The following is a 55784-nucleotide window of genomic DNA, read 5'->3' as shown; positions in this document are numbered from 1 at the left end:
CGAGAAGGCTCCGAACGACTACTTCCTGCTGGTGGGCAACGACAACGACTTCCTCAGCCGCAAGGGGGTGATCAACGGCCGGAGCTACGATGCGGGCCTCAACAACGACAACCTGCTGCTCGCCTACCGGCTGACGCTTCCGACCTACGTCGATCCCTACGCGCTCGCCGTGATGAAGCAGACCGCGCCGGTCGTCCTGCAGAGCCTCGGCGGCGGTCTGCTGGGCGTCGCGGCCTCCGCGACCCGCAGCGTGCAGGACCACCTCTCGGCCCTGCGCCGCGGCACCGGCTCGGCCGGCCCGTGGGGACGGGCCGCGGGCGCCTGGATCGGCGGTGATGTGGTCTTTGCCGATCAGCCCCGCAGCGGCGGTGCGGAGCTCGACCGAACGGTGGCGCAGGGCAGCGCCGGCATCGACCTGCCCATCGATGGCCCCTGGCGCGCCGGGATCGCGATCGGCGGTGGGGGCGGGTCGCTGCGCCGCGCCGGCGGTGTCCGCCAGGATCAGAGCGCGTTCACCGCGGCGGCCTATGCGGGCTACTATGGTCCGGGCTTCTACGCCCAGGGTATCGTCGGCGGTGCGCCGGTGGTGAACTTCGATCAGATCCGCCGCCCTGCCGCCTACGGACTCACGGGCACCGGCAGGACCTCCGGTCGCGCCCTCGCCCTGGATGCCGAACTCGGCGTGCCGTTCGCCCTCGCCGATGTCCGCCTGACGCCCTTCGCGGGCTTCACCCATCTGTCGGGGCAGGTCGAGGGCTTCACCGAGAGCGGCGCGGCCGGCAACAACCTGGCCTATCGCGGGCTCGCCGTCGCGCAGGACACCGCGCGCTTCGGTCTCGAACTCGCCTTCTCGGGTTGGGGCGACCTCATTCCGGCGCTCCGCGTCGCCTACAATCTCGCCACAGGTCCGGCGGGCAGCAGCGCCGCGGTCCGCCTCGCCAGCGTCGAGAATGCCATGGCGAGCGCGTCTGTGGCGGTCCCGTTCCTGCGCAGCGACTTCGTCACGGCGGGGGCCGGCCTCCAGGGCAACCTCACCGAGCAGCTCGGCTGGCGGCTCGACTATCAGGCCGCGATCGGGACCCGGGCAGGCCTGGGTCATGGCCTGACCGCAGGCCTGCGCTATCAATGGTGAGCGTGGGCCGGACTTGGCGGGTACCTGGCGTTCGGCCGGACCTCGGATCGATCGGTTGACCTGAGCGGCGCCGGCGCAGAGCCTGCGCCGGCCGATTCACCCGAAAGGTCTGCCGCTTGGAACCCGCTCTCACGCTCTACCACGCCCCTCAGACGCGCTCCTCCGGCGTGCGCATCCTGCTCGAGGAGCTCGGCGCGCCGCATACGCTGGACGTCCTCGATCTGCAGTCGGGACGGGGCCGGGAGCCCGCGTACCTACGGATCAATCCCCTGGGGAAGGTCCCGGCCCTGCGCCACGGCGAAGCGCTGATCACCGAGCAGGCGGCGATCTACCTCTACCTCGCCGACCAGTTTCCGGAGCGCGGCCTCGCCCCGCCCATCGGCGATCCGCTGCGTGGGCCGTACCTGCGCTGGATGGTCTTCTACGGGTCGAGCTTCGAGCCGGCGGTGGTGGATCGGGCGCTTCAGCGCGAGCCCGGGCCCAAGGCGATGTCGCCCTACGGCGATTTCGACGCGGTGCTGAGGACGGTGGTCGAGGCTCTCACGCCGGGCCCCTACCTTCTCGGGGAACGGCACTCCGCCGCCGATGTGCTCTGGGGCGCCGCGCTCGGCTGGACCACGGGGTTCAAGCTCGTCCCGGAAGAGCCGGCGATCATGGCCTACCTCGCCCGCGTCGATGCCCGTCCGGCGGTCCGCAAGATCATGGCGGAGGAGGCCGCCCTCTCGGCCGAACTCGCGGCGGCGCGGGCCTGAGCGCGGAGCCGGCCGCTTGCGGCCGACGGCCCGCATGAGACGCTGAGCGACCGGGCGCTCAGCCCGGCGGCAACGGCGTTCCGATGCTCTGGACCGCCACGTCGGAGGCGGACGCGGTGGGGGCATAGGCCGCGATCAGGTGGACGCCGATCACCGGTCCGAAGACCAGGGTCATCATCACGGCCATGATCAGCGCGACGTTGGCATCGCCGGTCGCCGCCTTTCGCGCTTTGGGGCGGCGCGCCTTGACGCGCACGAGCTTGGAGCCGTCCGCGCGGCGGAAGCTGAGGGTTCGCACGGGCGCCACGGCGACGCGCAGGCGTGGAAGGGCATTCGAAAAGGTCATCGGCTCACCTCGTTCGACCGGGCCATCGGGGCCGGTCGCGGGCGAGCCCGATCAAGCGATCAGGCGCGGGTCTCGCGGAGGGCCATCGGCGGCGCGGTCCATCGACTACTGTCGCTGGGCATTAGGGTCGGGAGTTCCTGTGGGGCCGCGCGGGCCAGCGGATCTGCTGCACGTGCGAACGACGCCGAAATGATGCGGCGGGAGACGTTAGTCAAGCCTTAACGCGCCAGCCCGCGATCGGCTCCGCGCTCTTTTTCAGGGCCTGTGGATCAGGCGTCGAGCAGGTCCGCGAAATGCCGGATCAGCCGCCGTCCGACCTCGTCCTTGTCGAGGGTCGGCCAGGTCTCGACGGTGCCGTCGCGCCCGACCAGATGGACGGTGTTGGCGGTGCCGCCCATCACGCCACCGGCCGGCGACACGTCGTTGGCGACGATGAGGTCGCAGCCCTTCCGGGCGATCTTGGCGCGGGCGTTGTCGAGGAGCGTGTCGGTCTCCGCCGCGAAGCCGACGACGAGCCGGGGCCGCCCAATTGAACGTCCCGCGATGGTGGCGAGGATGTCGGGGTTCTCGACCAGGGTCAGGGGCGCCGGCGCGGTTCCGTCCTTCTTGATCTTGGATCCGCGCGTCTCGGCCGGTCGCCAGTCGCCGACGGCGGCGGCGAAGATTGCGAGGTCGGCGGGGAGGGCGGCTTCGACCGCCGCCAGCATCGCGCGCGCCGTCTCCACCGCCACCACCTGAACGCCGGGCGGGTCAGGGATCGCCACCGGCCCTGACACCAGGGTGACCGTCGCGCCGGCAGCGGCGGCCGCGGCCGCGATGGCGTGGCCCTGGCGCCCGGACGAGCGGTTGGCGAGGTAGCGCACCGGGTCGATCGGCTCGTGGGTCGGTCCGGAGGTCACGAGCACGCGCCGACCGGCCAAGGAACCGGTCAAGGGACCGGCCAAGGGGACGGACGCCGCCTCGGCGGTCTGGTCGCGTCCCGCCAGGAAGCCGAAGCCGGAGGCCGGACGGGCCTGTTCCAGCATCGCCTCCACCGCGTCGGCAATCTCCGTGGGCTCGGCCAGGCGGCCGGGCCCGAACTCGGCCTCGGCCATGGCGCCGTCATTGGGACCGACGACGTGGACGCCGTCGCCGCGCAGGGTGGCGAGGTTGCGCTGCGTCGCAGGGTGCTGCCACATCCGCACGTTCATCGCGGGCGCGATCAGGATCGGCAGGGTCGTGGCCAGCAGCACCGTGGCGGCGAGGTCGGACGAATCGCCCGTGGCCATGCGGGCCATCAGGCTCGCCGTCGCGGGTGCGACCACGATGGCGTCGGCATCGCGCGCGAGCTTGATGTGACCGATATCGGCCTCCTCCGCCCGGTCGAACAAGTCCGTATGGGCGCGTTCGCCGGCGAGCGCCGCCGCCGCCAGGGGCGTCACGAATTCCTGTGCGCCCTTGGTCAGGAGCGGGCGCACCTGCGCCCCCCGCTCCCGCAGACGCCGGATCAGGTCGAGCGCCTTGTAGGCGGCGATGCCGCCCCCGATGACGAGGAGGATACGGCGGTTCTGAAGCGGGCGGGTCATGGTCGAACCCCTCGGGAGGCGAGCCTGACGGATCGTTGCGGGGCAGGCTAACGGAACGCCATCACCAGCGCACCGATGGCGATGCCCCAGAGGGCGACCGTCGACCAGATCGCGCGCTTGCGCTCGGCCCGGGCGAAGACGTCGAGACGGCCGGCTTCGCTGGAGCCCGACTCGTCGAGGCGCACCAGGATGCGGCGCAGGCGCTGGGCGAGGTCGGGAAGGTCCGAGACGACGTCTGTGATGGTGAGGGCCGCGCGGCCGAGGCTCTCGACCCGGCCCACCGGCCCGAGGTTCCGGGCGATCCACGAGCGCACCACGGGCTCGGCGCCGGTCCACATGTCGAGCTGCGGATCCAGAGAGCGGGCGACGCCCTCGACCACCACCATGGTCTTCTGCAGCATCACCAGTTCGGTGCGGGTGCTCATGTCGAACAGGGCGGTGATGTCGAACAGCAGGGTGAGCACCTTGGCCATCGAGATCTCGTCGGCCTTGCGCTGGTGGATCGGCTCCCCGATCGCCCGGATCGCCTGGGCGAAATCCTCGACTGAATGGTGCGCCGGCACGTAGCCGGCCTCGAAATGCACCTGGGCCACGCGCTTGTAGTCGCGCAAAATGAAGCCCAGCAGGATCTCGGCGAGGAAGCGCCGCTCCATGTGCCCGAGGCGGCCCATGATGCCGAAATCGACCGCCACCAGGGTCCCGGTCGGATCGACGAACAGGTTCCCGGGATGCATGTCGGCGTGGAAGAAGCCGTCCCGGATGGCGTGGCGCAGGAAGGACTGGATCACCGCCCGGCCGAGAGCCTTGGGGTCGTGCCCGGCCGCCACGATGGCGGCGCGGTCGTTGAGGCGGATGCCCTCGATCCATTCGCTGGCGAGCACGTCGCGGGCGGTCAGCTCCCAGTCGGGCTTCGGCACGCGGAAATCCGCGTCGTTCTTCGTGTTCTGGGCGAGTTCGGACATCGCGGCCGCTTCGAGCCGGAAATCCATCTCCATCATCACCGAGCGGGCGAGGATTTCCACCACCTCGCGGGGGCGCAGGCGCTCCGCCTGGGGCGAGAGCGCGTGGACCACGCGGGCCATGAAGCGCATGACCTGGAGGTCGCGCTGGAAGCGCTCGCGCACGCCCGGGCGCATGATCTTGATCGCCAGGACGCGCTCGGTGCCGTCGAGGTCGAGGAGATGGGCCTTGTGCACCTGCGCGATCGAGGCCGCCGCGATCGGCGGGCTGAACGAGACGAAGAGATGCGCCACCGGCTTGCCCAGCGCCGCCTCGACGAGGCGGATCGCGGTCTCCTGCGGGAAGGGCGGGACGCGGTCCTGCAGGGTCTCGAGGTCGCGCGCCGCCGCCATGCCGACGATATCGGGCCGGGTGGCGAGGAACTGGCCGAACTTGACGTAGCTCGGCCCGAGGCGCGTCAGCGCGCGCTGGAGCGGGCCGGCGCCGACTCCCAGGCCGGGACGCTCCAGCATCCGGCCGATTCGCAGCACGAATCGGAGGTGCGGTGGCAGATCGGCGGAATTCACCAGCGCGAGCGCGCCCTCGCGGGCGAGCACGAAGCCGACATGCGCGCCCCGGATCAGGTGAACGACGGCGCCGAGCATCAGGCGGCCCGCGTCGTGACGAGACCCACGGTCACGAGACCTTCCAGCCCGAATGGATCGCGACGATGCCGCCCGTGAGGGCGCGGTGGCTGACGTGGCGGAAGCCCGCCGCCTCGATCATCCCGGCAAAGCGCCCGGGGGAGGGGAACTTGCGGATCGACTCCACGAGGTAGCGGTAGGAATCGGCGTCGCCGGCCACGCGTGCGCCGAGGCGCGGGATCACGTGGAACGAGTAGGCGTCGTAGATCCGGTCGAGCACCGGGAGATCAACCTTCGAGAATTCGAGGCAGAGGAACCGTCCGCCGGGCTTCAGCACCCGGTGCGCCTCCGCGAGCGCCTTGTCGATCCGGGGCACGTTCCGGATGCCGAAGGCGATGGTGTAGGCGTCGAACTGCTCCGCCGGGAGCGGCAGGGCCTCGGCATTGGCCCTGACGAAGTCAATGCGCCCGGTGAAGCGGTCGCCCGCCCGCTCAGCACCCACCCGGAGCATCGCCTCGTTGATGTCGAGCACGGTGGTGTGCGTCGCGGGGCCGCCGGCCTCCAGGGCGCGGAACGCGATGTCGGCGGTGCCGCCGGCCACGTCGAGGTGCCGGAAGGGCCGGTTGCGCGGGGGCCGCAGCATCGAGATCAGGTGCGACTTCCAGGCCCGGTGCAGCCCGCCCGACATCAGGTCGTTCATGAGGTCGTAGCGCTTGGCGACCGAACGGAACACGTCGTCGACGCGGCCCTGCTTCTCGTCGAGCGCGACGCTCTCGAAGCCGAAATCAGTGGTCTCGTCGGTGGCCATGGGCGTCTCCATGGCCGTCTCCATAGCGAAGCCGTGCCGAGAGTGCCATCTGGCTCGATCGCGCAGGTCGCGTTCTCCCGAACTACGCGGCCGCTCGGCGGACGGGATCCGCCGGCTGATACAGACCCAGATCGTCCCAGGTGTTCCGGCCCTGCGCCTCCTGCGCCTGGCGGAACAGGACCGTGCGCATCGCATCCGCCTCGGCCGAGTCGAGATTGTTGCCCGCCTTGATCACCGTGGCCAGCGACAGCCCGAGGCGATCCAGGCCGAGCGCCTTCTCGATGAGGCCGACCAGCATGTCCGCGGTCTTCTCCTGCTTCAGCACCGCGACGGTGTCGGCGTCGAGATGCAGGCGCCGGGCGATGTCGTCGACCCTGTTCGGATCGTCCGGATCGGCCTTCAGCGCGGTGAAGGCATCCTCGACCGCTGCCATGAAGCTCGATTGCGTGGCGTAGGCACCGCGTTCGAAGCCGAACACTTGCCCGACGCGGTTCAGGAACGCGACCATCTCCTTCAGGGGGTTCGGCTGGTTCACGCCGAAGAGGGCGGCGCTGGCCTCCGCCTCGGTGCGCCGCGTTCCGGGTTCCTCGAAGGGCGCCGGCAGGCGGGTTCGAATGAGGTCCGGCGTTCCGGCCGACGTCGGTGCGGACGATTGCCGCAACAGGGTCAGAGCCGTCACCCCAGGACGCGTGGATAAGATCACTTCGCTGCTCCCGACATCAGGACCGTCGCCGGAACCGGGTTCGGCGATCGGTGAGCACAGAGAGCCCGAACCCACTGATATTCCTTTAAACTCTGGGTTGCATCAACGCGCCTGCACGGGTGCGGCGCCTTCGGCGATCGCTGCACGTCCCCATGGTTGGCAGCCGCGGACATGCCCATCTGGAGGGACAGCGTCGCCGAGAATGAGAAAGGGCGTCATGCCGGAGCTTCCCGAAGTCGAGACCGTCCGTCAGGGCTTGCTGCCCGCCCTGGTCGGCGCGCGCTTCAGCCGGGTCATTCTCCGGCGCGCGAACCTGCGCTTTCCGTTTCCGGATCGCTTCGCGGAGCGCCTGGAGGGCCGCACCGTGACGGATCTGGCGCGACGGGCGAAGTACCTCACCGCCGGCCTCGATTCCGGCGAGACCCTCATCATGCATCTCGGCATGAGCGGGCGCTTCGACGTGGCCCTGCCCGACGGACGCAACCTGTCGCCGGGGGACTTCTACCTCGAGGGGGCCCTCGGAAACGCCAAGCACGATCACGTCGTGATGGCGATGTCGAACGGGTGCACCGTGACCTACAACGACGTCCGGCGCTTCGGCTTCATGGACCTCGTTCCGACGCCCGCCCTGGCCGAGAGCCGGCATTTCGCCGGCATGGGGATCGAGCCCCTGAGCGAGGCCCTGACCGCCGACGCCGTCGCCCGGCTGTTCCGCAACAAGATCACGCCGCTGAAGGCCGCTCTCCTGGACCAGCGCCTGATCGCCGGTCTGGGCAACATCTACGTCTGCGAGGCGCTTCACCGCGCGGGGCTTCACCCTGAGATGCGGGCGGGACAACTCGCGAAACCGGATGGGACGCCGACGCCGAAGGCCCGGCGGCTGGCCAAGGTCATCGGTGAAGTTCTGACCGAGGCCGTGGCGGCCGGAGGATCGACCCTGCGCGATTACGCCCATACCGATGGTGGCAGCGGCGCGTTTCAACACGCATTCCGGGTCTATGACCGGGTCGGTCATCGCTGTGGAACACGGGGATGTACTGGCACGATCGAGCGGATCGTCCAATCCGGACGATCGACATTCTTTTGCGCGACTTGCCAGATCCGCCCGACAAAATAACGGGGGATGAGATCGTGCCACCGCGTCAATCGGGAAATCCCGGCTCTGGCTCGTTAAAGCTCATTTGATAAATCGCTGCGAAGATGATGTTCGGCGAATGGACCTTCGGTTCTTCGGAAGACTATCCGTCCAACTACACGATGAGCGCTTTCAGCCCGATACAATCGGCTGGGCACGGCCCCCCTCGGAGGTGCCGAGCCTGACCGTTCGGGTTCGCCGGTCCGCTGGAATCCAGGGCACGCATGTACCCCAAAGCGAGCAACGAAGCCGAGCGCCTGAGGGCGCTGCAGGATCTCGATATCCTGCAGGCCGAGCCCGAACCGCACTTCGACGCCATCTGTCGCACGGCGGCGGCCCTGTTCGGCATGCCGATCTCCTACGTCTCGCTGATCGCGGCGAACCACCAGCAGTTCATGGCCAAGTGTGGCCTCGATCTCGACAAGACCGGCCGCGAGGGCGCGTTCTGCAACTACGCCATCCTGTCGGACGACGTGTTCGTGGTGGAGGATGCCTGGGCGGATCCGCGCTTCCGCGAGAGCCCCCTGGTGATCAATCCGCCGCATGTCCGCTTCTATGCCGGCGCCCCCCTCCTCGCCGAAGCGGGGTTGCGGGTCGGCATACTCTGCGTCCTCGACCAGGTGCCGCGCCAGTTCGCAGCGGAGGATCGCGCTCGGCTGCAGGATCTCGCCTCGGTCGTGGCGGCGCAGCTCAGCCTGCACCGGGCGAAGGCCAAGCTGCGGGAGCGGGAGGCGCATTATCGGCTCCTGGCCGAGAACAGCTCCGACATGGTGATCTGGGCGACCCTTGACACCGTGCGCCGCTACGTCTCGCCCGCCTCGCGCACCCTCCTGGGCTACGAGGCCGAGGAACTGATCGGCACCCGGCCCATGGATCAGGTCCATCCCGGCGACGCCGAGGCGTTCGAACGCCTCCTGGCCGATCTCTGCGCAGAGCGCATCACCCGGGCGGTGTCGACCCAGCGCTACCGCCGCAAGGACGGCAACTGGATCTGGGTCGAGGTCAACTTCAACCTGACCTACGATGCCGACAGTGAGCGTGCGACCGGCTACGTGGCGGCGGCGCGCGATATCAGCGCGCGCAAGGAGGCCGAGTTCCAGATCGCCCACATGGCCCGGCACGACGCCCTGACGGACCTGGCGAACCGGACGCTGTTTCGCGAGCGCCTCGTCCAGGAACTCGCCATGAGCCAACGGCGCGGCGCCAGCTTCGCCGTGCTCTGTCTCGATCTCGACCGCTTCAAGTTCGTGAACGACACCCTCGGCCATCACGCCGGCGACATCCTGCTCCGAACGGTCGCCGCCCGCCTTCGCGCCCTGGTCCGGTCCGAGGACACCGTCGCGCGGATCGGCGGGGACGAGTTCATGATCATCCAGACCGGGCCCGTGGTGGGCAGCAGCATCCGGACCCTGGCCCAGCGCCTGATCGAGGTCGTGTCCCAGCCGATCGACCTCGACGGCAGCAGCGTCACCGTCGGCGTGAGCGTCGGCGTCGCCATGGCGCCCCAGGACGGGACCGAGCCCGACCTGCTGTGCCGGAACGCCGACCTCGCCCTGTTCCGCGCCAAGGATGCCGGACGCAACACCTTCCGGCTCTACGAACCCGGGATGTGCTTCGGCGCGGCCTGACCCCGGTTCACCAGCCGCGGAGGTCGTCCCCGGTCGGCCGACGGCCCTGCGGGGTCAGCCCGTTGACGACCTGTGGCAGGGCCTGGGCCAGCTGCGACAGAAGGTCGTCGCGGTTCAGGCCGGTGCGCTGCTGAAGGGCGTTCACCGTGTCGGAGCCGAGGGCATCGGCCAGACGGGCGGGCGCCACCGGGCGGTTCTCGCCATGCCCGATCCAGGATTCCATGACGTCGCCGAGGCCGCCGCGCTGGAAGCGGTCGATCAGCCCATCGAGCCCGCCGCGGCCGTCCTGCGCCTCGTGATCGAGATGCGCGTAGGGACCCACACCGGCACTCCGATCTCCCGGCGCCGAGGCGCGATCGCCCGGGCCGTCAAGCATCCCGGAGAGATCACTGAAGTCGCCCTCGCGTCCGGGCAGCGGCGGGGCGTCCTCACCCCGATCGCGTCCGTAGCCCGGCTCCGGACCGCGGTCCTGGCCGAAGCCACCGAGATCGCCGTCGTCATCGCCGCGGGGTGCACGGGTTCCACCCTGTTGGCCGCCGCCCAGGAGGTCGCCGAGGCCGCCGGCGCCCTTCGACATCAGCAGCATCAGGAGCGCCTGGACGATCGGCGACATCGCGCCGCCGAGCATGCCGCCGCCTTGGCCACCACCCTGGCCGCCATTTGGGCCGCCCCGCTCGGGCTCGCGGCCGCCCCCGAGCACCTGTCCGAGAACGCCGCCGATGACTTGATCGAGCAGACCCATATGCGCTTCTCCCCTGTGTCGATGAACGGTCGCGACGGTGCGCCGAAACCCTAGTCGCGGCGCGTTCCGCCCGTGCCCGCACGATCCTTCGCCGGAAGGTGATCCAGCGGGTTCGTGCGCGCACCGGACTTCGCGTCCGACGCGGTGACGGCGGTGGTGGCGGAGATCGCCTTCGGCGGCGCGACCTGACCGGTGGGCCGCTCGGCGGCGCCGGTGGCGGCGTCACGGCCGGGCAGGGTGCCGGGCGTCGGCTGGTCGTTGGGATTCGCGGCCGTCTGCGCCGAGGCCGGACGCAGGCTCACGGGCCCGACGAGCAGGCCGACGGCGCCGGAGAGGGCGAGGCCCGACAGGAACAGGGCGGTGACCGCACCGCCGGCGCGGGGCCGGAAGGCCGGGCGGCAGGCGCCGGCGTGGGGCGAGGAGGTCTGGATCACGGGACAGGCTCCGGACGAGAGGGGACGTCTGTTGCCGAACCAAGCCCCGCCGCCGCCGATGGGTTCCGGCCCGCGGACGCGCAAACGGGAGAGGTCCCTCGCGATCAGCCGCGCTTGCGTCCGCCCCCGCCCTTGTATTTCGGCTTCTGTCCCCCGAGCCCCTGCGTCGAGCGGGCCTTCGGGCGTTCCTGCCAGACCGGCGCGCCGAGCGGCAGCTCGCGGTCGGTGCCCGGCCCCATATTGTCGAGGGTGGGCTTCGAGATGCGGCTCTGCTTGGCGCCGAAGCGCCCCGCCTCCCGCTCCACGTCGCCCTGGCGGGCCATCGGGTCGTCGGAGACCAGCAGCTCGGTGGCTTGCAGGCGCTTGAGCTCGTCGCGCAGGCGCGCGGCCTCCTCGAAGTCGAGATCGGCGGCGGCGGTGCGCATCCGCTTCTCGAGGTCCGCCATGACCGCCTTGAGGTTGTGCCCGATGGTGACGGCGTTCTTCGCCAGCCCCGTATCCACCTGGACGTGGTCGCGCTCGTAGACGCTGTCGAGGATGTCGGCGATGCCGCGCTTCACGCTCTGCGGCGTGATGCCGTGCTCTTCGTTGTAGGCCAGCTGCTTGAGGCGGCGGCGCTCGGTCTCGGCCATCGCCCGCTCCATCGAGCCGGTCACCTGGTCGGCATAGAGGATGCAGCGGGCATCCGCGTTTCGGGCCGCGCGGCCGATGGTCTGCACCAGCGAGGTTTCCGAGCGGAGAAAGCCCTCCTTGTCGGCATCCAGGATGGCCACGAGCGCGCATTCCGGAATGTCGAGTCCCTCGCGCAGGAGGTTGATGCCGATCAGCACGTCGAATGCGCCGAGACGCAGGTCGCGGATGATCTCGATGCGCTCCAGGGTGTCGATGTCGGAGTGCATGTAGCGCACCCGCACGCTGTTCTCGTGCAGGTATTCGGTCAGGTCCTCGGCCATGCGCTTGGTCAGGGTCGTGACCAGGGTGCGGTAACCGGCCTGGGCCACCTCCCGCACCTCGCCGAGGAGGTCGTCGACCTGCGAGCGCGCCGGCCGGATCTCGATCACCGGGTCGACGAGGCCGGTGGGGCGGATGACCTGCTCGGCGAAGACGCCGCCGGTCTGCTCCATCTCCCACTTGGCCGGCGTGGCCGAGACGTGGATCGATTGCGGGCGCATCGCGTCCCATTCCTCGAAGCGCAAGGGGCGGTTGTCGAGGCAGGAAGGCAGGCGGAAGCCGTATTCCGCCAGCGTCGCCTTACGGCGGAAATCGCCCTTGTACATGCCGCCGATCTGCGGAACCGTGACGTGGCTCTCGTCGGTGAAGACCAGCGCGTTGTCGGGCAGGTACTCGAACAGGGTCGGCGGCGGCTCGCCGGGCTTACGCCCCGTCAGGTACCGCGAATAGTTCTCGATGCCGTTGCAGGCCCCGGTGGCCTCGATCATCTCGATGTCGAAGGTACAGCGCTGCTCGATGCGCTGTGCCTCGATCAGGCGGCCCATCTTCGTCAGCTCGTCGACCCGCTGTTTCAGCTCGGTCTTGATCCCCTTGATCGCCTGCTGGAGGGTCGGGCGCGGCGTCACGTAGTGCGAGTTGGCGTAGACCTTCACGAACTTGAGGTCGTTGATCTTCTTGCCCGTGAGGGGATCGAACTCGGTGATCGATTCGATCTCGTCGCCGAACAGGCCGATCCGCCAGCCGCGATCCTCCAAGTGGGCGGGCCAGAGTTCGATCACGTCGCCGCGCACCCGGAAGGTGCCGCGGGCGAAGTCCGACTGGATGCGCTTGTACTGAAGCGCCACGAGGTCGGCGATGAGCTGCCGCTGCTCGATCTTCTCTTCGAGTGACACCGTGAACGACATCGCGGTGTAGGTCTCCACCGAGCCGATGCCGTAGATGCACGAGACCGAGGCGACGATGATGACGTCGTCGCGCTCGAGCAGGGCGCGGGTGGCGGCGTGGCGCATGCGGTCGATCTGCTCGTTGATCGACGATTCTTTCTCGATGAAGGTATCCGAGCGCGGCACGTAGGCCTCGGGCTGGTAGTAATCGTAGTACGAGACGAAATACTCGACCGCGTTGTCGGGAAAGAAGCTCTTGAACTCCCCGTAGAGCTGAGCGGCCAGGGTCTTGTTCGGTGCCAGGATCAGGGCCGGACGCTGGGTCTCGGCAATGATCTTGGCCATGGTGAAGGTCTTGCCGGAACCGGTGACGCCCAGGAGCACCTGGTCGCGCTCGGCCTTGCGGACGCCGTCGACCAGCTCGGCGATGGCGCGCGGCTGGTCACCGGCCGGCTCGAACTCGGATTTCAGCGTGAAGGCGACGCCGCCCTCGGACTTCTTCGGCCGATCGGGCCGGTGCGGTACCCAGGTCTGGCCGTCCCGGAAGAGCGGATTGCCCTCGGTGAGCAGGCGCGAGAGCGCATCGACGGTGGCCGAGACGCCGTCCGTCGCCAGCGAGGTCTCGTCGTCGTCCGCCGGTTCGACCGCCCCCAGACCTTCCGGGACCGGTCCGTCTTCCGGTGCACGCAGCCCGAGGGCCTGCGCGAGGCGCGGATCGACGTCGGCCGCCTCGCCATGGGCGAAGGTCGCCTGTGCGGCCTCGCCGAAGCCCATGCCGGACGCCTTGTCGGGGACGGTCGCCGAAGGCTTGCTGGCAGCCGCCGACGCCTTGGTACGCCCACGCGCCGGCTTCGGCTGCCCGGGACGGGCGGGGGCGGGCGGCGCGATCGGCGGAAGGCGATTCCGGTTCAGCGCGGGGCTGAGGAGGGCCGCCAAGTGCTCGTCGAGGGGCTGAAGCTCCGGCTTCGACGCCTTGGAGTTCGGCGTCCTCGGCGCCGAGGCCTTCGGTCCAGGCGCCTTTGCCCCGACAACTTTGCCGCTCGCGCGCTTGCTGTCCGAGCCCGCGCCGTCTGAGCCCTCACCGTCAGAACCTTGGGAATTCCCGACATTCGTCGTCAGAACCTCCGTCTCGGCAGCGGGGTCGGACACGGCGCGTGGCTTCTTCGGAGTCGGCATGGTGCAAGTATGGTTTCTACCGGCCGCTTGGAAAAGGGTACGCCGCCACCGGATGTTACGCCCCTGGCGATCCGCCGAGGCGGGAAACGCCGCACGGGGCGATTTATCGCGCCTCGCGCCCCAGGTCGGGAGTCGCCTTCGGTCCGCGACGTGGCAGCCCGCTTCGGATCGCACGCCTTCCCGAAATCGTCGACGGCCTCAGGGGCCGGGTTCCCCCTGATGCAAGATTCAACGCACGGCTTCCTCGACACTGGCGCCCGTAAAGCTAGGTTTCGCGCAGGACCGACGCCGTAACGTATTCCAGACCGGACAGACCGATGGACCCCGACACGTCACCGAAACCTGAGACCGCGCCGAAACCCGAGCTCGATGCCGACACCCTGGCCTTCGCCGCCCGGGTCTTCCAGTACGCCCGCATGGGCCACGCGGAGGAGCTCGCGGAGCTGTTCGAGCAGGGCCTGCCGGCGAACCTGCGCAACGACAAGGGCGACAGCCTGCTGATGCTGGCGGCCTACAACGGACAGGCCGAGGCGACGCGGGTGATCCTCGAGGCCGGCGGCGATCCCGAACTCGCCAACGACCGGGGCCAGACACCGCTGGCCGGCGCCGCCTTCAAGGGTGACAGGGACATCGCCGGCCTGCTCCTCGCCCACGGCGCAGCGGTTGACGGTACGGGAACGGGCAGCCGCACGGCCCTGATGACCGCGGCGATGTTCAACCGCACCGAGATGGTCGCGCTGCTGCTCGCTCACGGGGCCGACCCGGACAGGCGGGATGGCGCCGGCCAGACCGCCGCCGCCCTGGCGGACTCCATGGGGGCGGCCGACACGCCCGCGCAGCTCGCCGGGGCGAAGCGCCCGGGCACCACCGGCTGAGCCGGAACGTTCCCGTCCCACGATCTGCGGCGGATCGCCCGGCCACGGGGCGACCGCGACGAGGAAAGCTCATGCCGAACGTGTTTCGCCGCGGCCTCGCCGCGCTCCTCCTCGCGAGCCTGCCCGGCGCGGCCCTGGCGGCCGACGACTGGCCGATGTTCGGGCGCGACCACACCAACCAGCACTTCTCGCCCCTCACGACGATCGACCGGGCCAACGTGAAGGCGCTGCGTCCGGCCTGGATCTTCCAGACCGGCATCACCGGCTATTTCCAGGCGGAGCCCGTGATGGTGGACGGGACGCTCTACGTCTCGACCACCCAGAATCACGTCGCCGCCCTCGATGCCCGCAGCGGACGGGTCCTGTGGACCTACACCCACAAGGCGCGGACGGAGAAGATCTTCGGGCCGCCCTCGAACCGGGGCGTGGCCGTCTCCGGCGGTAAGGTCTTCGAGGCGACCATGGACGGTCGGATCATCGCCCTCGACGCCGCCACCGGAAAAGTCCTGTGGGACCATGAGGCGGTGCGCCCCGAGGAGGGGGAATCCGAGACCGCCTCGGCCCTGGCGGACAGGCTCGGGGCCGGCACGGTCCAGGGGTCGAGCCGTCTCGGCTTCAAGATGCCGCCCCTGGTGGCCGACGGCCTCGTCATCGTGGGCGTCGCCGGCGCCGGCTACGGCCTGCACGTGGAGGACGCCAAGGGCGGCCTCGACGGAGGCGCGGTGGTGGGGATCGAGGGCGGCTATGGCCGCCGCGGCTGGCTCGCAGCCTACGACGCCGCCACGGGAGCCGAGCGCTGGCGCTGGTACGTGACCAAGGCCGACGGCTGGGAGGGGGACTTCGCGGCGACCACGTCGGACGGCGTGCCGCTGCACCGGGACATCGCCGCCGAGAAGGCCGCGGCCCCGGCGCATCCCGAGGCCTGGCGGGTCGGGGGTGGCTCGCTCTGGATGACGCCGGCCTACGACCGGGATCTCGGGCTGATCTACGTCGGCACCGGCAATCCGGCCCCGCAGAATTTCGGCCTCTCGCGCCCGGGCGACAACCTCTACACCATGAGCCTCGTCGCCCTCGATGTCCGCACCGGACAGCTGCGCTGGTATTATCAGCAGGTCCCGCACGACGAGTGGGGCTACGACGTGGCGAGCCCGCCCTTCCTTCTCGACCAGCCAACGCCGCAGGGCCCGGTCAAGGCCGTGGCGCAGGGCTCGAAGACCGGCTGGCTCTACGTCCACGATCGCACCACGGGGAAGCTCCTGGCGAAGTCCGAGCCGCTGATCACGCAGAAGAACCTCTACGCGCCGCCGACCGAGGCCGGCACGGTCGTCAGCCCCGGTCCGCTCGGGGCGATCTCCTGGCATCCGGTGGCTTATGATGCGCACCGAGGAACCGCCTTCGCCCAGGTCCGGCACGGGGCGACGACCTACGTGGTTCGAACGGTGCCCGCCTCCGGCGACCGCCCGGCGATCCGCTACACCGAAACCACGGAGGCCAAGGGCGAGCCGAGCTTCAGCACCTTGACGGCGGTGGACCTTGCCAAGGGCGGCGCGATCAAGTGGACGGTGAAAGGCGGCAGCCGGCTCTCCGGTGGGACGCTGGCCACCGCCTCGAACCTCGTGTTCTCCGGGGAGGAGGATGGCCACCTCGATGCCCACGATGCCGAGACCGGCGCGATCCTGTGGCGCTTCCAGTGCGGCGCCGGCATCGGCGGCCCGCCGATCACCTACGCCCTCGACGGCAAGCAATACGTCGCGGTGGCGGCTGGCGGTGCCTCCTTCACGAAGGGTTCCGGCTTCGGCACCGGCGACGCCCTGGTGGTCTTCGCGCTACCCGATTGAGGATCTGGCCGCCCCATGGCCGATGTGACATGAGAGCGCGGTCGGCGCACGGCTTGCGTGTGTTCGTCCCGTGCAACCAGAGACCGTGCTCCTCATGACGACCGACACCCCGGCACCGCGCCAGCCCGATGACCGCGGCCCACCCGTGGTCCGCACCATCGCGATGCCCGCCGACACCAACCCGGCCGGCGACATCTTCGGCGGATGGCTGATGGGCCAGATGGACCTCGCGGCCGGCAACATCGCCGCCCGGCGCTCCCGGGGGCGCTGCGCCACGATCTCGGTGGAGGCCATGACCTTCCATCGGCCCGTCATCGTCGGAGACGAGGTGAGCATCTACGCCTGGATCGTGCGCGTCGGGCGCACCTCCATGGGCATCCAGGTCGAGGTCTGGCGCCGGGAGCGCGAGGGCGAGGAGACCATGAAGGTCACCGAGGGGCTCTTCACCTTCGTGGCGATTGGACCGGACCGCCGGCCCCGGGTGATCCCGGCGGAGATTGAGACCGCCGGGGCGTGATCCGTCCGGGTCCCTCACGCCGGGCCATCCTCGGCGGCGCTCTCTGCCTCGCCGGGGATCACGGCCTCGGTGCAGCGCCGGGCTTCGCGGCGGCGCCGTCCTGGTCGGCCGACAGCCTCCAGGCCGCGGCCGCGCGCACGGGGGTCGCCTATGGCTCGGCGGTGAACGGCGTGACCCTGCGCCAGAACCCCGCCTACGGGCGGGCCCTGGCGCGGGAGGCCGGCCTCCTCGTGTCCGAGAACGCGATGAAGCTGACCAATGCCTGGCGTGCACCGGAAGCCCTCGATTTCACCTACGCGGACGAGGTCGTGGCCTTCGCGGAGGGAAACCGCCAGCGCCTGCGCGGCCACACCCTGGTCTGGCACGAGGGCCTGCCCGCCTGGATCGAGGCCCGGCTCGCCGCCGGGGAAGGCGAAGCCTTCCTGCGGCGCTGGATCGGCGCCATGGCGGGGCGATACCGGGGCCGGATCGAGGCCTGGGACGTCGTCAACGAGATCTGTGGACCGCAGGATGGTCGTGCGGACGGGCTGCGGCGCACCCCGTGGCTCGCAGGCCTGGGCCCCGGCTACGTCGACCTCGCCTTCCGCATCCAGCACGCGGTCGCGCCGGACGCGGCCGGGGTCTGGAACGAGAACGACCTCGAGCTCGACGCGGACTGGATCGATCAACGCCGTACGATGGTGCTGCGGACCCTGGAGGGGATGCGCCGCCGGGGCGTGCCGATCCGCCGGCTCGGCCTGCAGGGGCACCTCTACGCCAAGCACCCGCTGAACCAGGACAAGCTCCGCCGCTTCCTGACGGAGGTCGCCGCCCTCGGGCTCGCCATCGAGGTTACGGAACTCGACGTCAACGACCGGACCTATCCCGCCGACCTCGGCGCCCGCGACCGGGCGGTGTCCGACCTCGCGCGCCGCTTCCTCGACGTGGTGCTGGACGAGCCGGCCGTGCTCAACGTCTCCACCTGGGACATCACCAACCGGAACACCTGGCTCAACACCAATCCCGAGCGCCGGCGCGCCGACGGTTTGGTTCAGCGCGCCCTGCCGCTGGACGAGCACTTCGCGCGCACGCCGCTCTGGTCGGCGATGCACCGGGCCTTCGTCGATGCGCCGGACCATCGCAAGGCGCGGGACGCCCTGCGCGCCGCGTGAGCCCCTAGCGGGGAACCATCCGCGCCTGCTGCGGCCGCTCGCCGGCCTGCTGGCGCAGGAAGGCCGCCATCTCGGCCAGCACGGGAGCCTTGGAGCGGAAGGTCACGGAGAGCGCCAGCAGGGTGTCGGCATGGTCGAGGCCGGCATAGATCCGCTCCTGCACCGGCACGCGGGCGGCGCGCAGGCGCGCGGCGAGGCTGCGGGTGTTGGAGGGGCGCACGGTGGTGTCGCCGTCGCCCGAGGCGAGGAAGGCCGGCGGTGAGTGCGTGCCCGCGAAGGTGATGGGCTGGGTCGCCGCCTTGTCGGGGGCTTCCCCGAACAGTTCCGTGGCGGTGCCGGCATCGAGGGGCAGGAAGTCGTAGGGGCCGGATAGGCCGGCCACCGCCCGGATCACCCGCGGATCGACGCCGGCCCTGCGCAGGTAGGTCGGGTTGAGCCCAAGCATCACGGCATTGTAGGCGCCGGCCGAGTGCCCGGCGAGGACGACCCGGCTCGGGTCGCCACCATAGGCTGCGATGTTCTGCTCGACCCAGGCCAGGGCCTGCGCTCCGTCGTCGAGGAAGTCCGGGAAGCGGACCTCCGGGTAGAGCCGATAATCCGGCAGCACCGTCACGAATCCCTGCGCCGCGAGGGCCTGTCCGACGAAGGCGTAATCCTCCTTCGCGCCGTTCTTCCAGGAACCGCCATAGAAGAACACCAGCACGGGGGCGCCGGCCGAGCCGGCCACGGGCGTGAAGACGTCGAGGCGCTGGCGCGGATGGCTGCCGAACGCGGCGTCCTTCAGGCTGAGGCGCCCGCCCTGGTCGCGGGGACCGATCGCGTCGAAGAAGGCGAGGGGGGAGCAGGCCGTGATGCCGAGCGCAACGAGCGCGAGTCCGGCGAGGCTGGCAAGGACGGCGAGAACCCGGGTCATGCATCTCTCTGTTGGGGGGCGAACCCCCTGTGACAGGGCTGGCGCGGCGGATTCATGGCGCGCATTCGATTCTCGGCGCGATGCGGAGTCGTAAGTCCGACCGCGTCCCGGTCAGGTTCTGAGGACCAGGCAGGCGCCGCCGACCTGGCGGATACGCCCGCACAGGCCATCGGCGGCCTCGCGGCTCTGGGCCGGGATGCGGATGCGGTAGAAGGCGCGGGTGCCGCGGCTGCGCAGGCGTGTGCCGATGATCATCGGACGAACATCGCCGATCACGCTTGTGTAGAGCTTCCGTGTCCGCGCGAAGCTCTGCAGCGCCAAGGATTTCGAGAAGTTTCCGGCGAGCTGGATACCCCAGGGCGCTGCCGGTCCCTCGTTTCCGCCGAGGGCGAACCGGTCGCCGCGCGACGGAATGCGCAGGGCCGCCGTCACCTTGAGGCAACTGGACTCGGATTCCGCCTTTGGCTCCGCTGCCTGGCCCTCGGCAGTCTTCGCTTCGGCGTCCTTGGACTCCGGGTTCTTGGTCGAACCCGCCTTGGTCGACCCCGCCTTGGCCGACGGCGCGTCGCCCTCCGGCATCTCGATCGCCGCGCCGGGGCGCCAGGCCTCCGCGGGCGAGCCGGTGATCGCCAGGACGTAGTTCCGGGTCTCGGTCGGCAGACCCCCGGTGCCGGCGAGCCAGGCGGAGACCCGGCCCGGCCCGCCATTGTAGGCCGCCGCTGCCAGCCCGAGATTGCCGAATTGCCGGTTGAGGTCGGCGAGCAGGTGGGCCGCGTGCGGGATCGCCTGCTCGGGGTCGAACGGATCGGTCAGGCCGCGCTCCCGCGCCGTACCCGGCATGAACTGCGCGACGCCCTGTGCGCCCACGGGGCTCACGGCGGTGACGCGAAAGGCGCTCTCCCGCCAGATCAGGCGCGTCAGGAACGGCACCGGCAGGCCGCGGGCCTTCGCCGAGCCCTCGATCAGACGGCAGAGGGCCTGCTCGACCGTCTCGGTCGCGCCCTCGGCGGCCGCGCGGGCCGATCCTGGGGTGAAGGCGCCGACGAGGAGGAGCGCGAGCAGGGCGGCGGAGAAACGGCGAAGGAGCGAGGTCACGGTCGGGTTGTAGAGCGTGTGCGCCGACGATCAATTACAAACGCCGCCGACCGCGTCGCATCCGCGTTCGCCGATCCCGCAGGCCCACGCTATAACGCTCAGGGTTGCGACCTCCGCCCCGCTGCAGAACAGGCCTCGATGCCCGAAACGCTCCTCGACGTTCAGGACCTGTCGGTCGCCTTCCGCTCGCGGGAGCGCGAGACCCGCGCCGTGGATCGCGTGAGCTTCACCATCACGGCCGGCGAGACGCTGGCCCTCGTCGGGGAATCCGGCTCGGGCAAGTCGGTGACCGCCCTCTCGATCCTGCGGCTCCTCGACGGCAGTGCCACCCATCCGGGTGGCCGCATCCTGTTCAAGGGCGAGGACCTGCTGACCCTGCCGGAGAAGCGGCTCCGCGGCATCCGTGGCGCCGACATTACCATGGTGTTTCAGGAGCCGATGACCTCCCTGAACCCGCTTCACGCGATCCAGCGGCAGATCGGCGAGGTGCTGGAGGTGCATCGCGGCCTCTCCGGCCGCAAGGCGCGCGCCCGCATCCTCGAACTGCTCGAACTCGTCGGGCTGCGCGACGCCGAACGGCGCCTCAACGCCTATCCGCACGAGCTCTCGGGCGGACAGCGCCAGCGCGTGATGATCGCCATGGCCCTCGCCTGCGAGCCGGACCTGCTCGTGGCCGACGAGCCGACCACCGCCCTCGACGTCACGGTGCAGGCCCAGATCCTCACCTTGCTGGCCGACCTGCAGAAGCGCCTCGGCATGGCGATGCTGTTCATCACCCACGACCTCGGCATCGTGCAGCGCATCGCCGACAACGTCTGCGTGATGCTTGCCGGTCGCGTGGTCGAGGCCGGCCCGGTCGCCGAGATCTTCGCCCGGCCGCAGCACGACTACACCCGCCGCCTCCTCGCCTCGGAGCCGAAGGGCCGGGCCAACCCGGTGCCGGCCGACGCCACACCCCTGCTGGAGGCCGGCCCGCTCAAGGTCTGGTTCCCGATCCGCGAGGGCCTGCTGCGCCGGACCACCAGCCACGTGAAGGCGGTGGACGGGGTGTCGCTTCGGGTCCGGGCCGGGGAAACCGTCGGGGTCGTCGGCGAATCCGGTTCGGGCAAGACCACGCTCGGCCTGGCGCTCCTGCGCCTCACCGGCTGCGAGGGCCCGATCGTGTTCCTCGGTCGGTCCATCGCCGGCCTGCCGCCCGCCGCCATGCGTCCGATCCGGCGTGACATGCAGGTGGTCTTCCAGGACCCCTACGGCTCGCTCTCGCCGCGGATGACGGTGGCGGACATCGTCGCCGAGGGTTTGGTGGTCCAGGGGGCGGTGAAGACGCGGGCCGAGCGGCAGGCGGTGGTCGCCAAGGCGCTCGGCGACGTCGGGCTCGATCCGGCGACCATGAACCGGTACCCGCACGAATTCTCCGGCGGCCAGCGGCAGCGCATCGCGATCGCGCGCGCCATCGTGCTCAAGCCGAAATTCGTCGTCCTGGACGAGCCGACCTCGGCCCTCGACCGCTCTGTCCAGGCCCAGATCGTCACCCTGCTGCGCGACCTCCAGCGCGAGCGTGGCCTCGCCTACCTGTTCATCAGCCACGACCTGAAGGTGGTGCGGGCGCTGGCGAACTACGTGCTGGTGATGCAGAACGGCCAGGTCGTCGAGGAGGGGCCGGCCGAGGACATCTTCGCCGCGCCGAAGACCGCCTACACCCAGGCGCTGTTCGCCGCCGCCTTCGATCTCCAGAGCGACACCGTCGCCGATCCGATTCCGGCCTGAAGGGGACGGGCATGCCGCGCGCCTTCCTCATCGTCCTGGATTCCGTCGGCATCGGCGGCGCGCCGGATGCCGATCGCTACGGCGATGCCGGGTCCGACACGCTCGGTCACATCGCCCGCGCCTGCGCCGAGGGGCGCGGCGACCGGGCGGGCCTGCGGCACGGCCCCCTGGCGCTCCCGAACCTGGCCCGCCTCGGCCTCGGCCTGGCGGCGCAGGGCGCCACCGGTGCGGTGCCGCCGGGCCTCGAGGCGGTGAGCGACCCGACGGGCGCCTACGGCCACGCGGTGGAGGTGGCCGCCGGCAAGGACACGCCCTCGGGTCATTGGGAGATTACCGGCGTCCCGGTCCGCGAGCCCTGGGGCTACTTCCCCGTCGCGGTCCCGACCTTCCCGGCCGCGCTGACGGAGGCGCTGATCGCGCAAGCCGGCCTGCCCGGCATCCTGGGCAACTGCCATGCCGCCGGGGTGGCGATCATCGACGGCCTCGGCGCCGAGCACGTCCGGACCGGCATGCCCATCTGCTACACCTCCGCCGACAGCGTATTCCAGATCGCGGCACACGAGGAAAGTTTCGGGTTGGAGCGGCTCTACGCCACCTGCCGGATCGCCCGCGAGCTCTGCGACGCCTATCGGGTCGGCCGCGTCATCGCCCGCCCCTTCGTCGGCGCCGCGCAGGCGGGATTCCGGCGCACCGCCAACCGCAAGGACTACGCGGTCGAACCGCCCGGCCGGACGCTCCTGGACGTGCTCCAGGCCTCCGGACGGAGCGTCGTCAGCGTCGGCAAGATCGGCGACATCTTCGCCCATCGGGCGACCGGGCAGGAGATCAAGCCCGGCGGCAACGCCGCCTGCCTCCAGGCCGCGCTGACCGCCTTCTCGGCGTTGCCGGAGGGCGGCCTCGTCTTCCTCAACCTCGTCGATTTCGACACCGAGTACGGCCACCGCCGGGACGTGCCCGGTTACGCCGCCGAACTCGAGCGCTTCGACGCCCGGCTGCCCGAAATCCACGCCGTCCTGTGTCCCGGCGACCTCTGCATCATCACCGCGGACCACGGCAACGATCCGACCTGGGGCGGAACCGAGCACACCCGGGAACAGGTTCCCGTGCTGGCCTTCGGCCCCGGCGTCACGCCGGGATCGATCGGTCGACGCGAAACCTTCGCCGATCTGGGCGCGACCCTCGCACGGCATCTCGGAGTCGCACGCCTCGATGCGGGAACGGGCTGGAACTGACGGACAAGGGGGATCACCATGCGGGACGAGGACGACCGAGCCATCCGACAGGCCATCGCGCACCGGGTCGGGGAGCCGTTGGACACGCTGTCGGTCGAGGATCTCGACGAGCGGATCCAGTTGCTGCGGTCCGAGATGGAGCGCCTGGAAGCCGCGCGCCATGCCAAGAAGGCGGCGCTGGAGCGGGCGGACTCCCTCTTCCGGCTCTAGAGTTTGTCGGGGATGGGTGGGTACCAATCATCCCGAAAAGCCAAATGTGGTGCGGGGAATCAAGGGCCTCTCTGGCGCAAGATGAGCCTCAGAAACACTCGGGCCTTTCGCGCAGGAATTGCTCCGAAGTTAGATTTTCAACGAAGGAATTTCCGCTCTCCCCCAAATGGGGGATGAAGGTCTTCCAACCCCGCGCTTGAATGTCGCAACACAAAAAAGCGAGGGCGGTCATGCTTGATAGATGGACGATGGCGCCATGGATGCGCCGGCGACTTGCCCGGCACGTGCGTCGGGGTACGAGCGATCGCATGATTGCGTGCCTCATCAATCCGGCGCCCGGCTCCGTGTCCGAGAGTGTCGCGCCGCCCGCACAGAGAGCTGAGATCACCGTCGAGTACGATCTGTCGAACGTCATTCTGTTCCGCGCGCTCGCGGCGAACCGGGCGGGCGCGGGCCGGGACGCCCGCTGACGCCGGGGTCAGCGGATTAGGCTGAAGCCCGAGATCAGCCGGGCCAGATCCACCTGACGGGTCACGCCTGTCTTGGCGAAGATCGCCTTGACCTGACTGCGAATGGTTTCCGGCCGCACGCTCTGCTGCACGGCGAGGATCGAGATGGTCGCGCCGTCGGCGATGCCCCGCGCGATCCGTGCCTCGGCGGCCGTGAGGTCGAACAGTCCCGACAGCAGTTCGGTGCCCGGCACGGGACGCGGCAGGACGGGGGCCGCCACCATCAGCATGGTACCGCCACCGAAGACGTCCTGGGCCTGACCGCGCATGGGCAGCAGGTGGAGCACCATGGCGGGATGGTCGTCGTCGGCCGGGATCGGGATCGAGCGCGCCGCCTGGGCCCGCTGTCCGGCGAGCACCTCCGCCATCAGGGCATCCGCCCCCGGATGGGCGAGGGTGACCCGCTCACGCTGATCGCGCACCACGCGCGGCACCAGGCCGGCGAAGCCCGCATTGCGTTCCTGCAGGCGCCCATCGGGCGAAACCACGGCCGCCGGTAGCCCCATCACCTCCAGCGCGCCCACCGCGGCGCGCGCCCGCTCCAGCTTCAAGCGGGCCGAGACCAGGGCCGCGCGACCGAGATGCGGCCGCAGGGAGTCGAGGATCGCCGTCGCGGACTGCGGGACCGGCCCATCCTTGTAGCGACGCTCGATGCTGAAGATCAGCGTATCGCCGGTGGTGAGCGGGCAGGCCGTGGCCGCACCCCAGCCCAGACCGCGCGGACGCAGGAATTGCTGGATCAGGACGTCCTGCTCCAGTTCGGCCTGGGTGTAGACGTCCTTCTCGCGGACGAAGCCCGCATGCCGGGCGCCGAGGAGCTTCGCCGTGCGCTGGCCTACGCTGCTCCAGCCCCCGGCGGCGAAATCGGCCATGACCTGATCGAGGGATTCGCTGTTGATCCAGCGATGGGATTCGAGGTCGGCCGCGATCAGGACCGTTCCCTGGGCCCCGGCGATGTCGGCGAGTTGATCCAGGACCGCCGGCCAGAGTTCGGGGAGGATCGCAGCCTCGTAGATGAGGTCCGTCAGGGCTTCGAATTCACCCTGTCCCGAGGACTCCCGCACGGCCAGTGACCCACATCCCAGGGTGTCTATTTCGTAAAGACCATACAGCCAAAGTTTCCCGCTCGCCAAGGGTATTTGTGGCAAATTCCCGTGATCTGCCCGCTGGATACGGGACACCCGACGTGATTTCGTCGGTGTGGCGTCGGGGAGGTCTCGTCAGCCGATCCCTTCGTGTTAGGGGAAAGGGAGACGGGGAACCTTCAGCCGACACGACCGGTCATGTCGAGTCGGAGCGGGGGCGGGGAGTGTGGCGTGCGGCATTGGCGCGAAGGACCGGGTGACCGGCGAAGCTACCACCACGGCAACCTCAAGGAGGCGCTGATCGAGGCTGCGCGCCGCTTCATCGCCGAGCGCGGCATCGGCGGCTTCACGCTGGTGGATGCGGCCCGCCTCGTCGGCGTCACGCCGGCGGCGCTCTACCGCCATTTCCGCGGGCGGGAGGCGCTGCTCGAAGAGGTGGCGGGACGGGGCTTCGCCGACTTGGCCGAGCGGCTCGCCCGCGCCCTGACCGCGAAGGGCACGCCGCTGGAGCGGTTCACCCGAATGGGCGAGGCCTATCTGGCCTTCGCAGAGGAGGAACCCGGCTACTACGCGGCGATCTTCGAGACCCGCGGCCTCGCCGCCGCCGTGCCGAACGCGGTGCCGAGCGCGCGCCCGAGCCCGTTCGACCTGCTCGTGGAGGCGCTTCAGGCGACATTCCCGGAGGGGTTCGGCGGTGTCGCGCCCCGGTTCATCGCGCTCGAGGTCTGGGCGCTGGCGCACGGCCTCGCGACCCTGTCCGCGTCCGGGCACCTGCCGAGATCCGCCGGCATGCCGGACAAGTACGAGCTGCTGCGCGCCGGCGTGCTCGCTCTCGTCCACGGCGCCGCGTCGGGCGGGCGGACGCGCGAACAGCTCTGACCGGATGGGCGCCCCTTGAAAGCGTGCCGGTCCATCCGCAAGTGAATGTCGTTCACATTTACATTGGAGCCGTGAGCCGTGAGCTTCTCTTCCTCTCCCTTCACCACCGGGAAGGTCTGCCGTAGCGGCCCCTTCCCCAAGCGATCCCTGGAAATCGGCGCCATCGTCGTCGCCTTCGTCTATTGGTGGCCCCTGGCGGCCGCTTACATCGCCTGGAAGGTCGCGGGCTATCCTGCGCTCAGCGAGTTGCGGGGCCTCGCCGGCCGCGGCCTCTCGTGGAACGCGGGAGCCACCCGCTCGCGCTTCGCCGCGGCGTTCGAGGCGGCCAATGGTGGCAACACCGGCAACCTCGCCTTCGACGCCTACCGTCGCAGCGAGATCGAGCGGCTCGACGCCCAGCGCCGTGCCCTCCAGGAGGAGAGCCGCGCCTTCGCCGAGTTCGTCGAGGAGCTGAAGCGGGCCAAGGACCGTGAGCAGTTCGACGCTTTCATGCAGAAGCGCCGCAGCGCGGACACGACCCGCTCGGTCTGAGCGGCGGTCTTCACCTGACCATCGGGGCTTCCGGCTCAGGCCGGGAGCCCCTTTTTCGTGGAAGCGGCCCCCGCCATGGCCCTCGCTCGGACTGCTGCGATGCTCTAGAAAACCGGTCTCGGTCTTGCCTGGGTCTCCCCCGCGCCGTCGATCAGACCTCGGCCCAGGAATTTGGCAGCAGACCCCGGCCCATGGAGTTCCAGCGATGCAGGCAGCCGCCGCGACCGTCCGGGTGGTCGACCACCCCCTCGTCCAGCACAAGCTGACCCTGCTGCGCCAGCGCGAACGCTCGACTAAGGGCTTCCGCCAGATCCTCAACGAGATCGGCATGCTGCTGGCCTACGAGGTCACCCGCGACCTGCCGCTGGAAACCGTGACGATCGAGACGCCGATCCAGTCGATGGAGGCGCCGCAGATCGCCGGCAAGAAGCTGGTCCTGGCGCCGATCCTGCGCGCCGGTGTCGGCTTCCTCGACGGCATGCTGTCCCTGGTGCCGTCCGCCCGCGTGGCGCATGTCGGGCTCTACCGTGATCCCGAGACCCTGGAAGCGGTGGAATACTATTTTAAGGCGCCCTCGGACCTGGTCGATCGCACGGTCCTGGTGCTCGACCCGATGCTGGCGACCGCGAATTCGGCGGTGGCGGCGATCAACCTGCTGAAGCAGCGCGGCGCGCAGGACCTGCGCTTCGTCTGCCTGCTCGCCGCCCCGGAGGGCATCGCCCGGCTCCAGGCCGCCCACCCGGACGTGCCGGTCTGGACCGCGGCCATCGACAGCCATCTCAACGACCACGGCTATATCGTCCCGGGCCTCGGCGATGCCGGTGACCGGATGTACGGCACCCGCTGAGGCAGCGCCCAGGCGGCGCGACCTTGCCAAGCACCGTCCGGGCGGCACATGACGGGGCTTCCAGGAGGAGACCCCGATGACAGCCAGCCTGCCCGAGACCATGCGACAGATCCGCTTCAAGGGCGCCGGTGGGCCGGACGTGCTGGCCCTGGAGACGGTGCCCCTGCCGCAGCCCGGGCCCGGTCAGGTGCTCATCGAAGTGGTCGCCGCCGGGATCAACCGGCCGGACATCCAGCAGCGCGAGGGCAAGTACCCGCCGCCGAAGGGGGCCACCGAGATCCCCGGCCTCGAGGTCGCCGGCCGCATCGTCGCCCTGGGTGAGGGCGTCTCCGGCGTCGCGATCGGCGACGCGGTCTGTGCCCTGGTGATCAGCGGCGGCTATGCCGAGTTCGCCGTGGCCGAGATCGGCCAGTGCCTGCCGAAGCCGTCGTCGCTTTCTCTGATCGAGGCCGGCGGCCTGCCGGAGAACTACTTCACCGTCTACAGCACGGTGATCGAGCGTGGGCGCCTCAAGCCCGGCGAGTCGTTCCTCGTCCATGGCGGATCGAGCGGCATCGGCTCGACCGCGATCCAGATCGCCAAGCATCACGGCGCCCGGGTCTTCGCCACCGCCGGTTCGGCCGAGAAGTGCGACTTCTGCCGCGACCTCGGCGCCGAGGCGGCGATCAACTACCGCGAAGCCGACTTCGCCGAGGAGGTGAAGCGGCTCACCGACGGCAACGGCGTCGACGTCATCCTCGACATGGTCGGGGCGCCTTACCTCGCCAAGAACCTTTCGGCCCTGGCGGTCGAGGGGCGCCTCGTGCAGATCGCCTTCATGCAGGGCTACAAGGTCGATGCCTTCAGCATGACCCCGATCATGATGAAGCGCCTGACCTTCACCGGCGCGACGCTTCGGGCGCGTCCGAAGGCCGAGAAGGCGGCGATCGCCGAAGGCTTGGCCCGGGATGTCTGGCCGCTGCTGGAGGCCGGGACGATCCGCCCGATCATCCACGCCACCTTCCCGTTGGAAGAGGCCCGTCAGGCGCACGAATTGATGGAATCGAGCGCCCATCTCGGCAAGATCATGCTGGTCACCGGCCGCTAGGCCGAACCTCGGCGGGAACTCCGCTCTCGACCCTCGCGTTTCAGACCCGAGCAGGAATCACGAGCCGAATTCATGGGAATCGGTGCTCGGGTCGAAACATCGGTCTTCAGGACCGTTCAAGCGAGGATCGCATGGCAGAGAAACTACACGGTCAGGAAGCCCGGCAGGGCAATCGCGGCAAGCCGGTGCTCTACGTTCTCGTGGCCAGCCTCGTGCTGCTCGCGATCGCCATCACCGGCCTGATGACGTGGCAGGGCGCGAATTCGCCGAAGGACTATGCCAGCCAGAGCCAGGACGCCTCCCGCCAGGAGGTGACGGGCTCCGTGAAGGGGTCGTCCAACGCCACCTCGTCGTCGAACACCGGTTCGGTGCCGGCCGCGAACCCGGCCTATCCGAGCCCGGCCCAGCCGGCCGCGAACGGTAACAAGCAGTAACAGCGGATCGTGCGTTCCGGTCCGCCTCAGCGGGTCGGCACGGGCGTCTCGCCACGATAATCGTAGAATCCGCGCTTGGACTTGCGTCCGAGCCAGCCGGCCTCGACGTATTTCACGAGCAGCGGACAGGGCCGGTACTTCGAATCGGCCAGCCCCTCGTAAAGCACCTGCATCACCGACAGACAGGTATCGAGGCCGATGAAGTCGGCGAGCTGCAGCGGACCCATGGGATGGTTCGCGCCGAGGCGCATCGCCGTATCGATCGACTCCACCGAACCGACGCCCTCGTAGAGGGTGTAGATCGCCTCGTTGATCATCGGCAGCAGGATGCGGTTGACGATGAAGGCCGGAAAATCCTCCGACATCGTCGATGTCTTGCCGAGCTTGGCGATGAAGGCCTTGGCCGATTCGTAGGTCGGATCTTCCGTGGCGATGCCGCGGATCAGCTCGACGAGCTGCATCACCTGCACCGGATTCATGAAGTGGATGCCGATGAAGCGCTCCGGTCGGTCCGTCGAGGCAGCGAGGCGCGTGATCGAGATCGACGAGGTGTTGGTGGCGATCAGCGCGTCGGGCTTCAGCGAGGCGCACAGCGTGCTGAAGATCTGGCGCTTGGTCGATTCGTCCTCGGTGGCCGCCTCGATGACGAGATCGCAGGGCGCGAGGTCGTCGAAGCTCTCCGCCGCCACGATCCGGGACACCGCGCTGCGGCGCTGATCGTCCGCGATGGTGCCCTTGGCCACTTGCCGCGCGAGATTGCCGTCGACGGTGGCGAGGCCGTTGTGAATGCGGGCCGGGTCGCGGTCGTTCAGGCGGACGTCGAGCCCCGCCATCGCGCAGACATGTGCGATGCCGCTGCCCATCTGCCCGGCGCCGATGATGCCGACCGTCCTGATATCGATGCCCATCGTCTGCACTCGCACCCCTGGAGCGTCCCGCCGTTGCGATCCGGGCCCCGCCCGGCCGCCGGGGGCGCCCGCCTCGCTTATAACGTTTCGCGGTCGCAGCGTCCTAGAGCATTTCCACGCCGGGAGGCCATCCGTACCGGTCGGCCGATCCGCGCGACGCGCACCGGCCGGCCGTGCCCGCTCGGTCTCAGCCCTTCGCCTTGGCGATCTCGGACTGCAACTCGGGGACGATCTGGAACAGGTCGCCCACGAGGCCGTAATCCGCCACCTGGAAGATCGGCGCGTCCTCGTCCTTGTTGATGGCGACGATGACCTTCGAGTCCTTCATGCCGGCGAGGTGCTGGATCGCGCCCGAGATGCCGACGGCGACGTAGAGGTCCGGTGCTACGACCTTGCCGGTCTGGCCGACCTGCCAGTCATTGGGGGCATAGCCCGCATCGACGGCGGCGCGTGAGGCGCCCACGGCAGCGCCGAGCGTATCGGCCAGGGGCTCGATCAGCTCCTTGAACTTGTCCGAGGAGCCGAGCGACCGGCCGCCGGAGACGATGATCTTGGCGGCGGCCAGCTCGGGACGGTCGGACTTGGCGATCTCCTCGCCCTTGAAGCTCGATTTGCCGGAAGAGGCGGCCGTCTGCACCGGCTCGATCGCCGCGGCCGCGCCACCCTCGCCGGCGGGCTTGAAGGCCGCCATGCGGACGGTGATCACCTTCTTGCCCGCACCGGCCTGCACGGTTTGGATCGCGTTGCCGGCGTAGATCGGGCGCTCGAAGGTGTCGGGCGAGACCACGCTGATGATGTCGGAGATCTGAGCGACGTCGAGGAGGGCGGCCACCCGCGGCAGCACGTTCTTGCCGGTGGTGGAGGCCGCTGCGACGAGGTTGTCGTAGGGCTCTGCCAGGGAGACGACGAGCGCGGCAGTCGGCTCGGCGAGGAGGTGATCGTAGGCGGCGTCCTCGGCCAGCAGCACCTTCTCGACGCCGTCGAGCTTGGCCGCGGCCTCGGCGGCGGGGCGGCTGCCGGCACCCGCCACGAGGGCGTGCACGGATCCGCCCAGGGCGACGGCGGCCGTCAGCGCCTTCAGGCTCGCGTCGCGGACCGCGCCGTTGTCGTGCTCGATGAGGAGTAGGGTGGCCATGGTGTGCGAACCTCGAAATCGATCAGCAGGAGGGTCCCGGACCCCGTCTCACCCGCCGCGTCGATGCGGCGGGCTCTTGAAGCCATCGGCTGGGCGGCGTCTCAGAGGACCCCGGCCTCGCCCTTCAGCTTCTGCACGAGTTCGGCCGGGGATCCGACCTTGATGCCGGCCTTGCGTCCGGCAGGCTCCACGGTCTTGAGCACGGTGACCCGCGGGGTCACGTCGACGCCGAGCGCATCGGGGGCCAGCTCCTCGAGGGGCTTCTTCTTGGCCTTCATGATGTTGGGCAGCGAGGCGTAGCGCGGCTCGTTGAGACGCAGGTCCGTGGTGACGATGGCCGGCAGGGTCAGGGTCACGGTCTGGAGGCCGCCGTCGATCTCGCGCGTGACGTCGATCGAGCCTTCGCCGAACTCCAGCTTGAAGGCGAAGGTGCCCTGGGGCCAGTCGAGGAGGGCCGCCAGCATCTGGCCGGTCTGATTCGAATCGTCGTCGATGGCCTGCTTGCCGAGGATGACGAGGCCGGGGGCCTCCTTCTCGACCAGGGCCTTCAGGATCTTGGCCACCGCCAGCGGCTCGACCACGCCGTCGATCTTCACCAGGATCGCCCGGTCGGCGCCCATGGCGAGGGCGGTGCGGAGGGTCTCCTGCGCCTGCTGCGGACCGATGGAGACGGCGACGATCTCGCTGACCTTGCCCTTCTCCTTCAGGCGAATCGCTTCCTCGACGGCAATCTCGTCGAAGGGATTCATCGACATCTTGACGTTGGCGAGGTCCACGCCCGAACCGTCGGCCTTGACCCGGATCTTGACGTTGTAGTCGACGACCCGCTTGACGGGCACCAGAACCTTCATGGCGTTCACAATCCTCCGCGCGGATAATATTGTTCGACCAGGCCGGCGCGGCGCGCAAAGGAACTCCGGGACACCCGGAGCTCCAGAACCCTGGTCATTGAGGCGGCGGACCGTAACGGCCTCATTTCCGCCTTGTCAACGCGCCCCGCAGCCGCCTGTCCGGGCGGGGGTCTTCGCGGACCGACGACCGGCCGCGTGGGTTCGGGTTCGCAACCCGCTGGTATTCCGAATGCCTGTGCCTCAGCGGTTTTGACCCGGTACCCAGAGCACGTCGTCGGCGCCGTTCGCGTTGGCGGTCCGGCTCGCTACGAACAGGAAATCGGACAGCCGGTTGAGGTACTGGAGTGCCTCGGGCGAGACGATCTCGCCCTCGGTGGCGGCCAGGGCCACGGCCAGCCGCTCGGCCCGCCGGCAGATCGTGCGGGCGAGGTGGAGGGCGGCCGAGGCCGGCGAGCCCCCGGGCAGCACGAAGGACTCCAGGGGCGAGAGGTCGGCGTTCAGCGCGTCGATGTCGCGCTCGACCCGCTGCACCTGTGCGGCGACGATCCGCAGCGGCTCGTATTTCGGCGGCTCGGCGCTTTCCGGGGTCGCGAGGTCGGCGCCGAGGTCGAACAGGTCGTTCTGAATCGCGCCCAGCATCGCGTCGAGGCGCGAATCCGCATGCAGCCGCACGAGCCCGATGCACGCATTGGTCTCGTCGACGGTGCCGTAGGTCTCGATCCGCAGATCCGCCTTGGAGCGCCGTTCGCCGCTCGCCAGGGCGGTCGATCCCTTGTCGCCGGTGCGGGTGTAGATGCGGTTGAGGGTGACCACGATGGCGTCCGATCCTGAGCGGGGCCGGCAAGACGCGCCGGCAGGAGCGGGAACCTAGCGCAGTTTGCCGCCGCTGGGAGTCGCGGAATCGGAACGCGAAGGGCCGGCCCCGCATCGGCGGAACCGGCCCTCGAAGCTCACACGAAAGGCGAGCGCAGCGAACTCAGAAGGTGTAGCCGAGCTTGCCGCCGAAATTGGTCAGGCCGCGGTTGTTCGCGCAGAGGCCCGCATTCGACATGTGCTCGACGGTGGCCATGACGCTCCAGTGCTCGGTGAGCCGGAAGCCGAGGGCGGCCGCCTCGCGGAACAGCGGGTTGCAGCCCAGCGTGTTGAACCCGGCCGGCGCCGTCGGCTTCGGCCCGGTGTAGCCGTTATGGGCGCCGGCGCCGAAGAAGCCCTCGAGGAAGACGATGTTGTTCAGGGTCTGCGGGAAGAGGTCCACGGTCCAGGTCGCGCCGATATAGGCGTAGCTGGTGCGGCCGCCGAAGTTGTAGCTGCCGCCAACGGTGGCCCGGGGCACGAAGGCCTGCCAGAAGGGATCGACGCTCACCAGCGGCTTGGAGAAGAGAATTTCGCCGTTGATGTTGCTGGTGTTGTGCTCGGCGCTGCCGGGATCCTGCACGGCGCCGCCGATGCGGACCTCGGAGACGATGCTCAGGGGCTTCACCGGGCTGACATAGGCGGCCGGCGGCGCGGACGGGAAGTCGGCGGCCTGGACCGGCATGGCCGTGGCGAGCACGACGGCGGCGGCAGCAAGGCGAAGCGAGGTGGACTGCATCGAGATGGTTCCGGTTTGACCGGGCATGTCTAGCAGGCCGCTCGCGGCATCGGCAGGCGTCGGAGGCCTCGCGACAGCGATAGCTGTGCGGTGAGACCTCCTGGCCACACTCGCCGGCCGCACCCGCCCCGTTGGCGCCGCTCAGGCTGCCGGCGCGGGCGCCATCGCACCGGTGTCGCCCTGCCGATGCCAGACATACCAGGCCAGGAGCGCGACCGGCACGCCGATGAGCGCGGTCGCCACGAAGAACCAGGCGAAGCCGGTCGACTCGATCACGAATCCGGACGCCCCCGCCAGCAGGCTGCCGGGGAGGGCGCAGAGGGAGGTCAGGAGGGCGTACTGGCTCGCCGCGTGCTCGGTGGCCACGAGGGTCGACATGAAGGTGATCAGCACGATCGAGGCGATCGCGTAGGCGAAGCTGTCGATGCTCACCGCGATGGCGAAGGTCCAGAAGGCGTTTCCGCCGTCTCCGCCGTGCAGCGCCAGGTAGGCGAGGCTGAGATGCGAGGCCGAACCGAACACCGTGCCGGCGAGCAGGCTCGCCATCATGCCGATCCGCGGGACCACGTAACCGGCCAGGACGGTACCCGCGAGGGCGACGCCGAAGCCGAACAGCTTCGTCACCGTGGCGATGTCGGTGTTCGAGTAATGTAGGCTCTTGAACAGCGGCATCGCCATGGCGCTGGCGACGTAGCCGGGCATGCGGAAGCCGGCCACCAGGAGCAGGATCGGGATCGCCAGGGGCCCGAGGCGGCGGACCAGGTCCCGGATCGGTGCCACGATGGTCTCGACGAAGCCGGGATGGTCGTGGGACGCGGTCCGGTCTGACTCCGGCTCCGGCGCGAGGAGGGCGGCGATCACCCCCGGTGCCATCGCGACCACCATGCAGAGGTAGGCCGCCCGCCAGCCGTAGGCATCGGCGAGGTAGAGCGCGCCGGCTCCGGCCACGAGCGTCCCGATGCGCCAGCCGATCTCGGCCCATGACGACATCAGCGCCTGGCGCTCCGCCGGCGCCACGGTGATGCGCCAGCCGTCGATGACCACGTCCTGGGTCGCCCCGGCGAAGCCGAGCGCGAGGGAGAACGCGATGGTCCAGGCGAGCCAGTGCCCGGGATCGCCGAAGGCGACGCCGGCGAGCGCCAGCATCACGCCGAGCTGCGAAACGATGATCCAGCCCCGGCGCCGGCCGACCAAGCGGCTGATCAGGGGCGCGTCGTAGCGGTCGAGGAAGGGCGCCCAGACAAACTTGAATTTATACGCGAGGGTCAGCTCGCTCATCAGTCCAAGAATGCCGATGGGCACCTTTTCCTCGGACAGCCACGCCGATTGGGTGACGTAGACGAGGAGAAAGGGAATCCCGGAGCTGAAGCCGAGCCCCAGCATCGCGGCGATGCGCCGGTCGAGGACCGACCTCAGGAACGCAGCGGCGCCCATCGGCCCGGGATCAGGCCGAACGCCACCAGACCACGCCCATGATGAAGATGATCGCCACGAACTGCAGCAGCACGCGCAGGCGCATGAGCTTCTGCGAGAGGTTGGCGCTGCCCCCGCGCATCATGTTGAACAGGCCCAGGAACAGGACCACCGCCACCGCGACGCAGGCGAGGAGCACGAGAGAGTTGGAGGAGATCACGGCGTCAGGTCTCGTGGCTGTCGGGTCGGAAATCGTCACCCCTCATATGGGCTCCTCCGGTGGAGGAGCCCAGGGGGGCAGGTCGGTGCGTCAGTTGCGGCGCAGGAGGCGCTCGAAGTAGTCGAGCTCCTCGCGCGGGCGGCTCGGGTCGCCGAGCTTGCGCCGCAGCTCCTCCATGATGCGCCGAGTGCGCTGCACGGCGGATTCGTCGGCCGTCGGCACCCGGGCATTGCCGTTGGTCATGTCGCGGCCCTTGGTCGGGCGGCCGAGGGGATCGTCGTCGCGGTTGCCGGCCTGGCCCTGCTGGCTCGGCTTCTCGCCTCCCTCGCCCTCGCCTTTTCCTTCGCCCTCACCCTCGCCCTCGCCCTCGGCCATTTCCTGCATCTGCTTCTGCATGCCTTCGGCGCCCCGCTTGAGGCCGTCCAGGGCCCGGCCCTGGGCGTCGACCGCCTCGCCGTCCTTGCCCTGGCCGAGGGCGCCCTCGGCCTCGCGCATCGCCTCCTCGGCGTCCGACAGGCCCTCCTCGCCCTGCATGCCGAGGTCCTTCATGCCGCGCTGCAGGTTCTCCAGGCGCTCGCGGAGGGCCTGCTGGCGCTGGCCGGCACCGCCCTTCTGGCCCTCGCCCTTCTGGCCCTGCTCACCCTTGCCCTGCTGGCCTTGTCCCTGCTGCCCTTGTCCTTGCTGGCCCTGGCCCTGTTGTCCCGGCTGGCCTTTCTGGCCGTCGCCCTGCTGGCCGGGCTGACCGCGCTGCGGGCGCTGGCCGCGCGGACCCTGGCCCTGCTGGCCGCGCTTGTCCTGCCCGTCCTTGAAGGTCTCGTCGCGCAGGTCCTGCTGCTCGCGGGAGAGCTTGTCGAGCTCATCGGCCTGCTTGCTCATCTCGCGACTGTTGGGATCGGACTTGCCGCCGGGCTCCGCGGTCTGGAGATTCTCGAGGATCTCGCGGAGCTGGTCGAGGAGGCGCTGGGCCTCGGCCGTGTCACCGCGCTTCATGGCCTCGGCCATGTCGTTCAGCATCTTGTTGAGGTCGTCCGGCGTCACCGTCTTGGCGTTCGCGTTCGGCGGACTCTTCTCGGCCTGGGGCTTCCCGTCCTTGCGCTGGCGCTCGGCCATGCCCTTCATGAACTTGTCGAGGGCCTGTTTCAGGTCCTCCGTCAGCTTCTTGATCTCCTCGTCCGGCGCATTGCGCTCGATCGCCTGCTTCAGGTTGTCCTGGGCGGAGCGAAGGCTCTTCTCGGCATCCGAGAGATCGCCGTCCTCGATCTTCAGCGCCATCTCCCAGAGGAGTTCGGCGACCTCCATCAGCGCCGCGTCGCTCCGCGCGGCCTTCAGGCGCCGCGAGGCGGCCTTGAGCCCGAGGAAGATGCTGGCCTGCGGCGTGAAGGTGTCGGGCGCGATGAGGAGCGCGTCGAGGGCGGTCTGGACCCGGCCGCGGCTGTCGTCGGGCGCGGTGATCAGGCGCCGGCGTTCCTCGGCCAGCGCGCGCGCCAGCGGCTGGGTGAAGACCCGCGCCGGCAGCGTCACCTCGGCGGTGGCGGTACGTCCCTCCTGCCCGGCCTCGTCCTTCACCACCAAAGTCAGGCGCACCCGGGCGCCGGACCACGGATTGTCGGTGAGGTCGACCAGGGTCTTGGTGTCGTGCTCGCCGGTGGCATCCGCCGGCAGGGCCAGGGAGATCCGCGGAGGCGGCACCAGCGCGCGGGCATGGGCCAGGGGCTCCACCACACCCTCGGCCGACGCGATGCCGTAATCGTCCTTGGCGCGGTAGGTCAGGTTGAAGGTCCCGCGGGCATTCACCTCGAGGGCGCCGATACGCTCCACCTCGGGCGCCGTGTCGGGGATGGTCTCGACCAGGAGATGCTGCGTCGTGCCGCCCGCCGTCACGGTCAGGTCGGCGACGCCGCCGGTCAGTTGGAACCGGTCCTCGCGCAGGTCCGCATGGGGCGGCTTGCCGGGCAGGGCTTTCAAGCCGGCATTCGGCGTCAGGACGGCGTCGCCCTGGCCGGCGATCCGAACGATCAGGGTTGCGTTGACGGGCGCGCGCAGGCGCTGCTGCTCGCCGTTCATCGTCACCACCAGGGGCGGCAGCCGGGTGTAGAGGGGCGGATCGATCCAGCCGTCGACCCGGAAGGTCGGACCGGGCGGGGGCGGCGCCTGCCAGTCGAAGGCGCCGAGGATGCGGGAACGCCATTCCGCGCCGGCCACGAACAGGCTGGCCACGGCCGCGACGATCAGCCCGGCCCGCAGCGCGAAGGGATCGCGCCGTGCCATGGCGGGCCGGGGCGGCGGGGGCTTCAGCCCGGCCACGGCCTCGGCCGCGCGGGCCTGATGCAGCGCCCAGAGCGCCCGCGTCGCCGGGTCGGCGGTGCCGACCGCGAGCGTATCCTCGATGGAGGAGGCGGGATTGTGGGACAGCGTCCCGCCCATGGCTGCGGCCGCGCGATCGATCCGCGCCAGGGCCTCGCGCCGGGTGTCGCGCCGCAGGCGGGCCAGCGGCAGGAGCGCGGCGACCAGCGCCAGGGCGAAGAGCAGGAGGCCGGCGACGCGGCCGAGCGGCGGCAAGTCGAGCCAGAGCCCGAGCCAGGACAGGGCAAGGAACGCCAGGATCAGCCCGAGGCCGCGCCACAGGATCGGCCAGGCGCGCTCCCAGAGGCCGGCCGCCTGCGAGCGGGCGACCAGTCGGTCGAGCCGCCGGCTCAGCACAGCACCGCCGGTGCCCTGCTCTGGCCCGTTGCTCGTGGAGGTCGCCGGGTCGGCCTCGCCCATCGTATCTCGCTCCTCGCGCGCCGCATCGGCGTCGCGCTTTCGCGCAAGGCTAGCATGGTGCGGGCGCCACGCGACGGGGTCAAATCATCCCAGGCCCGAATCCCTCTCCGGTCCGGCGACGTCCGGTCCGTGATCTGAACCCGCCGCGTCCCTCGCGTGTTGCAGCCTCACGTTCAGCGCGTTGGAAGGATGTCCGCCATGGTCGATGTGAAGCCCCTCGTCGATGCCCTCGTGCGCACGCGCCGCGGCCCGCTCGCCGCCGGTGCGGCTCTCGGCGGCCTCGCCCTGGTGGCGGGCCTCGCCGCCCGGGCCCTGCGCGGGCCCATCACGCCCGAGAGCGCCCCGGCGCCCGCCGCGCCCGTCGTGAACGAGGACGAAGCCCGGCTCATGCTGCGCGCCATGGTGGCCGCGACCCTGGCCGACGGGATGATCGACAAGGACGAGCGTCAACGCCTCGACGCTGCGGTTCAGGCCTCCGGCCTCGCCAAGGACGGCGCGGCCTGGCTGGAGGCGGAGATCGCCGATCCGGTCGATCTCGACACCATCACCGATGCGGTGAACACGCCCGAGCAGGCCACGCGGATCTACTCCGCGGTGCGGCTCTCCGTCCTGGCGGACACGCTGCAGGAGCGCGAGTTCCTCAAGCGTCTCGCCGAGGCCCTGGACGTTCCGGGCGAGGCGGTCGCGCGCATCGAGGGCGAACTCGCCGCCTGAGGGTCAGCCCTGCGGGCTGAGCCAGTCGGGCATCCGGTCGAGGGCGATCAGGTCCTCGTAGCTCTGGCGCGGACGCACGATAGCGGCCTCGCCGCCGCGCACCAGCACCTCCGGCACGAGGAGGCGGGAATTGTAGGTCCCCGCCTGGACAGCGCCGTAGGCGCCGGCGCTCATCACCGCGATGAGGTCGCCCGGGGCGACCTCCGGCATCTCCCGGGCGAGCGCGATGTAGTCGCCGCTCTCGCAGACCGGCCCGACCACGTCGGCGACGAGGCGCGGCGTCTCGGTCGTGGGTTCCTTAACGGGCCGCAGGCCATGGTAGGCGTCGTACAGGGTCGGGCGGATCAGGTCGTTCATCGCCGCATCGACGATGACGAAGGTCCGGCCCTCGGTGCGCTTCACGTAGATCACGCGGGTCACCAGGATGCCGGCGTTGCCGGCGATCATCCGGCCGATCTCGAAGACCGGACGCAGGCCGAGCGGCGCGAAGTGCGGGCGCAGGATCGCCGACAGGGCCGCCGGCTCCGGCGGCGGCGCGTTGTCGTCGCGGTAGGGGATGCCGAGGCCCCCGCCGAAATCGATGTGGTGGAGCGGATGCCCCTCCGCCATGAGCTCGCGGGCCAACCCGGCCAGGAGGCCGGCGGCGTGGTCGAAGGGGGCCAGATCGGTGATCTGGCTGCCGATATGCATGTCGACGCCGGAAATCGCGAGGCCCGGTAGCGTTGCCGCCTGGGCGTAGACGGCCCGGGCTCGGCCGATCGGGATCCCGAACTTGTTCTCGGACTTGCCGGTCGAGATCTTGGCGTGCGTGCCGGCATCGACGTCCGGATTGACCCGGATGGAGATCGGCGCCGTCAGCCCGAGGCTGGTCGCTACGGCGGAGAGTTGGGCCAGCTCCGGCTCGCTCTCGACGTTGAAGCAGAAGATGCCGGCCTTCAGGGCCGCCGCCATCTCCGCCTGCGTCTTGCCGACGCCTGAGAAGACGATGCGCTGCGGATCGACGCCCGCGGCCAGCGCCCGGCGCAACTCACCCTCGGAGACGATATCCATGCCGGCGCCGAGGCGGGCCAGGGTCGCCAGCACCGCCTGGTTCGAGTTCGCCTTCATGGCAAAGCACACGAGGGCGTCGTCCTCGCCGAAAGCCTTGGCGAAGACCTCGTAGTGGCGTTCCAGCGTGGCGGTCGCGTAGCAGTAGAACGGCGTTCCCACCGTCTCGGCGAGCGCGGTCAGGTCGACATCCTCGGCCCGGAGACGACCGTCGCGATAGTGGAAGTGATGCATCGGCCTGCCTGCGGGCATCCCGCCCGGGGATTTCGGGCCTGCGCGCGGCGCGTCCGGGCGGGCGCGCCTTCCCGCACGAGGCCGGGGAGAGGGCTGTGGTGACCCGCTTCTACAGCAGCGGATCGAGCAGGAAAGGCTCCTTGGGCACGACGTAGCCGCGCTTGGCGCCGCGGGTGGTCTTCACCGGCGCCTCGGCACCCGAGCCCGGCACCGCCAGGGTGTCGAGTTCGTCCCCGGCCCGGACCGCGTCCGGCTCAGGGGTCGCCGCGCCGCCGCCGAGGCCGACGCTCTGGGGCAGCGCCCGCGGACTCGCGACGCCGGGCAGACCGGGGCGCGCCACCGAGCGCGCCGCGGCCGTGCCGGGCGGCGGCTCGAGGGCGCCACGCCGGCCACAGGCCGAAGCGGACAGCGCGATCAGGCCGATCGCGGCGATCGTCGACAGGGGGCGGGCAGGGAAGAACATCAACGCTTGCGATCCGGAACGCGATGGCGGGCAGCATAGCCGTTGCGGCTCGGCGATGCGAGCGAAACGGCTACGCTGTCCCGCGCGGCGTCGGGTTAGGCCTCAGCCCTTCTTCTTGCCGTCCGTCTTCTGGTAGACGTCGATGGCGCGACGGCAGTTCTCCGAGAGCTTGGTCCAGTTGGTCTGGAAGCACTTGTCGAGGGCCGGATCATCGGTGGCGAGATTGCCGCAATAGGTCAGGTAGTCGCCGGTGCAGTACTTCTTCAGGGTCTCGTTCCCGCGCTTCGTCTGAGGGGCGGTCGCGGCCCCTTGCGGCTGGGCCGCGGGCTGGGCGATCGCCGGGGCGATCGAGGCCGTGGCAGCGAGGAGGAAGGCAAGCGACGTGAGCTTAAGGGCCATAGGGGGCGCGGTCCGTCTCAAGAAACAGGGGAATGGGCGATCCGATGAAGCGCCGAGATGGTCGAAACATGGCGCGCGGATGGTCGCCGCGTGGTCAGGCCGCTTTCTACGCCGCGTTTTCCCGTCCGTGCAACGTCCGCGGCGTTTTCCGGCGCACATGACGCGCCGGGTTCGACCCCCGCATCGCGTTCAGTTGGAGCGGGCCGGAATCGTGAACGCTGCGGCGGGCGGAAGCCGGTCGCGCTGCATCAGGCTGTCGGCCACATCAGAGATCCGGCGGCGCAGATCGGCGGCCTCGCCCTCGCGGCGCGCCATCACCTCGGCCAGGGCGTCCTCGGCCGCCGTGAGGCTGGCCCGCAGGGTCTCGCGCTCGGCGACCAGGGTCGCGGTCAGGTCGGGGACCTCGGAACGGGGCGCGGCGGGAAGGCTGGCGGCATCCGCCGGGGCAGGGGCGGACCGGGCCGCGATCAGGTCGTCGAGCACCTCCTGATGCGCCTGCTCGAGCACCTGCAGCGTGGCGAGGCCCAGCGCGGTGTCCTGTCGGGCCGCTTCCAGGTCGCGCTCCACGTCGCTGAGGGTGGCGCGGGTCGCGGCCAGGACCGCTTCGCGCTCGCTCAGCGTGGCGTCGCGCGCCTCGATCGTGCGCGTGAGGGCGGCGGCCTCCATGGTCCGGGTGCCGATGGCGGCGAGATCGGCGTGGCGATGGGCCTGAACCGCCTCGACCTTCCGCTCCAGGCGCCGCTGGGCCACGGCGAATTGCGCGCGCAGGTAATCCTTCTCGGCGGCGACTTCCGAGATCGAGAGGGGCAGGCGGGCCGCGATGCGGCGCTCCGACAAGCGGGCGGCCCGGGCGTTCACGGCCGGCAGAAGCAACAGGGCGCACAGGCTCGCAGCCAGGAAGCCGAGCGCGAAGATCATCACGGTTTCGATCACGCGGAAACGCTCGCTCAACACGCCGTGGACGACAATGACGACGGACCTGGCCGTCGACCCTCGTCGGCTTGTTTAGCCCATGTCCCCCCGGGATGGGCAAGACGCCCGGGGACACACCCCGGCCGCCTCGCGAATCAGAAGGGATTCCAGGTCGGCTTCGCCGTGAACTTGAGATAGCCGATATTGATGCCGAGGCGGGCGCCGACCCCGGTGCGGATCGGTACCACGACGATGTCGTCGGCGGTCACCGCCGTCATCCCGAAGCCGCCGACGAGGTAGGCGGAACCGTCGACGCCGCCGAAGCGGCGATAGAGGCCCGACACGGCGGGCAGGTTGTAGACCAGCATCATCGTGCGGTCGCCGTCGCCGCCGACGTCGAAGCCGATGGAGGGGCCCTGCCAATAGACGCGGCGCTGCCCGGCATTGCGGGTGTAGAGCGTCCCCTCGCCGTAGCGAACGCCGCCCACGATGGCGCCGGACGCTTCCTGGCCGAGAATGTAGCCGTTGGGCTCACCCCAGCGCCGGGTCGCCTCCTCCACCAGCTGGGCGAGGCCGCGGGACATCGAGCCGAAGAAGCGGTGGCCGTTGTCGACCAGCTCCTCGGGACGGAACTTGCCGGGCGCCCCGTCGCTCACCGCGAGGGCGCGGGACGAGACGCCGAGGAGGAGGGCGCCTGCCAACGCGCCGACGATGCTGCGCCGGGTCGCGGGCTCCTGCGATGGACGGGCGCGGAGGGCCCGATGGTTCGACGTCATGCCTCGTCCCTCCTGTCTGCCGACACCCACCCGAGGGCGCTATCGTCTTGCTAACCGAGACCGCGCTATGGACCGGACTGTCATCCTAGAGACCGTTCCGGCCGGGGCCGGTGCGTCTCGATACGCGGCGATCATGATGCGAAACAAAGCAACATGTGGTTAACGCGCCGTCACCTGCTTCGCGTCGCCGCGGCCGGCGGGCTGCACGCCACCGGCGCAGGCGCCGCGACCCTGCCGCGGCTGCCCGGGGGCCGGATCGCCCTCGCGGGGTTCGACGCCGTCAGCTACTTCCTCGACGGTCCCGAGGCGGGCCGACCGGCCTACGAGTTCCTCTGGGACAGGCGGACGTGGCGCTTCGCGCGCGCCGCGAACCGGGAAGCCTTTCGCGAAGACCCGGCCGCCTACGCGCCCCGCCTCGGCGGCTTCGATCCGATCGGCGTCCTCGCGGGCCGCCTCGTGGACACCGACCCCCTGGTCTATGCCCGCCTGCCGGGCCCGGACGGGACGGACCGGCTCTACCTCTGCCGCAGCGACGCGCACCGGCTGCGCCTCGTCGCCGAGCCGCACCTCGCCGCGGAGGCGGAACTGCTTTGGCCGACGCTGAAGGATCAGATCGAGCGGAATTTCCCCGACTGACCGCGCCCGGCGATCAGATCCGGCGCTCGTCCTGCGGCGCGTGCCGCTCGGCGGGGCGCGTGGAGGGACTGCGCTCGGGCAGGACGAGGTTGGCCGCATAGCTCGCGTCACCGAGGGCGGCGAAGGGGCCGTTGCGGTAGCTCCGGGTGTAATGGCCGTAGGTCATCGGCCGGCCGGCGGGCGCCACGACGCAGCCGCCCGCCACGGTGAGGATGTGGTCGCCGGCCGCCGTATCCCATTCCATTGTCGGGCCGCAGCGCACGTAGATGTCGGCCTCGCCGGCGGCGATGAGGCAGAACTTCAGGGCCGAGGCCGCCGAGCGGGTCGCCCCGACCCGGAGCGCGCCGAGACAGGCCTCGGTCTCGGTGTCGCCGTGCCGGTTGCTTCGCAGGGCCACCAGCCCCTGGTCCGGCCTCGGGCGCACCGCGATCGGCAGGCGCTCGCCGAGATGTCCGTCCCGGATCTCCGCCTCGTAAGCCTGCCCGCCCGCACCCCAGACCCGGTTGAGGCCGGGGGCGGCCAGGGCCGCCGCGATCGGGCGGTCGCCCGCGATCAGGCCGATATTGACGCTGTATTCCGCGTTGCCGGCGAGGAAGTCCCGGGTGCCGTCGAGGGGATCGACCAGGAAGAAGAGCGGCGCCGGCGGCTGGTCGTAGGACGATTCCTCGGCGATCACGGGAATGCCCGGCCAGTATCGGGCCAGTTCCGCCAGGATGAAGTCCTCGGATTCGGCATCCGCCTGACTTGCCGGCGAGCCGTCGGGCTTGAGCACGTGCGGACAGTCGCCCCCGTGATGCCGCTTCAGGATCTCGCCCGCCCGGCAGGCAATTTCCATCAAGGTAGCCGCAATACGGTCGCGCGTCGGCGCATCGATCGACATGATGGGCACTATGATGCCCGCGCCACCGGCCCTTGTCGACCCGGATCGCGAACGGTCCGGGTGCTTTTCAAAGCTTCCGGCGCCGTCTATCGGTGCCGTTCACGACCGGACGCGGCCCCGAAACGCCTGCGCGGAGCGCACCATGACCCCCCTCAATCTCGACGCCCTCGATCTGTCCGCCCTCCTGTGCTCACGGGTCTGCCACGACGTGATCAGCCCCGTCGGCGCGATCGTGAACGGACTGGAGGTCCTGGAGGACGAGAGCGACACCTCCATGCGCGAATTCGCCCTGGAGCTGATCGCCAAGAGCGCGCGCCAGGCCTCGGCCCGCCTGCAATTCGCCCGCATCGCCTTCGGCGCCGCCGGCTCGGCGGGTGCGTCCATCGACCTCGCCGACGCCGAGAAGGTGTCGCGCGGGATGTTTGTCGACGACAAGACGCAGCTCGCCTGGAGCGCACCGCAGGCGCTCTACCCGAAGAACAAGGTCAAGCTCCTGCTCAACCTCGTGATGATCGCCCAGAGCGCGATCCCGCGCGGCGGTCTCATCGACGTGGTGGTGCAGGGCGACGGCGAGGCGCCGAGCCTCGTGCTCAAGAGCAAGGGCTCGCACGCCCGCATCCCGGCCCACGTGGAAGATATGATCGCCGGGACGCCCGAGAACGGCACCGTGGACGCGCACGGCATCCTGCCGTTCTATGCCGGCCTCGTCGCCCGCGCGGCGGCGATGGACGTGCGCTTCGCGATCGAGGGCGACACCGTGACCATCACGGCGACCCCGACGGCCGCCGCGATCCCGGAGGCGCCGGCCCAGGCGCCCGCGGAGCCGGAGGCCGATCGTCCGTCGGATTCGGAGCCGCCGGAGACGGCGCTGGCCTGAACCGAGCCACGTTTCGGCTCATCGACGGGAGATCGACGAATATAGTCGCGATCTCCCGCTTTATCGTCCGCGGTGAAACCCTTCCCTAACCGGTTAGGGGGCAAAGTCGGTCCTGCACAGACTGTAGTGCGCGTATGGACTGAGTACCCGTCATGGACGACTTGTTGCGTGAGTTCCTGACCGAGAGTGCCGAGCACCTCGACACGGTCGATGCCGAGCTCGTCCGGTTCGAACAGGATCCGAACAATCAGACGATCCTGCGGAACATATTCCGCCTCGTCCACACCATCAAGGGCACCTGCGGGTTCCTCGGCCTTCCGCGCCTGGAAGCCCTGGCGCACGCCGCCGAGACCCTGATGGGTCAGTTCCGCGACGGCATGCCGGTCACCGGCCCCGCGGTCAGCCTCATCCTCGTCACCCTGGACCGCCTCAAGGCGATCCTGGGCGACCTCGAGGCCACCGGCTCCGAGCCGGCCGGCAGCGACGATGATCTCATCGGCGCCCTGGAGGAGATGGCCTCCGCCCCGATCGCCCCCGCCGCGCCCGTCCCCGCGCCCGTCGCGGACATCAAGCTGCCCGACCCGGTCGTGCGCGAACTGAAGCCCGGCGAAGTCACCCTCGAGGATCTCGAGCGCGCCTTCATGGAGGCCGAGGGTCCCGATCCGTTCGACGTCGCTCCCGCTCCCGCGCCGGAGCCGGTCGCCGCCGCGGCACCCGAGCCGGTGCGCGAGGCGCCCGCCCCGATGCCCGTTAAGGCCCACGAGGCACCCGCGAAATCCGCCGATGCGCCTGCCGCCCCCGAGGGTGAGGGCGGCATCGCGAAGGTCCAGACCATTCGCGTCAACGTCGACACCCTCGAACACCTGATGACGATGGTGTCCGAGCTGGTGCTGACCCGCAACCAGCTCCTCGAGATCGCCCGCCGGCACGACGACTCGACCTACAAGGTTCCGCTCCAGCGCCTCAGCCACGTGACGGCCGAGCTGCAGGAAGGCGTCATGAAGACGCGCATGCAGCCCATCGGCAACGCCTGGCAGAAGCTGCCGCGCGTGGTGCGCGACCTGTCGTCGGAACTCGGCAAGCAGATCGAGCTCGTGATGAGCGGCGCCGAGACCGAGCTCGACCGCCAGGTCCTCGAAGTCATCAAGGACCCGCTCACCCACATGGTGCGCAACTCGGCCGATCACGGCATCGAGTCGGCCGCCGACCGCAAGGCCTCCGGCAAGCCGCTGCGCGGCACGATCCGCCTCTCCGCCTACCACGAGGGCGGCACGATCACGATCGAGATCGCCGATGACGGCAAGGGCCTCGATCTGGCCGCCATCCGCCGCAAGGCCGTCGAGCGCAAGATCGCGAGCCAGGCCGAGGTCGAGCGGATGACCGACGCCCAGGTGGCGAAGTTCATCTTCCATCCGGGCTTCTCGACCGCCGCCGCCATCACCTCGGTCTCCGGCCGCGGCGTCGGCATGGACGTGGTCAAGACCAACATCGAGCTCATCGGCGGTGTCATCGACATCAACACGCAGCTCGGCCGCGGCACCACCTTCACCATCAAGATCCCGCTCACCCTGGCGATCATCGCCGCCCTCATCGTCAAGGCCGGCGAGCAGCGCTTCGCGGTGCCGCAGGTGGCGGTGCTCGAACTGGTGCGGGTCGACAAGGCGACGGCGCAGAAGGTGGAGCGCATCAACGGCTCCCCGGTGCTGCGCCTGCGCGAGCGCCTCCTGCCGATCGTCACCCTCACGGGCGTGCTCGGCCAGGACCAGGCCGCCGATGCCGTCGATTCCGGCTTCGTGGTGGTCGCCCAGGTCGGCCGCCAGCGCTTCGGCATCCTCGTCGACGAGGTCTTCCACACGGAGGAGATCGTCGTGAAGCCGATGTCCTCCAAGCTGCGCCACCTGCCGCTCTTCGCCGGCAACACCATCCTGGGCGACGGCGCCGTGGTGCTGATCGTCGATCCGAACGGCATCGCCCAGCAGGTCAGCCAGGGCTCGCAGTCCGGCGCCATCCCGGTCGAGGCCGAGGTCGAGGAGGTCGAGGCGGCTGACGCCAAGGCGACGCTCCTCGTCTTCAAGGGCGGTGCGGGCAGCTACAAGGCGGTGCCACTCTCCCTGGTCACCCGCCTGGAGGAGATCGAATCGGCCAAGGTCGAGTGGGTCGGCGGCCGTCCGCTGATCCAGTACCGCGGCCGCCTGATGCCGCTGGTCCCCGCCGATCCGTCGATCGAGATCCGCACCTCCGGCACCCAGGCCCTGGTGGTGTTCTCCGACGGCGAGCGCGCCATGGGCCTCGTGGTCGACGAGATCGTCGACATCGTCGAGGAGCGCCTCGACGTCGAGATCTCCGCCGACCGCTCGGACCTCATCGGCTCCGCCGTCCTGCGCGGCCGCGCCACCGAGATCATCAACATCGCCCACTTCCTGCCGCTCGCCTACGACGACTGGGCGCGGGGCCCCAAGAAGACGGTCAAGCGCAGCTCCACGCTCCTCCTGGTCGACGACTCGGCCTTCTTCCGCGAGATGCTGAGCCCGGTCCTGAAGGCCGCCGGCTACAGCGTGATCACCGCGGCCAGCGCCGATGAGGCGGTGGCGACCCTGCTCTCCAACGGCCGGATCGACGTGGTGGTGTGCGACCTCGAGATGCCCGGCCGCAACGGCTTCGACCTCGTGGGCGCCATGCGCAAGGTGGAAGGCCGCGTCGCCGGGCTTCCCGTCATCGGCCTCTCCGGCACCATCGGGGCCGAGGCCATCGAGCGGGCGCGGACGCTCGGGATCGCCGACCTCGTGGCGAAGTTCGACCGCAGCGGCCTGATCTCGGCCCTGGCCGAGCTCGACGTCGCCAGCCTCGCCGTCGCCGCCTGACCGGCCCGCCCCCTTCGGAGTCCACGCCCATGATGCAGGCCGCCAACACCAACGCCGCGGAAACCGTCGGCACCCACGACTTCGTCACCGTGTTCGTCGGCGAGACCATGTTCGGTCTCGCCATCGACCGGGTCCACGACGTCTTCATCCCCGCCGGCGTGACGCCGGTGCCGCTCGCCCCGCCGGAGATCGTCGGGCTGCTCAACCTGCGCGGTCGCGTCGTCACCGCCCTGTGCCTGCGCCGCCGCCTCAGCATGGCGCCCCGCACCGGGGACAGCGCCCAGATGGCGATCGGCCTGGAACAGGGTGGCGAGACCTTCGCCCTCATCGTCGACGGCGTCGGCGAGGTGCTCAAGCTCGGGGCCGAGACCCACGAGCCGGTGCCGATCAACCTCGATGCCCGCTGGCGCGATCTCACCCTCGGCGTCCATCGCCTCGACGGCCGCCTCCTCGTCATCCTCGACGTCGATGCGCTCCTCGCCTTCGGGACGAACGCCCGCACCGCCGGCGCGGCCTGAGCCCCATCGCAAGGAGAAGGGTCCGATGAAAACCTGCCTCATCGTCGACGACTCCGCCGTCATCCGGAAGGTGGCGCGCCGCATCTTCGAGACCATGAACTTCGAGGTCGGCGAGGCCGAGGACGGCGAGAAGGCCCTGAGCGCCTGCGGCAAGACCATGCCGGACGCGATCCTGCTGGACTGGAACATGCCGACCATGGACGGCTACGACTTCCTGCGCGCCCTGCGGAAATCCCCGGGCGGCGAGAAGCCCAAGGTCCTGTTCTGCACCACGGAGAACGACGTCGGCGCCATCGCCCGCGCCCTCCATGCGGGCGCCGACGAGTACATCATGAAACCCTTCGACCGCGACATCGTCACGGCGAAGCTCGCGCAAGTCGGCTTCGCCACCGAAGCCGACGCGGCCTGACGCGGACCTGGACCGGGCATCACCGCCCCGTCCGGGGCCAGTTCCTCCCCCGACCGTTCCTCCGCGTCGCTCACAGCGTGAAATCCATGATGGCCGCCACCGCACCGACCTTCGCGTCGACCCATGCCGCGCCGCCGCCGCTCGCGGGGCAGCGGGTCCGGGTCCTGATCGCAGACGATTCGGCGGTGGTGCGCGGGCTGGTCGCCCGCTGGATCGGCGAGGCCGGCTACGAGGTCGTCGCCACGGCGGCCAACGGCCGGATCGCCCTCGAAGCGATGTCGCGCCACGACCCCGATGTCATCCTCCTCGACATCGACATGCCGGAACTCGACGGCACCCAGGCCCTGCCGCTGCTGCTCGCCAAGAGCCCCGGCGTCCAGGTCATCATGATGTCGACCCTGACCACCCGCAACGCCGACATCTCCCTGCGCTGCCTGGCCCTCGGGGCCGTCGACTACATCCCCAAGCCCGAGAGCAACCGGGGCGTGACCACCTCGGACGCCTTCCGGACCGACCTGATCGAGCGGGTGCGCATCTTCGGCTCCGCCCGGGCCCGCAAGCGCGGCGCTTCCGGCGCCCCGATCCCCGTCTCGCCCGGAATGCCGGCGCCCGCGCCGGTCTCGGCCCTGCGCCCGACCGCGCCCCTGGTGCTGCGGCCGAAGGCCCGCACCGGCGTCGCGCCCCGCGTCCTGCTCATCGGCGCCTCCACCGGCGGCCCCCGCGCCGTAGGCGAGGTCCTGGAGAAGATCGGCAGCGCCACGCTGCGCCAGTTTCCGGTCCTCATCGTGCAGCACATGCCGCCGGTCTTCACCGCGGTCTTCGCCGAGCATCTCGGCGTCCGCACCGGCCTGCCGGCCGCCGAGGGCAAGGCCGACGAGCGCCTGCAGCCCGGCCGGATCTACGTGGCGCCGGGTGGGCGCCACATGGGCCTCGGCGGAAGCCGCCAGGACGTCACCATCCGGTTGCATGACGGACCGGTGGTGAATTTCTGCCGGCCCGCCGTCGACGTGCTGTTCCAGGATGCCGCCGCGATCTTCGGTGCCGCAGCCCTGGCCGTCGTCCTCACCGGCATGGGCTCGGACGGAACCGGCGGGGCCCGGGCGCTGACGGAGGCCGGGGCGGCGGTACTCGCCCAGGACGAGGCCACCAGCACCGTCTGGGGCATGCCCGGCAGCATCGCCAAGGCGGGACTCGCCCAGGCGATCCTGCCCCTCGGCGAGATCGGACCGGCGTTGCGCAATCTTCTGACGGGGCAGGGCGCATGACCGACGTCGAATTCGATTTCCTGCGCGCCTACCTGAAGACCCGCTCCGGTCTCGCGCTCAGCGGCGAGAAACGGTACCTGGTGGAGAGCCGCCTCGGACCGATCTGCCGGCGCTTCAACCTCGCCGATCTCGGTGCACTGGTGACGGCCCTGAAGGGCGGCCGCGACCTCGCGATGGAGCGGGCGGTGGTCGAGGCGATGACCACCAACGAGACCTTCTTCTTCCGCGACCGCACGCCGTTCGACCTGTTCCGCGACGTGCTGCTCCCGGAAGCCATGGCCCGCCGGGCGGCGCAGCGCCGCCTGCGGATCTGGTGCGCTGCCGCCTCCACCGGCCAGGAACCCTATTCCCTGGCGATGATGCTGCAGGACGCCGCCCCGCGGCTCTCCGGCTGGACCGTCGACATCATCGGCACCGACCTGTCGACCGAGGTGCTGGAGAAGGCCAAGGCGGGGCTCTACAGTCACTTCGAGGTCCAGCGCGGCTTGCCCGTTCAGTCGCTGATCAAGCACTTCGAGCAGGTCGGCGAGCAGTGGCGCATCTCCGCCAGCCTGCGGCAGATGGTGGATTACCGCCCGCTCAACCTGCTGCAGCCGTTCGATTCGCTGGGCACGTTCGACATCATCTACTGCCGCAACGTGCTGATCTATTTCGATGCGCCGACCAAGGGCGACGTGCTGGCCCGCCTCAGCAACAGCCTGGCGGCCGACGGCGCGCTGCTCCTGGGGGCCGCCGAGACGGTGATCGGCCTGACCGAGAAACTCGTGCCGAACGCCAAGCACCGGGGCCTGTACAACCAGGCCGGCGCAGCCCTCGCGCCGCAAGCCCGGCCGCTGCCGGTGCTCACCCCGGCCGCCGTGGCGATCACGCCGGCAGCGGCCGTCGCCCCGGCGATGCGCCGGGTGGTCGGCCTCTGACCGGCCTCCGCGGATCTCGGTGACGGCACGTGGCGCGGGCGAAAGTCCGCGCCATTGTCTTTGGGCGGTCGACGCCGCGCGGGGGAGGGGGCGCCGGAGTCGCAGGAGCGTGGGATCCCGCACAAACAAAAAAGGCCCCGCTCGCGCGGGGCCGTTTCGCCGTCCGACCGGAGGTTCAGACGGCGATCCGCTCTTCGCCCTCGTTGGGCTCGCGCAGCACGTAGCCGCGGCCCCAGACGGTCTCGATGTAGTTCTTGCCCGAGGAGGCGTTGGCGAGCTTCTTGCGCAGCTTGCAGATGAAGACGTCGATGATCTTCAGCTCGGGCTCGTCCATGCCGCCGTAGAGATGATTGAGGAACATCTCCTTGGTCAGCGTCGTGCCCTTCCGCAGCGAGAGGAGTTCCAGCATCTGGTACTCCTTGCCGGTCAGGTGCACGCGGCTGCCGGAGACCTCGACGGTCTTCTGGTCGAGGTTCACGATCAGGTCGCCGGTGGTGATCACCGACTGGGCGTGACCCTTCGAGCGGCGGACGATCGCGTGGATGCGGGCGACGAGCTCGTCCTTGTGGAAGGGCTTGGTGAGGTAGTCGTCGGCGCCGAAGCCGAGGCCCTTCACCTTGTCCTCGATGCCGGCCATGCCGGACAGGATCAGGATCGGGGTCTTCACCTTGGCGACGCGGAGATTCCGCAGCACCTCGTAGCCCGACATGTCGGGCAGGTTCAGGTCGAGCAGGATGATGTCGTAGTCGTAGAGTTTGCCGAGATCGATCCCCTCCTCACCGAGATCGGTGGTGTAGGTGTTGAAGCTCTCGGACTTGAGCATCAGCTCGATGCTCTGCGCGGTCGCGCTGTCGTCCTCGATCAGAAGTACCCGCATCGTCGGTCCCCAGCCCAGCCGGCCGTGTGCAGCGTATGGGCAAGCCCCCGCCGTCCGCTCGCCACCGGCCCGTGGCGAACGCTCATTCGTCAATGACGTGAAACGCTATTCGTTAATCGTTAACAAACCCTGTTTCACGGACGCAAGCACCCAATTGGATCTCCGGTCCGGCCACGCTTCGAACCGTTGACGGTCTGTTCTCGTTCGACCGCCTCCCGGCGCGATGCGAAACCTTCGCAGCGTTCCCTAAGTGCCTTGCCCGCTTGGACTTGTTGCGCGCTGTCTCTTCCGAACAACGACACCGGAATGTCATCGACCGGACGGAAATTTTTTACGACCCGGACCGAACCGGCGGCGCGCTACAACCCCGATGCACACAGTGTTAAGGAGGGAGGTAAACGAATGGTTGAGAGACGCATCGATGACCGATCGCAATCCTAGCGTCGGACGCTTGCGCCTGGCTGACGCGCGCAGTGCCCTCGCGGGAATTCAGGTCCTGGAGACCTACGGACGGGTCGTGGCGATTCGCGGCCTGCTGATCGAGGTGGCGGGTCCGGTGGCGGCCATGCGCCTCGGCGGACGCCTCGACATCGCGGTCGAGAACGGCCTCGGCGCCGTGCCCTGCGAGATCATCGGCTTCCAGGGCGACCGGGCCCTGGCCATGCCCTTCGGCTCTCTCGAGGGGGTGCGGCGCGGCTGTCCGGCCCTGGTGCGGGACGAGGCCGCGGGCGCGGTGCGTCCCTCCGCGGCCTGGCTCGGCCGGACGATCGATGCCCTCGGCCGGCCCATCGACGGCCTGGGGCCGCTGCCCCCCGGGCCGGCGATCTATCCCCTGCGGGCCGATCCGCCCCCGGCCCATGCCCGGCAGCGGGTCGGTCCCCCCCTCGACCTCGGCATCCGCTGCATCAACACCTTCCTGACGATGTGCGCCGGCCAGCGCATGGGCATCTTCGCCGGCTCCGGCGTCGGCAAGTCGGTGCTGCTGTCGATGCTCGCCCGCTACACCGCCGCCGACGTGGCGGTGATCGGCCTCGTGGGCGAGCGCGGACGCGAGGTGCAGGAGTTCCTCCAGGACGACCTCGGCGCCGCCGGCCTCGCCCGGTCCGTGGTGGTGGTGGCCACCTCCGACGAGCCCGCCCTGATGCGCCGCAACGCCGCCTACGTCACCCTGGCGATGGCGGAGTATTTTCGCGACCAGGGCGCGCAGGTCCTGTGCATGATCGATTCGATCACCCGCTTCGCCATGGCCCAGCGCGACATCGGCCTCGCGGCCGGCGAGCCGCCCACCGCCAAGGGCTACACCCCCACCGTCTTCAGCGAATTGCCGCGGCTCCTCGAGCGGGCCGGGCCCGGGACGGGGCAGGGGGCGATCTCCGGCCTGTTCACCGTCCTCGTCGAGGGCGACGACCACAACGAGCCCGTGGCCGACGCGGTCCGGGGCATCCTCGACGGGCACATCGTGATGGAGCGCGGCATCGCCGAGCGCGGGCGCTATCCGGCGATCAACGTCCTGCGCTCGGTCTCCCGCACCATGCCCCGCGCCTGCGACCCCGCGCACCTGCCGACGGTGCGCCGGGCCCGGCGCCTGCTCTCCACCTACGCCGACATGGAGGAGCTGATCCGTCTGGGCGCCTACCGGGCCGGCGCCTCGCCGGAAGTGGACGAGGCGATCGCGCTGATGCCCGAAATGGAGGCTTTTCTGGGTCAGGGTAAGGAAGAAGCAACTTCGATCGGCGAGGGTTACCGTCGCCTGGCAGAGATCGTCGGCGCTCCCTGAGGGGACGCCCCGGCTTCCTCTCCCGATGCCGGGCCCGGGGCGCGGCCAGTCGCGCACCGGCGAGCCGTGCGTTGCGTGGAGTGAACCCGCCCATGAAATCCCGTGACACGTTGATCCGGCTGCGACGCTTCCAGGTCGACGAGAAGCGTCGCCGCGTGACGCAGATCGAGATGATGAAGGCGGACTTCACCCGCATGGCGTTGGAGCTCGACCGCGAGGTCGCCCATGAGGAGAGCCGCGCCGGCATCACCGATCCGGCCCACTTCGCCTACCCGACCTATGCCCGGGCCGCCGCCACCCGCCGGGACAACATGCGCCAGTCGGCCGCCGCCCTCGAGGGGCAGCTCGCCGAGGCCAAGGCCGAGCTCGGCGAAGCCTTCGAGGACCTGAAGAAGATCGAGATCCTCGACGACCGCGAGCGCAGCGCCGAGCGCGTCGCCGAAGCGGCCCGCGACCAGGCCGCCATGGACGGAATCGGCCTCTCGCGCATCCGCGCCTGACCCGGGGAACGTGCCGGCGCCCCCGCGGCGACCGGCACGAAACCGTCATGATCCCGTGGGAAGAGCCGTCCCTGCCGGGGCCGCGCGGAACCTTGCTTGCGATGCAGCGCATCGTCGTGCAGGGAGGGCCCGAACAGGGGCGCGCCGAACCACCATGAAGAAGATCAGCGATTTTATCTGGCCGATCATCGGCCTCGCCGCCGTGATCGGTTCGGGTTACCTGCTCTACAAGGAGCTGGCCGGCATCTCCATGGCGGAGATCAAGGGCAGCTTCGCCGCGATCCCGGTGCACCGTTTCCTGCTCGCCGGCCTCTCGACCCTCGTCGCCTACGCGGCCCTGGCCTGGTACGACCGGATCGCCCTGCTGCACCTCGGCGTGAACCACATCTCCCTGTTCTTCGTCTCGGTCTGCTCCTTCACCACCTACGCGCTCTCCCACAACATCGGTGCCTCGGTGTTCTCCGGGGCCGTGGTGCGCTACCGGGCCTACACCGCCAAGGGCCTCTCCGCGGCCCAGGTCGCGGTGCTGGTCGCCCTCTGCTCCTTCACCTTCGGCCTTGGCACGATCCTGCTCGGCGGCTTCGTGCTCACCGTCCTGCCCGACACCCTGACGCGCCTCAACGGCTACCTTCCGGCGGTCCTGACGGACCCCGCCACCGCCCGCATCCTCGGCGCCGGTCTCCTGGCCTTCGTCGCCCTCTACGTGGCCGGCTCGCTGCTGCACCTGAAGCCGCTGACGATCCGCAAGTTCAAGCTCGAATATCCCCGCCCGCGCATCATGGGCCGCCAGCTCATCGCGGCTCCGCTCGAGCTGCTCGGCGCCGCCGGCATCATCTACTTCGCCCTGCCGGAGGCCGGGAACCCCGGCTTCCTCGTCGTGCTCGCGGTCTTCCTCGCCTCGTTCTCGGCGGCCCTGGTGTCGAATGCCCCCGGCGGCCTCGGGGTGTTCGAGCTGGTCTTCGTGGTGGCGATGCCCGACATCGCCCGGCCGTCGGTGATCGCCGCGCTGCTGGTCTTCCGGCTGTTCTATTTCTGGCTCCCGTTCCTGATCTCGGTGGTGGTCGTGCTCCTCTACGAGCGCAACCGCCTCGCCTCGGCCCTGCGGGACAAGCCCCACGACCCGGCCTCCCCGGAGGCGCCGTTGACCGCGCCCGGCCTCGACGCCCATGCCCTCGAGCGCCGCATGGAGAAGAAGCCGGTCTGAGCCGTTCTTCGGGAGAGATCGGAGACGCACGACCGGTTCGGAGCGGCCGGCGTCCGTTCAGGGGACCCGAGGCGAAATCTTCGGCTTCCGTGCAGATCGCGCGTCGGGCCCGGCGCGGTTGAGAACGGCCCGGGCGCAGCGCGATCCCGATCGCTTCCCCGATTCCTTCGGCCGACAGGGTCGACGAGCGCCACGTCCACGGCTTGGCCATGACCTTGGCCATGAAGCTTGGCCATGAGCGAGAGCGCGGCCGCGCGTGCCCGCGAGCTTGCCGGACCGGCCCGCGGCCCTGCGGTTCGTTCGCGGGACCGGCCTCTCTCCCGAGCGCCGGGTCGCCTCTCAGACCGAACCGACGGTGCGGAGCCGGGCACGGGGATGGATCTCCGCCTGGCTCATCACCGGCGTCTCGCGCCGGAAGCGCTCGATGATCGAGCGCACGAACGGCCGAGCCTGGACCGAGGTCACCAGCACGGGCATCTCGCCCATGCGGGCGGCCGTCTCGAAGCGGTCCCGCACCGTGTTGACGAACTCGGAGAGCTTCGAGGGCTGCATTGCCAGGAAGCGCTCGTCGCGCTCGCCCGCGATCGACTCGAGGAAGGCTTGCTCCCAGGCCGGCGACAGGGTGATGATCGGCAGCATGCCGTCCGGCCCCTGGTACTGGGCACAGATCTGGCGGCCGAGGCGGGCGCGGACATGCTCGACGATATCCCGCGGGTTCTTCACGTGGCCGGCGACCTCGGCGATGCCCTCGATGATCGCCCCGAGGTCACGGATCGAGACCCGCTCGGCCAGCAGGAACTGCAGCACGCGCTGGATGCCGGTGGTGCC

The 55784-nt window shown here is 70.1% G+C and carries 55 protein-coding genes (2 of these 55 only partly in view); 28 read left to right on the top strand and 27 right to left on the bottom strand.

Translation table 11 applies throughout. The features are described 5' to 3' along the window. Both AC0IY1_RS14375 and AC0IY1_RS14370 read left to right on the top strand, forming a co-directional pair. On the top strand, positions 1-1132 hold the end of the coding sequence (locus tag AC0IY1_RS14375; RefSeq protein ID WP_471770346.1) for an esterase-like activity of phytase family protein. The gene continues 1319 nt to the left of window position 1, outside the view; 1132 of the gene's 2451 nt are visible here — the last part of the coding sequence; the start codon falls outside the window, past its left edge; it ends in the stop codon at positions 1130-1132. Between the two features lie 116 nt (positions 1133-1248). Next, positions 1249-1884, top strand: coding sequence for a glutathione S-transferase family protein (locus AC0IY1_RS14370; RefSeq protein ID WP_471770345.1), 636 nt, complete (start codon positions 1249-1251; stop codon positions 1882-1884). Positions 1885-1942: 58 nt separating this feature from the next. Here the strand turns inward: AC0IY1_RS14370 and AC0IY1_RS14365 are convergent, their stop codons facing one another. The 5 genes from AC0IY1_RS14365 to AC0IY1_RS14345 form a co-directional block, all read right to left on the bottom strand. Next, a complete protein-coding gene (locus AC0IY1_RS14365; RefSeq protein ID WP_471770343.1) occupies positions 1943-2230 on the bottom strand; it encodes a hypothetical protein in 288 nt (95 codons plus the stop codon). A 269-nt stretch (positions 2231-2499) separates the two neighbouring features. After that, entirely contained in the window at positions 2500-3795 is a 1296-nt protein-coding gene (locus AC0IY1_RS14360; protein WP_471770342.1) for a bifunctional phosphopantothenoylcysteine decarboxylase/phosphopantothenate synthase, read from the bottom strand. A gap of 47 nt (positions 3796-3842) precedes the next feature. Continuing rightward, positions 3843-5399, bottom strand: coding sequence for a 2-polyprenylphenol 6-hydroxylase (gene ubiB, locus AC0IY1_RS14355; RefSeq protein ID WP_471770341.1), 1557 nt, complete (start codon positions 5397-5399; stop codon positions 3843-3845). Between the two features lie 31 nt (positions 5400-5430). Continuing rightward, complete coding sequence (ubiE, locus tag AC0IY1_RS14350) at positions 5431-6186, bottom strand: bifunctional demethylmenaquinone methyltransferase/2-methoxy-6-polyprenyl-1,4-benzoquinol methylase UbiE (RefSeq protein WP_471770440.1); 756 nt, start codon at positions 6184-6186, stop codon at positions 5431-5433. 82 nt (positions 6187-6268) lie between these two features. After that, positions 6269-6865, bottom strand: a complete 597-nt coding sequence (locus tag AC0IY1_RS14345; RefSeq protein ID WP_471770338.1) for a hypothetical protein — start codon at positions 6863-6865, stop codon at positions 6269-6271. Positions 6866-7106: 241 nt separating this feature from the next. Between AC0IY1_RS14345 and mutM the strand changes: the two genes are divergently transcribed. Both mutM and AC0IY1_RS14335 read left to right on the top strand, forming a co-directional pair. Next, complete coding sequence (mutM, locus tag AC0IY1_RS14340; protein ID WP_471770336.1) at positions 7107-8006, top strand: bifunctional DNA-formamidopyrimidine glycosylase/DNA-(apurinic or apyrimidinic site) lyase; 900 nt, start codon at positions 7107-7109, stop codon at positions 8004-8006. A 242-nt stretch (positions 8007-8248) separates the two neighbouring features. Beyond that, a complete protein-coding gene (locus tag AC0IY1_RS14335; RefSeq protein ID WP_471770335.1) occupies positions 8249-9652 on the top strand; it encodes a diguanylate cyclase domain-containing protein in 1404 nt (467 codons plus the stop codon). Between the two features lie 7 nt (positions 9653-9659). On the opposite strand, the gene AC0IY1_RS14330 is transcribed toward AC0IY1_RS14335, so the two are convergent. From AC0IY1_RS14330 to uvrB, 3 genes are all read right to left on the bottom strand, one after another. Beyond that, positions 9660-10394, bottom strand: a complete 735-nt coding sequence (locus tag AC0IY1_RS14330) for a YidB family protein (protein WP_471770333.1) — start codon at positions 10392-10394, stop codon at positions 9660-9662. Between the two features lie 50 nt (positions 10395-10444). Continuing rightward, complete coding sequence (locus AC0IY1_RS14325; protein WP_471770332.1) at positions 10445-10828, bottom strand: hypothetical protein; 384 nt, start codon at positions 10826-10828, stop codon at positions 10445-10447. Between the two features lie 104 nt (positions 10829-10932). Further along, a complete protein-coding gene (uvrB, locus tag AC0IY1_RS14320) occupies positions 10933-13812 on the bottom strand; it encodes an excinuclease ABC subunit UvrB (protein WP_471770331.1) in 2880 nt (959 codons plus the stop codon). Between the two features lie 344 nt (positions 13813-14156). On the opposite strand from uvrB, the gene AC0IY1_RS14315 reads away from it, so the two are divergent. From AC0IY1_RS14315 to AC0IY1_RS14300, 4 genes are all read left to right on the top strand, one after another. Further along, entirely contained in the window at positions 14157-14714 is a 558-nt protein-coding gene (locus AC0IY1_RS14315; RefSeq protein WP_471770329.1) for an ankyrin repeat domain-containing protein, read from the top strand. Between the two features lie 71 nt (positions 14715-14785). Next, a complete protein-coding gene (locus AC0IY1_RS14310; protein WP_471770327.1) occupies positions 14786-16552 on the top strand; it encodes an outer membrane protein assembly factor BamB family protein in 1767 nt (588 codons plus the stop codon). 94 nt (positions 16553-16646) lie between these two features. Continuing rightward, complete coding sequence (locus AC0IY1_RS14305) at positions 16647-17069, top strand: acyl-CoA thioesterase (protein ID WP_055951970.1); 423 nt, start codon at positions 16647-16649, stop codon at positions 17067-17069. Next, the gene (locus AC0IY1_RS14300) at positions 17066-18220 is read left to right on the top strand and encodes an endo-1,4-beta-xylanase (RefSeq protein ID WP_471770325.1); all 1155 of its coding nucleotides are present in this window, start codon (positions 17066-17068) and stop codon (positions 18218-18220) included. Before AC0IY1_RS14305 ends, AC0IY1_RS14300 begins: the two co-directional genes overlap by 4 nt. A 4-nt stretch (positions 18221-18224) precedes the next feature. Here the strand turns inward: AC0IY1_RS14300 and AC0IY1_RS14295 are convergent, their stop codons facing one another. Further along, positions 18225-19133, bottom strand: coding sequence for an alpha/beta hydrolase (locus tag AC0IY1_RS14295; RefSeq protein WP_471770323.1), 909 nt, complete (start codon positions 19131-19133; stop codon positions 18225-18227). Between the two features lie 111 nt (positions 19134-19244). Further along, a complete protein-coding gene (locus tag AC0IY1_RS14290) occupies positions 19245-20228 on the bottom strand; it encodes a lytic transglycosylase domain-containing protein (protein WP_471770322.1) in 984 nt (327 codons plus the stop codon). Positions 20229-20366: 138 nt separating this feature from the next. On the opposite strand from AC0IY1_RS14290, the gene AC0IY1_RS14285 reads away from it, so the two are divergent. The 4 genes from AC0IY1_RS14285 (at position 20367) to AC0IY1_RS14270 (ending at position 23907) form a co-directional block, all read left to right on the top strand. Further along, positions 20367-21995, top strand: a complete 1629-nt coding sequence (locus AC0IY1_RS14285) for an ABC transporter ATP-binding protein (protein WP_471770320.1) — start codon at positions 20367-20369, stop codon at positions 21993-21995. A gap of 11 nt (positions 21996-22006) precedes the next feature. Beyond that, the gene (locus tag AC0IY1_RS14280) at positions 22007-23227 is read left to right on the top strand and encodes a phosphopentomutase (protein WP_471770319.1); all 1221 of its coding nucleotides are present in this window, start codon (positions 22007-22009) and stop codon (positions 23225-23227) included. A gap of 18 nt (positions 23228-23245) precedes the next feature. Further along, positions 23246-23437 (top strand): DUF1192 domain-containing protein, encoded by a 192-nt coding sequence (locus AC0IY1_RS14275; protein ID WP_055951982.1) that lies wholly within the window; start codon positions 23246-23248, stop codon positions 23435-23437. Between the two features lie 308 nt (positions 23438-23745). Beyond that, positions 23746-23907 (top strand): hypothetical protein, encoded by a 162-nt coding sequence (locus AC0IY1_RS14270; protein WP_156375639.1) that lies wholly within the window; start codon positions 23746-23748, stop codon positions 23905-23907. Positions 23908-23915: 8 nt separating this feature from the next. Here AC0IY1_RS14270 and AC0IY1_RS14265 read toward each other — a convergent pair whose 3' ends face one another. Next, on the bottom strand, positions 23916-25010 hold the full coding sequence (locus tag AC0IY1_RS14265) for a helix-turn-helix transcriptional regulator (RefSeq protein WP_471770318.1): 1095 nt from the start codon (positions 25008-25010) through the stop codon (positions 23916-23918). A 252-nt stretch (positions 25011-25262) separates the two neighbouring features. Between AC0IY1_RS14265 and AC0IY1_RS14260 the strand changes: the two genes are divergently transcribed. The 5 genes from AC0IY1_RS14260 (at position 25263) to AC0IY1_RS14240 (ending at position 28809) form a co-directional block, all read left to right on the top strand. After that, positions 25263-25910: a TetR/AcrR family transcriptional regulator gene (locus AC0IY1_RS14260; RefSeq protein ID WP_471770316.1), complete on the top strand. Its 648-nt coding sequence runs from the start codon at positions 25263-25265 to the stop codon at positions 25908-25910. 78 nt (positions 25911-25988) lie between these two features. After that, positions 25989-26441: a DUF2852 domain-containing protein gene (locus tag AC0IY1_RS14255; protein WP_055951988.1), complete on the top strand. Its 453-nt coding sequence runs from the start codon at positions 25989-25991 to the stop codon at positions 26439-26441. Between the two features lie 205 nt (positions 26442-26646). Beyond that, positions 26647-27288, top strand: coding sequence for a uracil phosphoribosyltransferase (gene upp / locus AC0IY1_RS14250; protein ID WP_055951992.1), 642 nt, complete (start codon positions 26647-26649; stop codon positions 27286-27288). A 76-nt stretch (positions 27289-27364) separates the two neighbouring features. Further along, positions 27365-28375 carry an NAD(P)H-quinone oxidoreductase gene (locus AC0IY1_RS14245; RefSeq protein WP_471770313.1) on the top strand — a complete coding sequence of 337 codons (1011 nt, stop codon included), beginning with the start codon at positions 27365-27367 and terminating at the stop codon, positions 28373-28375. A 131-nt stretch (positions 28376-28506) separates the two neighbouring features. Further along, complete coding sequence (locus tag AC0IY1_RS14240; protein ID WP_055951998.1) at positions 28507-28809, top strand: hypothetical protein; 303 nt, start codon at positions 28507-28509, stop codon at positions 28807-28809. Between the two features lie 26 nt (positions 28810-28835). On the opposite strand, the gene AC0IY1_RS14235 is transcribed toward AC0IY1_RS14240, so the two are convergent. From AC0IY1_RS14235 to AC0IY1_RS14200, 8 genes are all read right to left on the bottom strand, one after another. Further along, positions 28836-29717: a 3-hydroxybutyryl-CoA dehydrogenase gene (locus tag AC0IY1_RS14235; RefSeq protein ID WP_471770311.1), complete on the bottom strand. Its 882-nt coding sequence runs from the start codon at positions 29715-29717 to the stop codon at positions 28836-28838. A gap of 187 nt (positions 29718-29904) precedes the next feature. After that, complete coding sequence (locus tag AC0IY1_RS14230) at positions 29905-30852, bottom strand: electron transfer flavoprotein subunit alpha/FixB family protein (RefSeq protein ID WP_471770309.1); 948 nt, start codon at positions 30850-30852, stop codon at positions 29905-29907. Positions 30853-30953: 101 nt separating this feature from the next. Continuing rightward, a complete protein-coding gene (locus AC0IY1_RS14225) occupies positions 30954-31703 on the bottom strand; it encodes an electron transfer flavoprotein subunit beta/FixA family protein (protein ID WP_471770308.1) in 750 nt (249 codons plus the stop codon). 240 nt (positions 31704-31943) lie between these two features. Then, positions 31944-32516: a cob(I)yrinic acid a,c-diamide adenosyltransferase gene (locus AC0IY1_RS14220; protein ID WP_471770306.1), complete on the bottom strand. Its 573-nt coding sequence runs from the start codon at positions 32514-32516 to the stop codon at positions 31944-31946. A gap of 163 nt (positions 32517-32679) precedes the next feature. Beyond that, on the bottom strand, positions 32680-33294 hold the full coding sequence (locus AC0IY1_RS14215; RefSeq protein WP_055952005.1) for an acyloxyacyl hydrolase: 615 nt from the start codon (positions 33292-33294) through the stop codon (positions 32680-32682). A gap of 141 nt (positions 33295-33435) precedes the next feature. Next, a complete protein-coding gene (locus AC0IY1_RS14210) occupies positions 33436-34728 on the bottom strand; it encodes an AmpG family muropeptide MFS transporter (protein ID WP_471770304.1) in 1293 nt (430 codons plus the stop codon). A 10-nt stretch (positions 34729-34738) separates the two neighbouring features. Beyond that, entirely contained in the window at positions 34739-34924 is a 186-nt protein-coding gene (locus AC0IY1_RS14205; RefSeq protein WP_055953661.1) for a twin transmembrane helix small protein, read from the bottom strand. Between the two features lie 93 nt (positions 34925-35017). After that, a complete protein-coding gene (locus tag AC0IY1_RS14200) occupies positions 35018-37690 on the bottom strand; it encodes a TIGR02302 family protein (RefSeq protein WP_471770303.1) in 2673 nt (890 codons plus the stop codon). 198 nt (positions 37691-37888) lie between these two features. On the opposite strand from AC0IY1_RS14200, the gene AC0IY1_RS14195 reads away from it, so the two are divergent. Continuing rightward, on the top strand, positions 37889-38404 hold the full coding sequence (locus tag AC0IY1_RS14195; RefSeq protein ID WP_471770302.1) for a DUF533 domain-containing protein: 516 nt from the start codon (positions 37889-37891) through the stop codon (positions 38402-38404). Positions 38405-38407: 3 nt separating this feature from the next. On the opposite strand, the gene lysA is transcribed toward AC0IY1_RS14195, so the two are convergent. From lysA to AC0IY1_RS14170, 5 genes are all read right to left on the bottom strand, one after another. Beyond that, positions 38408-39685 carry a diaminopimelate decarboxylase gene (gene lysA / locus AC0IY1_RS14190; RefSeq protein WP_103708856.1) on the bottom strand — a complete coding sequence of 426 codons (1278 nt, stop codon included), beginning with the start codon at positions 39683-39685 and terminating at the stop codon, positions 38408-38410. Positions 39686-39794: 109 nt separating this feature from the next. After that, positions 39795-40148 carry a hypothetical protein gene (locus AC0IY1_RS14185; RefSeq protein WP_055952018.1) on the bottom strand — a complete coding sequence of 118 codons (354 nt, stop codon included), beginning with the start codon at positions 40146-40148 and terminating at the stop codon, positions 39795-39797. Positions 40149-40250: 102 nt separating this feature from the next. Next, positions 40251-40547: a hypothetical protein gene (locus tag AC0IY1_RS14180; RefSeq protein ID WP_055952021.1), complete on the bottom strand. Its 297-nt coding sequence runs from the start codon at positions 40545-40547 to the stop codon at positions 40251-40253. Between the two features lie 189 nt (positions 40548-40736). Further along, positions 40737-41480, bottom strand: a complete 744-nt coding sequence (locus tag AC0IY1_RS14175) for a hypothetical protein (RefSeq protein ID WP_471770300.1) — start codon at positions 41478-41480, stop codon at positions 40737-40739. A gap of 134 nt (positions 41481-41614) precedes the next feature. Further along, positions 41615-42235 carry a DUF1134 domain-containing protein gene (locus AC0IY1_RS14170; protein WP_471770298.1) on the bottom strand — a complete coding sequence of 207 codons (621 nt, stop codon included), beginning with the start codon at positions 42233-42235 and terminating at the stop codon, positions 41615-41617. Positions 42236-42388: 153 nt separating this feature from the next. Between AC0IY1_RS14170 and AC0IY1_RS14165 the strand changes: the two genes are divergently transcribed. Beyond that, positions 42389-42871: a YHS domain-containing (seleno)protein gene (locus AC0IY1_RS14165; RefSeq protein WP_471770296.1), complete on the top strand. Its 483-nt coding sequence runs from the start codon at positions 42389-42391 to the stop codon at positions 42869-42871. A 13-nt stretch (positions 42872-42884) separates the two neighbouring features. Here the strand turns inward: AC0IY1_RS14165 and AC0IY1_RS14160 are convergent, their stop codons facing one another. Continuing rightward, on the bottom strand, positions 42885-43751 hold the full coding sequence (locus tag AC0IY1_RS14160) for a 3'(2'),5'-bisphosphate nucleotidase CysQ family protein (RefSeq protein ID WP_471770294.1): 867 nt from the start codon (positions 43749-43751) through the stop codon (positions 42885-42887). Positions 43752-43893: 142 nt separating this feature from the next. On the opposite strand from AC0IY1_RS14160, the gene chpT reads away from it, so the two are divergent. From chpT to AC0IY1_RS14130, 6 genes are all read left to right on the top strand, one after another. Continuing rightward, on the top strand, positions 43894-44628 hold the full coding sequence (gene chpT / locus AC0IY1_RS14155) for a histidine phosphotransferase ChpT (protein WP_055952030.1): 735 nt from the start codon (positions 43894-43896) through the stop codon (positions 44626-44628). 152 nt (positions 44629-44780) lie between these two features. Next, complete coding sequence (locus tag AC0IY1_RS14150) at positions 44781-47489, top strand: hybrid sensor histidine kinase/response regulator (RefSeq protein WP_471770293.1); 2709 nt, start codon at positions 44781-44783, stop codon at positions 47487-47489. Between the two features lie 32 nt (positions 47490-47521). Beyond that, complete coding sequence (locus AC0IY1_RS14145; RefSeq protein ID WP_055953670.1) at positions 47522-48007, top strand: chemotaxis protein CheW; 486 nt, start codon at positions 47522-47524, stop codon at positions 48005-48007. A gap of 25 nt (positions 48008-48032) precedes the next feature. Then, positions 48033-48416 carry a response regulator gene (locus AC0IY1_RS14140; protein WP_055952036.1) on the top strand — a complete coding sequence of 128 codons (384 nt, stop codon included), beginning with the start codon at positions 48033-48035 and terminating at the stop codon, positions 48414-48416. Between the two features lie 86 nt (positions 48417-48502). Continuing rightward, complete coding sequence (locus AC0IY1_RS14135) at positions 48503-49681, top strand: protein-glutamate methylesterase/protein-glutamine glutaminase (RefSeq protein WP_055952039.1); 1179 nt, start codon at positions 48503-48505, stop codon at positions 49679-49681. Beyond that, positions 49678-50598, top strand: coding sequence for a CheR family methyltransferase (locus tag AC0IY1_RS14130; protein ID WP_471770291.1), 921 nt, complete (start codon positions 49678-49680; stop codon positions 50596-50598). Before AC0IY1_RS14135 ends, AC0IY1_RS14130 begins: the two co-directional genes overlap by 4 nt. A gap of 175 nt (positions 50599-50773) precedes the next feature. Here AC0IY1_RS14130 and ctrA read toward each other — a convergent pair whose 3' ends face one another. Then, complete coding sequence (gene ctrA / locus AC0IY1_RS14125) at positions 50774-51475, bottom strand: response regulator transcription factor CtrA (protein WP_019903129.1); 702 nt, start codon at positions 51473-51475, stop codon at positions 50774-50776. A gap of 421 nt (positions 51476-51896) precedes the next feature. Here ctrA and fliI point away from each other — a divergent pair, with 421 nt between their 5' ends. The 3 genes from fliI (at position 51897) to AC0IY1_RS14110 (ending at position 54956) form a co-directional block, all read left to right on the top strand. Beyond that, a complete protein-coding gene (fliI, locus tag AC0IY1_RS14120; protein ID WP_471770290.1) occupies positions 51897-53252 on the top strand; it encodes a flagellar protein export ATPase FliI in 1356 nt (451 codons plus the stop codon). Positions 53253-53344: 92 nt separating this feature from the next. Further along, the gene (gene fliJ / locus AC0IY1_RS14115) at positions 53345-53752 is read left to right on the top strand and encodes a flagellar export protein FliJ (protein WP_055952048.1); all 408 of its coding nucleotides are present in this window, start codon (positions 53345-53347) and stop codon (positions 53750-53752) included. Between the two features lie 154 nt (positions 53753-53906). Next, positions 53907-54956 (top strand): putative bifunctional lysylphosphatidylglycerol flippase/synthetase, encoded by a 1050-nt coding sequence (locus AC0IY1_RS14110; RefSeq protein WP_055952051.1) that lies wholly within the window; start codon positions 53907-53909, stop codon positions 54954-54956. A 339-nt stretch (positions 54957-55295) separates the two neighbouring features. On the opposite strand, the gene flhA is transcribed toward AC0IY1_RS14110, so the two are convergent. Continuing rightward, on the bottom strand, positions 55296-55784 hold the 3' portion of the coding sequence (flhA, locus tag AC0IY1_RS14105) for a flagellar biosynthesis protein FlhA (RefSeq protein ID WP_471770288.1). 1677 nt of this gene lie beyond the right edge of the window; the window shows 489 of its 2166 coding nt (coding positions 1678-2166); its start codon lies beyond the right edge, outside the window; it ends in the stop codon at positions 55296-55298.

This window comes from Methylobacterium sp. AC690 (genome assembly GCF_979256535.1).
The sequence above is the reverse complement of the archived record's forward strand: the minus strand, read 5'-3'. Positions and strand labels throughout refer to the sequence as shown.

What these genes read in the sequence shown, in the direction of transcription:
- AC0IY1_RS14360 (WP_471770342.1), bottom strand. Translation starts at nt 3,795, where the DNA reads ATGACCCGCCCGCTTCAGAACCGCCGTATCCTCCTCGTCATCGGGGGC.
- AC0IY1_RS14195 (WP_471770302.1), top strand. Translation starts at nt 37,889, where the DNA reads ATGGTCGATGTGAAGCCCCTCGTCGATGCCCTCGTGCGCACGCGCCGC.
- AC0IY1_RS14130 (WP_471770291.1), top strand. Translation starts at nt 49,678, where the DNA reads ATGACCGACGTCGAATTCGATTTCCTGCGCGCCTACCTGAAGACCCGC.
- ubiB (WP_471770341.1), bottom strand. Translation starts at nt 5,399, where the DNA reads ATGCTCGGCGCCGTCGTTCACCTGATCCGGGGCGCGCATGTCGGCTTC.
- fliI (WP_471770290.1), top strand. Translation starts at nt 51,897, where the DNA reads ATGACCGATCGCAATCCTAGCGTCGGACGCTTGCGCCTGGCTGACGCG.
- upp (WP_055951992.1), top strand. Translation starts at nt 26,647, where the DNA reads ATGCAGGCAGCCGCCGCGACCGTCCGGGTGGTCGACCACCCCCTCGTC.
- AC0IY1_RS14185 (WP_055952018.1), bottom strand. Translation starts at nt 40,148, where the DNA reads ATGTTCTTCCCTGCCCGCCCCCTGTCGACGATCGCCGCGATCGGCCTG.
- AC0IY1_RS14310 (WP_471770327.1), top strand. Translation starts at nt 14,786, where the DNA reads ATGCCGAACGTGTTTCGCCGCGGCCTCGCCGCGCTCCTCCTCGCGAGC.
- AC0IY1_RS14150 (WP_471770293.1), top strand. Translation starts at nt 44,781, where the DNA reads ATGGACGACTTGTTGCGTGAGTTCCTGACCGAGAGTGCCGAGCACCTC.
- AC0IY1_RS14275 (WP_055951982.1), top strand. Translation starts at nt 23,246, where the DNA reads ATGCGGGACGAGGACGACCGAGCCATCCGACAGGCCATCGCGCACCGG.
- AC0IY1_RS14140 (WP_055952036.1), top strand. Translation starts at nt 48,033, where the DNA reads ATGAAAACCTGCCTCATCGTCGACGACTCCGCCGTCATCCGGAAGGTG.
- lysA (WP_103708856.1), bottom strand. Translation starts at nt 39,685, where the DNA reads ATGCATCACTTCCACTATCGCGACGGTCGTCTCCGGGCCGAGGATGTC.
- AC0IY1_RS14285 (WP_471770320.1), top strand. Translation starts at nt 20,367, where the DNA reads ATGCCCGAAACGCTCCTCGACGTTCAGGACCTGTCGGTCGCCTTCCGC.
- ctrA (WP_019903129.1), bottom strand. Translation starts at nt 51,475, where the DNA reads ATGCGGGTACTTCTGATCGAGGACGACAGCGCGACCGCGCAGAGCATC.
- AC0IY1_RS14365 (WP_471770343.1), bottom strand. Translation starts at nt 2,230, where the DNA reads ATGACCTTTTCGAATGCCCTTCCACGCCTGCGCGTCGCCGTGGCGCCC.
- AC0IY1_RS14180 (WP_055952021.1), bottom strand. Translation starts at nt 40,547, where the DNA reads ATGGCCCTTAAGCTCACGTCGCTTGCCTTCCTCCTCGCTGCCACGGCC.
- AC0IY1_RS14225 (WP_471770308.1), bottom strand. Translation starts at nt 31,703, where the DNA reads ATGAAGGTTCTGGTGCCCGTCAAGCGGGTCGTCGACTACAACGTCAAG.
- AC0IY1_RS14335 (WP_471770335.1), top strand. Translation starts at nt 8,249, where the DNA reads ATGTACCCCAAAGCGAGCAACGAAGCCGAGCGCCTGAGGGCGCTGCAG.
- AC0IY1_RS14330 (WP_471770333.1), bottom strand. Translation starts at nt 10,394, where the DNA reads ATGGGTCTGCTCGATCAAGTCATCGGCGGCGTTCTCGGACAGGTGCTC.
- AC0IY1_RS14145 (WP_055953670.1), top strand. Translation starts at nt 47,522, where the DNA reads ATGCAGGCCGCCAACACCAACGCCGCGGAAACCGTCGGCACCCACGAC.
- AC0IY1_RS14245 (WP_471770313.1), top strand. Translation starts at nt 27,365, where the DNA reads ATGACAGCCAGCCTGCCCGAGACCATGCGACAGATCCGCTTCAAGGGC.
- mutM (WP_471770336.1), top strand. Translation starts at nt 7,107, where the DNA reads ATGCCGGAGCTTCCCGAAGTCGAGACCGTCCGTCAGGGCTTGCTGCCC.
- AC0IY1_RS14135 (WP_055952039.1), top strand. Translation starts at nt 48,503, where the DNA reads ATGATGGCCGCCACCGCACCGACCTTCGCGTCGACCCATGCCGCGCCG.
- AC0IY1_RS14305 (WP_055951970.1), top strand. Translation starts at nt 16,647, where the DNA reads ATGACGACCGACACCCCGGCACCGCGCCAGCCCGATGACCGCGGCCCA.
- AC0IY1_RS14295 (WP_471770323.1), bottom strand. Translation starts at nt 19,133, where the DNA reads ATGACCCGGGTTCTCGCCGTCCTTGCCAGCCTCGCCGGACTCGCGCTC.
- AC0IY1_RS14165 (WP_471770296.1), top strand. Translation starts at nt 42,389, where the DNA reads ATGTGGTTAACGCGCCGTCACCTGCTTCGCGTCGCCGCGGCCGGCGGG.
- fliJ (WP_055952048.1), top strand. Translation starts at nt 53,345, where the DNA reads ATGAAATCCCGTGACACGTTGATCCGGCTGCGACGCTTCCAGGTCGAC.
- AC0IY1_RS14280 (WP_471770319.1), top strand. Translation starts at nt 22,007, where the DNA reads ATGCCGCGCGCCTTCCTCATCGTCCTGGATTCCGTCGGCATCGGCGGC.
- AC0IY1_RS14230 (WP_471770309.1), bottom strand. Translation starts at nt 30,852, where the DNA reads ATGGCCACCCTACTCCTCATCGAGCACGACAACGGCGCGGTCCGCGAC.
- AC0IY1_RS14160 (WP_471770294.1), bottom strand. Translation starts at nt 43,751, where the DNA reads ATGTCGATCGATGCGCCGACGCGCGACCGTATTGCGGCTACCTTGATG.
- AC0IY1_RS14240 (WP_055951998.1), top strand. Translation starts at nt 28,507, where the DNA reads ATGGCAGAGAAACTACACGGTCAGGAAGCCCGGCAGGGCAATCGCGGC.
- AC0IY1_RS14270 (WP_156375639.1), top strand. Translation starts at nt 23,746, where the DNA reads ATGATTGCGTGCCTCATCAATCCGGCGCCCGGCTCCGTGTCCGAGAGT.
- AC0IY1_RS14235 (WP_471770311.1), bottom strand. Translation starts at nt 29,717, where the DNA reads ATGGGCATCGATATCAGGACGGTCGGCATCATCGGCGCCGGGCAGATG.
- chpT (WP_055952030.1), top strand. Translation starts at nt 43,894, where the DNA reads ATGACCCCCCTCAATCTCGACGCCCTCGATCTGTCCGCCCTCCTGTGC.
- AC0IY1_RS14200 (WP_471770303.1), bottom strand. Translation starts at nt 37,690, where the DNA reads ATGGGCGAGGCCGACCCGGCGACCTCCACGAGCAACGGGCCAGAGCAG.
- AC0IY1_RS14110 (WP_055952051.1), top strand. Translation starts at nt 53,907, where the DNA reads ATGAAGAAGATCAGCGATTTTATCTGGCCGATCATCGGCCTCGCCGCC.
- AC0IY1_RS14215 (WP_055952005.1), bottom strand. Translation starts at nt 33,294, where the DNA reads ATGCAGTCCACCTCGCTTCGCCTTGCTGCCGCCGCCGTCGTGCTCGCC.
- AC0IY1_RS14170 (WP_471770298.1), bottom strand. Translation starts at nt 42,235, where the DNA reads ATGACGTCGAACCATCGGGCCCTCCGCGCCCGTCCATCGCAGGAGCCC.
- ubiE (WP_471770440.1), bottom strand. Translation starts at nt 6,186, where the DNA reads ATGGCCACCGACGAGACCACTGATTTCGGCTTCGAGAGCGTCGCGCTC.
- AC0IY1_RS14210 (WP_471770304.1), bottom strand. Translation starts at nt 34,728, where the DNA reads ATGGGCGCCGCTGCGTTCCTGAGGTCGGTCCTCGACCGGCGCATCGCC.
- AC0IY1_RS14315 (WP_471770329.1), top strand. Translation starts at nt 14,157, where the DNA reads ATGGACCCCGACACGTCACCGAAACCTGAGACCGCGCCGAAACCCGAG.